This window comes from Streptosporangium sp. NPDC000239 (assembly GCF_040300765.1).
Taxonomy (GTDB): domain Bacteria; phylum Actinomycetota; class Actinomycetes; order Streptosporangiales; family Streptosporangiaceae; genus Streptosporangium.
Genome location: NZ_JBEPEI010000018.1, coordinates 1 through 55,487 on the forward strand (window position 1 = coordinate 1; position 55,487 = coordinate 55,487).

Annotated in this window: 59 protein-coding genes; 29 read left to right on the top strand and 30 right to left on the bottom strand. The window is 69.2% G+C overall.

Annotated features, from left to right (window positions below; translation table 11 throughout):
* The 3 genes from ABT340_RS32775 to ABT340_RS32785 form a co-directional block, all read left to right on the top strand.
* Positions 1–180, top strand: a 180-nt coding sequence (locus ABT340_RS32775) for a hypothetical protein (RefSeq protein ID WP_352014754.1), incomplete at its 5' end; no start/stop codon positions are given.
* A gap of 875 nt (positions 181–1,055) precedes the next feature.
* Positions 1,056–1,865: a UTRA domain-containing protein gene (locus tag ABT340_RS32780; protein ID WP_352014755.1), complete on the top strand. Its 810-nt coding sequence runs from the start codon at positions 1,056–1,058 to the stop codon at positions 1,863–1,865.
* 182 nt (positions 1,866–2,047) lie between these two features.
* Positions 2,048–3,082, top strand: coding sequence for an ABC transporter substrate-binding protein (locus tag ABT340_RS32785; RefSeq protein WP_352014756.1), 1,035 nt, complete (start codon positions 2,048–2,050; stop codon positions 3,080–3,082).
* Between the two features lie 14 nt (positions 3,083–3,096).
* On the opposite strand, the gene ABT340_RS32790 is transcribed toward ABT340_RS32785, so the two are convergent.
* On the bottom strand, positions 3,097–3,717 hold the full coding sequence (locus tag ABT340_RS32790; RefSeq protein WP_352014757.1) for a DUF6461 domain-containing protein: 621 nt from the start codon (positions 3,715–3,717) through the stop codon (positions 3,097–3,099).
* Positions 3,718–3,761: 44 nt separating this feature from the next.
* Between ABT340_RS32790 and ABT340_RS32795 the strand changes: the two genes are divergently transcribed.
* Positions 3,762–3,878 carry a DUF397 domain-containing protein gene (locus ABT340_RS32795; RefSeq protein ID WP_352014758.1) on the top strand — a complete coding sequence of 39 codons (117 nt, stop codon included), beginning with the start codon at positions 3,762–3,764 and terminating at the stop codon, positions 3,876–3,878.
* Positions 3,879–4,393: 515 nt separating this feature from the next.
* Here the strand turns inward: ABT340_RS32795 and ABT340_RS32800 are convergent.
* Positions 4,394–5,068, bottom strand: coding sequence for a hypothetical protein (locus tag ABT340_RS32800; RefSeq protein WP_352014759.1), 675 nt, complete (start codon positions 5,066–5,068; stop codon positions 4,394–4,396).
* Between the two features lie 109 nt (positions 5,069–5,177).
* Here ABT340_RS32800 and ABT340_RS32805 point away from each other — a divergent pair, with 109 nt between their 5' ends.
* The gene (locus tag ABT340_RS32805) at positions 5,178–5,945 is read left to right on the top strand and encodes a TetR/AcrR family transcriptional regulator (RefSeq protein ID WP_352014760.1); all 768 of its coding nucleotides are present in this window, start codon (positions 5,178–5,180) and stop codon (positions 5,943–5,945) included.
* Positions 5,946–6,042: 97 nt separating this feature from the next.
* Here ABT340_RS32805 and dnaE read toward each other — a convergent pair whose 3' ends face one another.
* Positions 6,043–9,636, bottom strand: coding sequence for a DNA polymerase III subunit alpha (gene dnaE / locus ABT340_RS32810; RefSeq protein ID WP_352014761.1), 3,594 nt, complete (start codon positions 9,634–9,636; stop codon positions 6,043–6,045).
* Between the two features lie 223 nt (positions 9,637–9,859).
* On the opposite strand from dnaE, the gene ABT340_RS32815 reads away from it, so the two are divergent.
* On the top strand, positions 9,860–10,063 hold the full coding sequence (locus tag ABT340_RS32815) for a DUF397 domain-containing protein (RefSeq protein ID WP_352014762.1): 204 nt from the start codon (positions 9,860–9,862) through the stop codon (positions 10,061–10,063).
* 206 nt (positions 10,064–10,269) lie between these two features.
* Here the strand turns inward: ABT340_RS32815 and ABT340_RS32820 are convergent, their stop codons facing one another.
* Entirely contained in the window at positions 10,270–11,475 is a 1,206-nt protein-coding gene (locus ABT340_RS32820; RefSeq protein WP_352014763.1) for an MFS transporter, read from the bottom strand.
* Between the two features lie 72 nt (positions 11,476–11,547).
* Between ABT340_RS32820 and ABT340_RS32825 the strand changes: the two genes are divergently transcribed.
* The 3 genes from ABT340_RS32825 (at position 11,548) to ABT340_RS32835 (ending at position 13,458) form a co-directional block, all read left to right on the top strand.
* On the top strand, positions 11,548–12,525 hold the full coding sequence (locus tag ABT340_RS32825) for a GlxA family transcriptional regulator (protein ID WP_352014764.1): 978 nt from the start codon (positions 11,548–11,550) through the stop codon (positions 12,523–12,525).
* 160 nt (positions 12,526–12,685) lie between these two features.
* On the top strand, positions 12,686–13,090 hold the full coding sequence (locus ABT340_RS32830; RefSeq protein WP_352014765.1) for a YbaB/EbfC family nucleoid-associated protein: 405 nt from the start codon (positions 12,686–12,688) through the stop codon (positions 13,088–13,090).
* Entirely contained in the window at positions 13,087–13,458 is a 372-nt protein-coding gene (locus tag ABT340_RS32835) for a hypothetical protein (protein WP_352014766.1), read from the top strand. The genes ABT340_RS32830 and ABT340_RS32835 overlap by 4 nt, the downstream gene beginning before the upstream one ends.
* On the opposite strand, the gene ABT340_RS32840 is transcribed toward ABT340_RS32835, so the two are convergent.
* The 3 genes from ABT340_RS32840 to ABT340_RS32850 form a co-directional block, all read right to left on the bottom strand.
* Positions 13,370–14,419, bottom strand: a complete 1,050-nt coding sequence (locus tag ABT340_RS32840) for a scabin-related ADP-ribosyltransferase (protein ID WP_352014767.1) — start codon at positions 14,417–14,419, stop codon at positions 13,370–13,372. The two genes, ABT340_RS32835 and ABT340_RS32840, sit on opposite strands and share 89 nt — an antisense overlap.
* A gap of 6 nt (positions 14,420–14,425) precedes the next feature.
* On the bottom strand, positions 14,426–14,602 hold the full coding sequence (locus ABT340_RS32845; protein WP_352014768.1) for a hypothetical protein: 177 nt from the start codon (positions 14,600–14,602) through the stop codon (positions 14,426–14,428).
* A 90-nt stretch (positions 14,603–14,692) separates the two neighbouring features.
* On the bottom strand, positions 14,693–15,838 hold the full coding sequence (locus ABT340_RS32850) for an epoxide hydrolase family protein (protein WP_352014769.1): 1,146 nt from the start codon (positions 15,836–15,838) through the stop codon (positions 14,693–14,695).
* 52 nt (positions 15,839–15,890) lie between these two features.
* On the opposite strand from ABT340_RS32850, the gene ABT340_RS32855 reads away from it, so the two are divergent.
* Both ABT340_RS32855 and ABT340_RS32860 read left to right on the top strand, forming a co-directional pair.
* Positions 15,891–16,892, top strand: coding sequence for a helix-turn-helix transcriptional regulator (locus tag ABT340_RS32855; protein WP_352014770.1), 1,002 nt, complete (start codon positions 15,891–15,893; stop codon positions 16,890–16,892).
* Positions 16,889–17,476, top strand: coding sequence for a DUF3995 domain-containing protein (locus ABT340_RS32860; protein WP_352014771.1), 588 nt, complete (start codon positions 16,889–16,891; stop codon positions 17,474–17,476). Before ABT340_RS32855 ends, ABT340_RS32860 begins: the two co-directional genes overlap by 4 nt.
* Before the next feature lie 94 nt (positions 17,477–17,570).
* Here the strand turns inward: ABT340_RS32860 and ABT340_RS32865 are convergent, their stop codons facing one another.
* Complete coding sequence (locus ABT340_RS32865) at positions 17,571–18,074, bottom strand: peroxiredoxin family protein (protein ID WP_352014772.1); 504 nt, start codon at positions 18,072–18,074, stop codon at positions 17,571–17,573.
* Complete coding sequence (locus tag ABT340_RS32870; protein WP_352014773.1) at positions 18,071–18,598, bottom strand: RNA polymerase sigma factor; 528 nt, start codon at positions 18,596–18,598, stop codon at positions 18,071–18,073. The genes ABT340_RS32865 and ABT340_RS32870 overlap by 4 nt, the downstream gene beginning before the upstream one ends.
* A gap of 76 nt (positions 18,599–18,674) precedes the next feature.
* Here ABT340_RS32870 and ABT340_RS32875 point away from each other — a divergent pair, with 76 nt between their 5' ends.
* Complete coding sequence (locus ABT340_RS32875; protein WP_352014774.1) at positions 18,675–19,445, top strand: aminoglycoside adenylyltransferase family protein; 771 nt, start codon at positions 18,675–18,677, stop codon at positions 19,443–19,445.
* Positions 19,446–19,569: 124 nt separating this feature from the next.
* Positions 19,570–19,953, top strand: a complete 384-nt coding sequence (locus ABT340_RS32880) for a peptidase inhibitor family I36 protein (RefSeq protein WP_352014775.1) — start codon at positions 19,570–19,572, stop codon at positions 19,951–19,953.
* A 7-nt stretch (positions 19,954–19,960) separates the two neighbouring features.
* Here the strand turns inward: ABT340_RS32880 and ABT340_RS32885 are convergent, their stop codons facing one another.
* Together ABT340_RS32885 and ABT340_RS32890 are read right to left on the bottom strand one after the other, a co-directional pair.
* Positions 19,961–21,073, bottom strand: a complete 1,113-nt coding sequence (locus tag ABT340_RS32885) for a winged helix DNA-binding domain-containing protein (RefSeq protein ID WP_352014776.1) — start codon at positions 21,071–21,073, stop codon at positions 19,961–19,963.
* Positions 21,074–21,118: 45 nt separating this feature from the next.
* Positions 21,119–21,727 (bottom strand): TIGR03086 family metal-binding protein, encoded by a 609-nt coding sequence (locus ABT340_RS32890; RefSeq protein WP_352014777.1) that lies wholly within the window; start codon positions 21,725–21,727, stop codon positions 21,119–21,121.
* A 95-nt stretch (positions 21,728–21,822) separates the two neighbouring features.
* Here ABT340_RS32890 and ABT340_RS32895 point away from each other — a divergent pair, with 95 nt between their 5' ends.
* Positions 21,823–22,800: a helix-turn-helix transcriptional regulator gene (locus ABT340_RS32895; protein ID WP_352014778.1), complete on the top strand. Its 978-nt coding sequence runs from the start codon at positions 21,823–21,825 to the stop codon at positions 22,798–22,800.
* A gap of 6 nt (positions 22,801–22,806) precedes the next feature.
* Positions 22,807–23,439, top strand: coding sequence for a class I SAM-dependent methyltransferase (locus ABT340_RS32900; RefSeq protein WP_386188922.1), 633 nt, complete (start codon positions 22,807–22,809; stop codon positions 23,437–23,439).
* A 144-nt stretch (positions 23,440–23,583) separates the two neighbouring features.
* Here ABT340_RS32900 and ABT340_RS32905 read toward each other — a convergent pair whose 3' ends face one another.
* The 7 genes from ABT340_RS32905 to dacB all read right to left on the bottom strand — a co-directional run bounded on the left by ABT340_RS32905 (position 23,584) and on the right by dacB (position 31,871).
* Positions 23,584–24,360, bottom strand: a complete 777-nt coding sequence (locus tag ABT340_RS32905) for an SDR family oxidoreductase (protein ID WP_352014779.1) — start codon at positions 24,358–24,360, stop codon at positions 23,584–23,586.
* A gap of 345 nt (positions 24,361–24,705) precedes the next feature.
* Positions 24,706–25,287: a GTP cyclohydrolase I FolE gene (folE, locus tag ABT340_RS32910; protein ID WP_352014780.1), complete on the bottom strand. Its 582-nt coding sequence runs from the start codon at positions 25,285–25,287 to the stop codon at positions 24,706–24,708.
* Positions 25,288–25,289: 2 nt separating this feature from the next.
* Positions 25,290–27,263, bottom strand: coding sequence for an ATP-dependent zinc metalloprotease FtsH (gene ftsH / locus ABT340_RS32915; RefSeq protein ID WP_352014781.1), 1,974 nt, complete (start codon positions 27,261–27,263; stop codon positions 25,290–25,292).
* A gap of 285 nt (positions 27,264–27,548) precedes the next feature.
* Positions 27,549–28,106 (bottom strand): hypoxanthine phosphoribosyltransferase, encoded by a 558-nt coding sequence (gene hpt / locus ABT340_RS32920; RefSeq protein WP_352014782.1) that lies wholly within the window; start codon positions 28,104–28,106, stop codon positions 27,549–27,551.
* 13 nt (positions 28,107–28,119) lie between these two features.
* A complete protein-coding gene (gene tilS / locus ABT340_RS32925) occupies positions 28,120–29,163 on the bottom strand; it encodes a tRNA lysidine(34) synthetase TilS (RefSeq protein WP_449343611.1) in 1,044 nt (347 codons plus the stop codon).
* 173 nt (positions 29,164–29,336) lie between these two features.
* Positions 29,337–30,455: an Rv3626c family coenzyme F420 biosynthesis-associated protein gene (locus ABT340_RS32930; protein ID WP_352014784.1), complete on the bottom strand. Its 1,119-nt coding sequence runs from the start codon at positions 30,453–30,455 to the stop codon at positions 29,337–29,339.
* 51 nt (positions 30,456–30,506) lie between these two features.
* The gene (gene dacB, locus ABT340_RS32935; protein ID WP_352014785.1) at positions 30,507–31,871 is read right to left on the bottom strand and encodes a D-alanyl-D-alanine carboxypeptidase/D-alanyl-D-alanine endopeptidase; all 1,365 of its coding nucleotides are present in this window, start codon (positions 31,869–31,871) and stop codon (positions 30,507–30,509) included.
* A gap of 107 nt (positions 31,872–31,978) precedes the next feature.
* Between dacB and ABT340_RS32940 the strand changes: the two genes are divergently transcribed.
* Positions 31,979–32,473 (top strand): inorganic diphosphatase, encoded by a 495-nt coding sequence (locus ABT340_RS32940; protein WP_352014786.1) that lies wholly within the window; start codon positions 31,979–31,981, stop codon positions 32,471–32,473.
* A gap of 34 nt (positions 32,474–32,507) precedes the next feature.
* On the opposite strand, the gene ABT340_RS32945 is transcribed toward ABT340_RS32940, so the two are convergent.
* The 5 genes from ABT340_RS32945 to ABT340_RS32965 all read right to left on the bottom strand — a co-directional run bounded on the left by ABT340_RS32945 (position 32,508) and on the right by ABT340_RS32965 (position 38,095).
* Positions 32,508–33,548, bottom strand: a complete 1,041-nt coding sequence (locus ABT340_RS32945) for a C40 family peptidase (protein ID WP_352014787.1) — start codon at positions 33,546–33,548, stop codon at positions 32,508–32,510.
* A 398-nt stretch (positions 33,549–33,946) separates the two neighbouring features.
* Positions 33,947–34,750 (bottom strand): hypothetical protein, encoded by an 804-nt coding sequence (locus tag ABT340_RS32950; RefSeq protein ID WP_352014788.1) that lies wholly within the window; start codon positions 34,748–34,750, stop codon positions 33,947–33,949.
* Positions 34,751–34,867: 117 nt separating this feature from the next.
* Positions 34,868–36,478 carry an ABC-F family ATP-binding cassette domain-containing protein gene (locus ABT340_RS32955; protein WP_352014789.1) on the bottom strand — a complete coding sequence of 537 codons (1,611 nt, stop codon included), beginning with the start codon at positions 36,476–36,478 and terminating at the stop codon, positions 34,868–34,870.
* A 166-nt stretch (positions 36,479–36,644) separates the two neighbouring features.
* Complete coding sequence (locus ABT340_RS32960; RefSeq protein WP_352014790.1) at positions 36,645–37,247, bottom strand: NAD(P)-dependent oxidoreductase; 603 nt, start codon at positions 37,245–37,247, stop codon at positions 36,645–36,647.
* Complete coding sequence (locus ABT340_RS32965; RefSeq protein WP_352014791.1) at positions 37,244–38,095, bottom strand: alpha/beta fold hydrolase; 852 nt, start codon at positions 38,093–38,095, stop codon at positions 37,244–37,246. Before ABT340_RS32965 ends, ABT340_RS32960 begins: the two co-directional genes overlap by 4 nt.
* A gap of 83 nt (positions 38,096–38,178) precedes the next feature.
* Between ABT340_RS32965 and ABT340_RS32970 the strand changes: the two genes are divergently transcribed.
* From ABT340_RS32970 to ABT340_RS32980, 3 genes are all read left to right on the top strand, one after another.
* Positions 38,179–38,748: a CGNR zinc finger domain-containing protein gene (locus ABT340_RS32970; protein ID WP_352014792.1), complete on the top strand. Its 570-nt coding sequence runs from the start codon at positions 38,179–38,181 to the stop codon at positions 38,746–38,748.
* Positions 38,749–38,758: 10 nt separating this feature from the next.
* The gene (locus tag ABT340_RS32975; RefSeq protein ID WP_352014793.1) at positions 38,759–39,271 is read left to right on the top strand and encodes an NUDIX hydrolase; all 513 of its coding nucleotides are present in this window, start codon (positions 38,759–38,761) and stop codon (positions 39,269–39,271) included.
* Between the two features lie 90 nt (positions 39,272–39,361).
* Positions 39,362–40,051 carry a rhomboid family intramembrane serine protease gene (locus ABT340_RS32980; RefSeq protein ID WP_352014794.1) on the top strand — a complete coding sequence of 230 codons (690 nt, stop codon included), beginning with the start codon at positions 39,362–39,364 and terminating at the stop codon, positions 40,049–40,051.
* A gap of 105 nt (positions 40,052–40,156) precedes the next feature.
* Here ABT340_RS32980 and ABT340_RS32985 read toward each other — a convergent pair whose 3' ends face one another.
* Positions 40,157–40,846, bottom strand: a complete 690-nt coding sequence (locus ABT340_RS32985) for a hypothetical protein (protein ID WP_352014795.1) — start codon at positions 40,844–40,846, stop codon at positions 40,157–40,159.
* Between the two features lie 432 nt (positions 40,847–41,278).
* Between ABT340_RS32985 and ABT340_RS32990 the strand changes: the two genes are divergently transcribed.
* From ABT340_RS32990 to ABT340_RS33005, 4 genes are all read left to right on the top strand, one after another.
* The gene (locus tag ABT340_RS32990) at positions 41,279–42,451 is read left to right on the top strand and encodes an MFS transporter (RefSeq protein ID WP_352014796.1); all 1,173 of its coding nucleotides are present in this window, start codon (positions 41,279–41,281) and stop codon (positions 42,449–42,451) included.
* Between the two features lie 483 nt (positions 42,452–42,934).
* On the top strand, positions 42,935–43,168 hold the full coding sequence (locus ABT340_RS32995) for a hypothetical protein (RefSeq protein ID WP_352014797.1): 234 nt from the start codon (positions 42,935–42,937) through the stop codon (positions 43,166–43,168).
* Between the two features lie 19 nt (positions 43,169–43,187).
* Positions 43,188–43,412: a BldC family transcriptional regulator gene (locus tag ABT340_RS33000; RefSeq protein WP_352014798.1), complete on the top strand. Its 225-nt coding sequence runs from the start codon at positions 43,188–43,190 to the stop codon at positions 43,410–43,412.
* An 86-nt stretch (positions 43,413–43,498) separates the two neighbouring features.
* Complete coding sequence (locus ABT340_RS33005; protein WP_352014799.1) at positions 43,499–44,413, top strand: hypothetical protein; 915 nt, start codon at positions 43,499–43,501, stop codon at positions 44,411–44,413.
* Positions 44,414–44,526: 113 nt separating this feature from the next.
* Here ABT340_RS33005 and ABT340_RS33010 read toward each other — a convergent pair whose 3' ends face one another.
* Positions 44,527–45,258: a GbsR/MarR family transcriptional regulator gene (locus ABT340_RS33010; RefSeq protein ID WP_352014923.1), complete on the bottom strand. Its 732-nt coding sequence runs from the start codon at positions 45,256–45,258 to the stop codon at positions 44,527–44,529.
* 221 nt (positions 45,259–45,479) lie between these two features.
* Here ABT340_RS33010 and ABT340_RS33015 point away from each other — a divergent pair, with 221 nt between their 5' ends.
* From ABT340_RS33015 to ABT340_RS33025, 3 genes are all read left to right on the top strand, one after another.
* Positions 45,480–46,151, top strand: a complete 672-nt coding sequence (locus ABT340_RS33015; RefSeq protein WP_352014800.1) for a DUF4097 family beta strand repeat-containing protein — start codon at positions 45,480–45,482, stop codon at positions 46,149–46,151.
* 63 nt (positions 46,152–46,214) lie between these two features.
* Positions 46,215–47,345 carry a serine hydrolase domain-containing protein gene (locus tag ABT340_RS33020; RefSeq protein ID WP_352014801.1) on the top strand — a complete coding sequence of 377 codons (1,131 nt, stop codon included), beginning with the start codon at positions 46,215–46,217 and terminating at the stop codon, positions 47,343–47,345.
* 42 nt (positions 47,346–47,387) lie between these two features.
* Positions 47,388–47,888 carry a GNAT family N-acetyltransferase gene (locus ABT340_RS33025; protein WP_352014802.1) on the top strand — a complete coding sequence of 167 codons (501 nt, stop codon included), beginning with the start codon at positions 47,388–47,390 and terminating at the stop codon, positions 47,886–47,888.
* A gap of 74 nt (positions 47,889–47,962) precedes the next feature.
* On the opposite strand, the gene ABT340_RS33030 is transcribed toward ABT340_RS33025, so the two are convergent.
* Entirely contained in the window at positions 47,963–48,598 is a 636-nt protein-coding gene (locus ABT340_RS33030) for a TetR/AcrR family transcriptional regulator (RefSeq protein WP_352014803.1), read from the bottom strand.
* A 95-nt stretch (positions 48,599–48,693) separates the two neighbouring features.
* Here ABT340_RS33030 and ABT340_RS33035 point away from each other — a divergent pair, with 95 nt between their 5' ends.
* Both ABT340_RS33035 and ABT340_RS33040 read left to right on the top strand, forming a co-directional pair.
* Positions 48,694–49,077 (top strand): DUF1761 domain-containing protein, encoded by a 384-nt coding sequence (locus tag ABT340_RS33035; protein ID WP_352014804.1) that lies wholly within the window; start codon positions 48,694–48,696, stop codon positions 49,075–49,077.
* Positions 49,074–49,484 carry a DUF1801 domain-containing protein gene (locus tag ABT340_RS33040; protein ID WP_352014805.1) on the top strand — a complete coding sequence of 137 codons (411 nt, stop codon included), beginning with the start codon at positions 49,074–49,076 and terminating at the stop codon, positions 49,482–49,484. Before ABT340_RS33035 ends, ABT340_RS33040 begins: the two co-directional genes overlap by 4 nt.
* Before the next feature lie 118 nt (positions 49,485–49,602).
* Here ABT340_RS33040 and ABT340_RS33045 read toward each other — a convergent pair whose 3' ends face one another.
* From ABT340_RS33045 to ABT340_RS33055, 3 genes are read right to left on the bottom strand one after another with little or no spacing between them, the layout of a single operon-like run.
* Entirely contained in the window at positions 49,603–50,544 is a 942-nt protein-coding gene (locus ABT340_RS33045) for an NAD(P)/FAD-dependent oxidoreductase (protein ID WP_352014806.1), read from the bottom strand.
* A gap of 48 nt (positions 50,545–50,592) precedes the next feature.
* Positions 50,593–51,555: an RDD family protein gene (locus tag ABT340_RS33050; protein ID WP_352014807.1), complete on the bottom strand. Its 963-nt coding sequence runs from the start codon at positions 51,553–51,555 to the stop codon at positions 50,593–50,595.
* On the bottom strand, positions 51,555–52,511 hold the full coding sequence (locus ABT340_RS33055) for an Lrp/AsnC family transcriptional regulator (RefSeq protein WP_352014808.1): 957 nt from the start codon (positions 52,509–52,511) through the stop codon (positions 51,555–51,557). Before ABT340_RS33055 ends, ABT340_RS33050 begins: the two co-directional genes overlap by 1 nt.
* A 91-nt stretch (positions 52,512–52,602) precedes the next feature.
* Here ABT340_RS33055 and ABT340_RS33060 point away from each other — a divergent pair, with 91 nt between their 5' ends.
* Entirely contained in the window at positions 52,603–53,979 is a 1,377-nt protein-coding gene (locus ABT340_RS33060) for an MFS transporter (protein WP_352014809.1), read from the top strand.
* A 438-nt stretch (positions 53,980–54,417) separates the two neighbouring features.
* Here the strand turns inward: ABT340_RS33060 and ABT340_RS33065 are convergent, their stop codons facing one another.
* Entirely contained in the window at positions 54,418–55,413 is a 996-nt protein-coding gene (locus ABT340_RS33065; RefSeq protein ID WP_352014810.1) for an AraC-like ligand-binding domain-containing protein, read from the bottom strand.
* Between the last annotated feature and the right edge of the window lie 74 nt (positions 55,414–55,487).

Consider the following 55,487-nt stretch of genomic DNA (forward strand, 5'->3'; position numbering starts at 1 on the left):
CTGCGGGACAAGAAAGAAGCCGCGCGCCGTACGGCACAGCCGAAGACCGAGGACCACGAGCACCAGGCCGACAGACCGCCTGAGCACGGGGAACGCGACATCGGTCTCCACGCCGGTATGGCCCGCCGCTCGCAGGCCGTACACCATGGCGGTTGGGCTGGCGCGCCCTCGTCCAGGTGATCCCGGATCGAGGAACCCGGGGGAACGGACGCCGAACCCACCTGGGCAACGGCGGCCGGACAGGCCGTACCGACGCGACAGGCGTGGGCTCCAGAGCCGGAACCGGGTCATCCGCAGGAGCCGGCTCCACGACACCATCCGGTACAGCGGCCGGGACCGGCGCGGGCGCTTCCACTCCAGGAGCAGACCGACCCTGACCAGGCACGACCGCCCCCACAGGACCATTCGGCACGGCGTTCGCGGCCGGAGCCATCGCAGGCGCCACCGGCTCAGGATCGGGACGACGCTGAGCAGGTACCAGCGGAATCACCTCGGCGGGCGCGACCTCCACCGGAGGCCGAGGCGAGGGAAGAACCTGCGGGCCGTACGCACGACGGGCCTGAAGACGGGCGTTCATCAGCAGCCCGGACGGCTGCACATACTCGTGCTCGTCCTGGTGCGGGCATCCGTGGGCGTAGGGGGAATGGCCGCAGCGGGCGCATCCCATCGGCAGGGGTACGGCACCGGCGAAGCAACCGCAGCCGTCCCGGATCGACGTGTCCGGGCCGAAGCTCGGAGCACTACTCTTGCTCACGCCTTCCTGATCAAGGCCCCGGCCGGTGTTGCCTCACCGCGATTCCGGGGCCGATCTCATGTCGAAGCTGTGACCGCGCGGCCGGTGACCGCCAAGCCCTCGGCCGCGCGACGTATCACTCGCGCGTGCGACAGACTGGACGACGTGACCGCCACCAATCCACTCGCATTTGTCCGTTATGGTCTTAATGCCCTCTTGTTTATGGGGGCTAAAGTCCCTGTGCTCGGACGATAGCCCGCCGTCGACAACGACGCAATAGGGGGCTAAATTTCGAGTGGACGCGATGTGAAGGACCGATACCTTGGATGCCAGGACGCTGCATGACATCGCAGCCATTTCCGACCCACTTGACCGTGCGCGCGCCGCATCCGCCGCTATGGCAACGCTGCAAGGCCAATCCGTAGAACTTTCCCGAATCCGCCGCGCCGCGATCATCGAGGCCCAGGAGTCCGGCATGAAACAGGACGACATCGCCCGCCACCTGGGAGTGACCCCAGGAAGGGTGAGCCAGATGAAGAAAGCCGGAGCCCCATCCCACCAGGCCCCGACAGGACCCATCGAGCCACGCCCACGCGTCATCGTGGAGCGGGCGATCCCCACACCACCGGCGGTACGCGGCTCGAAATCCCTCTACCTCACCGAAGCCGCCAGCCAGGGGCTCAAACCAGAGCGCAAGATGCTTTTCATCGGTCCCGAGCCGGCCAGCGAACACGTGGCCGTCGCCCTACGCGTCGAGCCCGGCGACACCGTGATCGCCCGCCGCAAGATGTTCTGGGCCAACGACGTGCCCGTACGGATCTCCACCAGCTACTTCCGCCTCGACGTCGCCCAGGGCACCAGGCTGGACAAGCAGGAATTCGTGCTGCCCACCCTCCAGGCCGCGATCGAAGACCTCGGTCACCGCTTCAGCCACGCCACCGAGACACTGACCTCCCGGCCACCTACACCGTACGAAGCCGACCTGCTGGAAGTACCCGGCGAATGGGTGGTACAGGTACTCCGGATCAGCATCAGCACCGACGACATCCCCATCCACGCATTGGAAACTGTCTGCGCGGCCAGCAGACACGTGTTCGTCATCGGACAAGTAGCCGGATTCGACCACTTCTGAGCATCCATCCATCGCCAGACCATTACGGCGGCCGAACAACACCATAAACAGGCACCAAAACCGCTCCTCCGTGTTCGCCGCAATGCGGAGGGGCCTCTCAACACCGCCAAACGGTCACACCTATGGGTCTCTGGAAGTCCAGCCGCAGACAGTCACGAGTTCCGATACGAGGTGAAAATGCGGTGACAGCCCTCACCCTTGGCGCTTTCCTGTCGCTGTCCGGCAAACACGCCCGCTTCGGACGCCGAGCCCGACTCGGCCTGGAGATCTGGCACACCGCCAACCCCGCCCTGAACCTCCTCATCCAGGATGACCGCAGCGATCCTGCGGTCCTACGGGCGGGGTTCCGCGACCTGGCCGACCGGTGCGACATCCTGCTCGGCCCCTACTCCACCCACCTGACCCGCACCGCCGCCCACCTGGCCGCCGACCACGACCGCCTGCTGTGGAACCACGGCGGATCCGGCGACGACGTCGAAGCCTCCCACCCCGGCCACCTCGTCTCGATCCTCACCCCCACCAGCCAATACGCCACCCCCTTCCTGCACCACCTGGCCACCACCACACCCCTGCCCCTGTGGATCGCCACCGGCAAGGGCAGCTTCGGCCGACAGGTCAGCGACGGCGCCGAAACCACCGCCCACACCCTGGGCCTGCCCACCGTACGGCTCGCCCCCTCAGACGACCTGGCCAACGCGACCACGACCCAACCATGGGCGCTGCTGTGCGCCGGAGCCTTCGAAGAAGACGTCGAAACCATCGAACGCGCCAGGGCACTGCCCGTACCACCCCAGGTGGTGTGCGCGGTCGCGGCGGGCGTCCACGAGTTCGGCCAGGCCCTCGACAACCCCCAAGGGACCTACGGCATCGGGCAGTGGTTCCCCGGCACCACACCCACACCCCGCCTCGGCATGGACGAACCCGCCTTCCTGACCGCCTACCACGACCGCGCCGGAGTGCTCCCCGACTACCCGGCCGTCCAGGCCGTGGCCGCCGCGACCATCGCCACCCACTGCGCGACAACCGCCGGGAGCACCTCACGTACCGCTCTGTGGCAGGCCGCCACCGACCTGGAGACCACCACCCTGTTCGGCGCCTTCAAAATCGACCCCCACACCGGCACCCAACGCGGCCACCAACCAGCCCTCATCAAATGGGGTCAAACCGGCTCAATGCCCCTCCAACCAGCCCACCAAAGCCAATTCACGGGACCGTGAAAGGCGGGTTCTACTCACCTCGATCTGGCGATGTCTCCCCACAGATAGGTGGACTCCTCCAGCAGTTGCGGCGTCATCGTGATTCCGGTGAGGTGCTCGGCCAGGAGGAACGCCGGTCCTGCGTGGGGGTCGGCGATCGGATAGACGGGGGAGTCGATCCGTTCCATGACCTCTGCGAGTTCGTCCGGCATCTCCTCCGAGTAGCCTTCCTGGGGCGGGAACTCAGGCTGGACCTTCCCGTCTTTGATCCAGTGGGAGTAGCCCTCCTGGTGCAGGAACTCGAACCGGATCTTTCCGTCGTCGATCCAGTGGAAGTAGTCCATGCCCTCGATTTCGAGGTAGAAGTGGGAGACAAGGCGGGTGCCCGCCGACAGCGGCACGATGACCTCTTCGGTGACGCCAAGCCCACTGTTGGCCTCGACGAGGAGCACCCAGTCTCCAACGGAGGCGGCTCCGAAGCTTCGCCACCGGATCAGTTCATCGAGCGTTGTGTGAGAGCAGTTCTCAACCCGGGCGCCGAGCCGGGCCATCAGTTCCTCGGGCGTCAGGCCGTGGACGTAGGTGAAGCAGTAGGCGTCCGCCAGGTCGGGGAAGCGCTGGGAGAACCAGGAGTGGTCGTCAGGAGTCGCGATCACCCCGCCAGACTCGCAGCACCCACCGACACAACAGGGTCCATGCCATGCTGCCGGCGTTCGCCGCTGTGATCACGGTGGCCACCGACTTTCCCGACCTGGTCGCCGTTTCCGACAGCAAAGACCCCTCCGGTCCCGCCCTGACCTTCAGCGCCTCCAGATGAAACGCCTTCATAGACGACGTAAAACTCGGAACATTCGACGTCTAACCAACGAGCCCGTCATCATGGACAGAGCCCCATAGCCTGAGCCCGTACCCAAAGATGATCAACGCTCTGACCTGCACCGCTGCGCTACCGCCGGCCTGCTGCAAAATCAGCCCACCCGGATCTCGTGCCGCCTTACCTGACCTGGGGCTTTACCTTCGGACTCCTCATCACCCTGAAGGGTTCGCAACCACTTCCAACACGTTCTGGCGTGGTACCTCAGCTTCCACAGTCCTCATCACCCTGAAGGGTTCGCAACGGGATCACATCCCCATATGCGTGCCACCAGCCCCGGTTCCTCATCACCCTGGAGTGGTTCACACCTGATGTGGACCCGCTCACCGAAGGGGGCGAGCGCCTCCGGCCCGTGCCGTTCCGTGGGCGGGTCGTCATGGAGCCGGACCGTGGTCGATCGTTCCTGAGATGGCAGAACGAGTGGCGAGGCCCCCGTGGGCTCGCCACTCGTGTGGTGCCTAGGCGTGGGCGGCCGGTCTCCGCGGAGTCCTCCTCCTCAGCGTCGCGACGCCCACGGCCGCCAGCCAGGTGGCGGCGATGCCGTTGAACATCGCGACCGCGCCCCAGCCGTTGGAGGCGTAGAACTCGTCGGAGTTGAAGCCGAAGAACATCGACGGCACCCCGGCCAGGTGCAGGGCGGCGATGGCGAACGACGACCAGCCGACCCAGCCGGGAAGGGCGCGGGAACGCAGCACCGCGTATCCGAAGGCGACGCCGAAGACGACCAGCATCAGATGGGTGATGGAGCCGTAGAGCAGGTAGGTGGGCACGGTGCGGGTCGGGTCGATCTCCTCGGCGGCTTTGATGGCGCTGCTGCCCTCGATCCCCTTGGCGACCATGTCGACGATCGTCCACGTCACGCCCGCCGTACCGGCGACCGCGCCGAACCATTCGAACCGGGCGTCGGCCTGCGCGATCAGGGGCCGGACGCCGGCCATGAACACCAGGAACAGCGTGAGGGCGAGGAAGTTGAAGAGCGTACGGGTGAGGATCAGCCAGTCCGGCATGAGGCTGCCGGTCTCGACACCGCAGGCCGGGGGGTCACAGGTGGGGACCACGAAGTACAGGGGGAGTTCGGCCATCGCGAAAACGGCGCCGAGGACCGCGGCCAGGCCGATCCAGCGGCGCGCCACAGACGGGAACTGAATCTGTGCATGCCATGAAGTGTTCATGGCATGCACAGTAGCAACAACTGTGTAAGCCGTCTACTATTTCTCTTGGATCTTCGAGAGGACGCAGGCCATGACCCCACGCAAGAGTCACGACCCCGTACCCGCCGACCTTGAGGCGCTGCCGCCGGGCCTGGCCGCGGCCTGGGGCGTGGTCGACACCGGGGGACGGCGCGGCCCCAAACCGGCGCACAGCGTCGAGAAGATCATCGCGGTGGCGACGGAGCTGGCCGACGAGGAGGGCATCGCCGCCGCCTCGCTGCCGAAGGTGGCCGCCCGGATCGGCGTGACCACCAACGCCCTGTACCGCTACGTCAGCTCTAAGGAGGAGCTCATCGTGCTCCTGGCCGACCGCGCCTGGGGCGACCCGCCCGCGCTGCCGGACGGCGACTGGCGGGAGGCGGCGGCGCTGTGGTCACGCCGGCTGTTCGAACGCTTCATCTCCCGCCCATGGCTGCTGGACGTGCCGACGACCGTCTCCCTGACCCCGCACAACGCGGCCTGGCTGAACGCGCTGATCACCGTGCTCGGATCGACCGGCATGGCGGCGCAGCAGACGCTGAACTGCGCGTATCTCCTCGACAGCCACGCCCGGTACGGTGCCAACCTGCGGCGCAACACCCCGACACCGGCCGCGTTGCGCCGGGCGAATCCCGACCAGCAACGGGCGGTGCGCGCGGTCCGCGTCTTCCTGGACGGCCAGCTCCGCTCCCGCGACCTGAACGCCGTCGCGGACGCGATGGAGGACCCGATGTTCCTCTCCGACGAACCCCCGCTCGACGGCTTCGAGTTCGGTCTCGCGAGGATTCTCGACGGCATAGAGGCATATGTGCGGCGGTGAGAATGCCGTCACGGCCGGCCTGCCGGATGGGACGCCGTCGAAGCACGCAGGCCGTACGGCCTCCTCAGCGAACCGAGGAGGCCAGGCCGGTCAAGGGTCAGTAGTCGGCCAGGGCGTTGGGGCCCAGGAGGACCTTGAGGTCTCCGGCGAAGGCGCCGTTGGCGAGGTTGACCTTGTACTCCGGGGCGAGGCCGACGAGGACCTTGCGCCGGTTGAGCCGTTCGACCATGAACTGGACCGGGGTGTCGCCCTTGTGGGTCCGGAACATCTGCTTCAGCTCGTCGACGAGCTTCCGGTCGATCTTGCTCTCCTGGAGGGAGATGACGATCGGGTCCTTGTCGCCGGGCTGGGGGACCTTGGAGATGTCGAGGAACTCGAAGGCGACGGCGTTGAAGCTGACGCTGGCGTCCTCGCCGTTCTCCCGGATGCGGATCTTGCCGGTGCACGCGACGACGAGGTCGGGGGCGAGGTTGTCGCCGTAGAGCTGGTAGGTGGTCGGGAAACAGGGGACCTCAAGGCTGCCGTCGTGATCCTCGATCTTGAGGATGGCCCAGACGTTGCCCTGCTTGGTGACCTTCTTCTCGACGCCGGAGATGATGCCGGAGATCTTGATCTCACCGCGTTCCCGGTCGGCGTCGCCGTTGAGGACCTGCGCGATCGAGTGGGTGCGGTTCTTCTCCAGAACGCGTTCCGCGCCGTTGAGAGGGTGGTCGGAGACGTAGAGGCCGAGCATTTCGCGCTCGAAGGCGAGCTTGGTCTTCTTGTCCCACTCGTTCGGCGGGACGACGACGGCGAAGGCCGCGTCACCGTCACCGGAGTCCTCGAAGGCGCCGAACAGGGAGTCCTGTCCCATCGCCTCCTTCTTCTTGACGTCGATGACGGAGTCGATGGCTTGTTCGTGCACCATGACGAGCCCGAATCGCGGGTGGTCGAGGTCGTCGAAGGCTCCGGCCTTGATCAGTGATTCGATCGTGCGCTTGTTGCAGACCTGGACGGGGACCTTGGTCAGGAAGTCATTGAAGTCGGTGTACTTCCCGTGTTCCTTGCGGGCCGAGATGATCCCCTGGATGGGACCGTCGCCGACGTTCTGAATGGCGCCGAGGCCGAACCGGACGTCCTCGCCGACGGCGGAGAACCGGAGGTTGGACTCGTTGACCGACGGCGGCAGGACCCGGACCTTCATCCGGCGGCATTCGGCCAGGTAGATGGCCATGCGGTCCTTGTTCGTGCCGACCGAGGTCAGGAGCGCCGCCATGTACTCGGCGGGGTAGTTGGCCTTCAGATAGGCGGTCCAGTAGGAGACGAGTCCGTACCCGGCGGTGTGGGACTTGTTGAAGCCGTAGGAGCTGAAGGGTTCGAGGACGTCCCAGACGGCCTTGGCGTGTTCCTCGGTGAAACCCTTACTGATCATGCCGGAGGAGAACGTGGCCCACTGTTTGTCCATCTCCTCCTTCTTCTTCTTGCCCATCGCGCGCCGGAGGATGTCGGCGCCGCCGAGGGTGTAGCCGGCGAGCTGCTGGGCGATGGCCATGACCTGCTCCTGGTAGACCACCAGGTGGTAGGTGTTGCCGAGGATCGGCTCCAGGGCGTCCTTGAGGTCGGGGTGGATCGGCTCGACCTTCTGCGTCCCCGCCTTGCGCAGCGCGTAGTTGACGTGCGCGTTCGCGCCCATGGGTCCGGGACGTCCCAGCGCGAGGATCGACGAGACGTCCTCGAACTCCGTGGGGGCGATCAGCTTGGTGAGGTCGCGCATCATGGACGAGTCGAGCTGGAACACGCCCAGCGTCCACCCGGCGGCCAGCAGCTCGTAGGCCTTCTTGTCGTCCAGCGGCACCTTGAGCATGTCGAGTTCGATACCGCGGTTGGCCTTGATGTTCTCGACCGCGTCCCCGAGCACGGTGAGGTTGCGCAGGCCCAGGAAGTCCATCTTGAGCGCGCCCATGCTCTCGCTGGACGGCCCGTCGAAGCCGGTGATGCGGGCGCCGTCGTCCTGCCGCATGAAGATCGGCATGACGTCGACCAGCGGCTGGGACGACAGGATGACGCCGGCGGCGTGGACACCGGTGCCCCGGGTCAGCCCCTCAAGGCCGAGCGCGGTCTCGATGACCTTCTTGACGTCGGCGTCCTCCTCGTACAGCTTGCGGAGTTCGCTGGCCTCGGCGTATCGAGGGTGGTCCTTGTCGAAGATGCCGCTGAGCGGGATCTCCTTGCCCATGACGGCGGGCGGGAACGCCTTGGTGATCTTCTCGCCGACGGCGAAGGGGTAGCCCAGGACGCGCCCCGCGTCCTTCACGGCCGCCTTCGACTTGATCGTCATGTAGGTGATGATCAGCGAGACGTTGTCCTCGCCGTACCGCTCCGTGACATAGCGGATCATGTCACCGCGCCGACGCTCGTCGAAGTCCAGGTCGACGTCGGGCATCGAGATTCGTTCGGGGTTGAGGAACCGCTCGAACAGCAGCTGGTGCTCGATGGGGTCGAGTTCGGTGATGCCGGTGACGTAGGCGACCATCGACCCGGTGGCCGAACCTCGTCCGGGGCCGACCCAGATGCCGTTGTCGCGGGCGTACTGGCAGATGTCGGCGACGACGAGGAAGTAGCCGGGGAAGCCCATCGTCTCGATCACGCCGAGCTCGTACTCGATGCGTTCGAGGACCTCGGCGGGGACCGGGTCCCCGAACCGGCGCACGGCGCCGCGGGCGCACTCCTTGCGCAGCCAGCTCATCTCCGTCTCCCCTTCGGGGACGGGGAACTTGGCGGCGAGGTCCCGGTGGGCGAACACCTCTTCGTAGGACTCGACCCGTTCGGCGATCAGCAGGGTGTTGTCGCAGCCCTGCCTCCACAGCTCGTCGTGGTCGAGGCCGCGCATCTCCTCGGCGGAGCGGATGTAGTAACCGGCTCCGGAGAAGCGGAAACGGTCGGGCGCGTCGATCTGGGAGTTGGTGCCGACGCACAGCAGCGCGTCGTGGGCGGTCGCCTGGTCCTCGGTGACGTAGTGGGAGTCGTTGGTGACCAGCGGCGGGATGTTGAGTATCCTGCCGATCTCCAGAAGCTGGTCGCGGACGCAGGTCTCGATGAGGATCTTCCCGTGGTCCATCAGCTCCAGGAAGTAGTTCTCCTTGCCGAAGATCTCCTGGTACTTCGCCGCGTGCTCCAGCGCCTTGTCGAACTGGCCCAGCCGCAGCCGTGTCTGGACCGCGCCGGACGGGCAGCCGGTCGTCGCGATGATCCCCTCGTGGTACTGGTCGAACAGCTCGTCGTCCATGCGGGGGTACTTCTTCATGTGGCCTTCGAGCGAGGCCAGCGAAGAGATCTTGAAGAGGTTCTTCAGGCCTTGGGCGTTGTAGGCCCACATCGTCTTGTGCAGGTAGGTGCCTGACGCCGACACGTCACCGCCGACCCCGCGCTGTTCGTCGAACTTGCGCTGGTGCGGCTCTCCCCAGAAGACGGGCTTCTTGTGGAAGCGGGACTCGGGGCTCACGTAGCCCTCGATCCCGATGATCGGCTTGATCCCGGCGCCGGTGACCTTCTTGTTGAACTCGTAGCTGCCGAACAGGTTGCCGTGGTCGCTCATCGCGATGGCGGGCATGCCGAGCTGACTGACCCGATCGGCCATCTTCCCGATCTTCGCCGCGCCGTCCAGCATGGAGTACTCAGTGTGAACATGCAGGTGCACGAACGAATCAGCCACGGTTGATCTTGGCCTTTCGGGGTCGAGCGGTCGGTGCCCCAACCTTATCGACGCGGCTCAGTGGGTGACCCTTGTTACTCCCGGAAGCGCATGATCGACTTGTATGTCCGGCCCCGCCCTTCCATGAGCCCCGGTATGCCCATACGACATGGAGGTCTTGCGCGTGTTGGGACCACCTCGCAGAGTGAGGACCAGACCGCCCGCCCTAAGGCAAGGAGCCCCCATGATTCCCGATCTGACCGGCGCCGAGTTCCACAAGAGCAGTCTCAGCGGCACCCACGACGACTGTGTCGAGGTCGCCGTGAACCTCCCCGGCCTGGTGGCCGTCCGCGACAGCAAAGATCCCTCCGGCCCGGCCCTGGCCTTCGGTGTCTCCGGATGGGACGCCTTCATAGGCCACGTGAAAATTGGAACGTTCGATTTCTGATCGGCGACAACGTCTTCGCCGGGTTCCGGCCGAACAGCGGGCCGTACCCCGGGCCACCGTGGACCGCTGTGAACCACAGTGGGCCACCGCGGACCGCTGTGAACCACAGTGGACCACCGTGGACCACTGCGGACCACTGCGGACCACTGCGGGCCACCGTGGGCGCCCCCGCGTACCACGATGGCCCGGCCCTCCCGGGGCACCGGCTACGTCAGCGACTCGGCCGGGGCCACGATCGACGGGCCGCCGGTCTCCTCGGGGGCCCGGCCGAGCTGCCTGATCGGCCTGATCAGCAGGAGCGCCGCCGCCACGCCCAGCGTCACCAGGGCGGACCCCATGATGAAGGTGCGCGGTTCGATCAGCGTGGTGACCGGACCGGCGATCGCCTGCCCGACCGCCATGCCCGAGACCGACCCGGCCACCTGGTAGGCGTTGACCCGGTTCATCACGTCCGGTGCGACCTTCGTCTGAACGCTGGTCGACCACATCACCGACCAGAACGCCATCGCGACCCCGCCGATCAGGTGCCCGGCCATCAGCATCGGCAGCGGCAGTCCGAGCGCGACCGACAGGGGCGCGGCCATGTAGCCGCTCAGTGCCGTCGCCCCGGCGGCCAGCGGCTTGGCCGGTCTGAGCCTGATCGCCACCAGCCCGCCCAGTACGGTGCCGAGGCCGAGCGCCGCCATCACCCAGCCGTAGTCGGCCCCGATGACCTGCGACGACAGCGGCACGTACGGCCCGATCACCAGAACGCCCCAGAAGACCCAGACCAGGATGGTCGACCACATCCAGTTCATGGCCCTGAACTCCTCCCAGCCCCTGCGCAGGTCGCCCAGCACGTTGGAGGGGCCCGGCTTGGGGACGGCGACCCGGATCAGCAGCAGGGCCACCCCGCTGACGAGGAAGGTCGCGGCGTCGACCGTGTAGACGAAGACCGGGCCGGTGGCGACGATGAGGACTCCGGCCAGCGCGGGACCCGCCAGCTGGGTGATCGCCTCGGCGATCTTCAGTGTCGCGTTGGCCCGTTGCGGGTCCTTCGCGACCAGGGGGACCATGCCGTTGATGCACGGTTCGAACGTCCCGGCGCCGATGCCCGAGAAGAACGCCATCGTCAGCAGCAGGGCGAGCGGCGGGGCGCCGTCCAGGAAGGCGACGGCCACGCATCCCTGGGTGACGACCCTGAGCGCGTCCGCGCCGATCATCAGGCGCCGGGCGCCGATCCGGTCGGCGAAGACCCCGCCGAACAGCATGACCAGCACGGCTGACGTGGTCCAGATCGCGAGCGTGTAGCCGACACCCGCGATCCCGTAGACTTCTCCGACCGCCAGCGCCGAGGCGACGGGCATCATCGCGTCGCCGAGCAGTGAGATCGTACGGGCTCCGAAGTAGAGGCTGAAGTTCCTCGTCCACATAAATCCTCATTCTGAGTTTCTCCAACCCAGGGCGCCGGTGTCCCGAATGACATCATTGGGTACATTTGAGCCATGTCCCTGGACTGCCCGGAACCACCCCCGGCCTCTCTCAGCCCGCATCGTGTGGTCGCCCTGGTCGCTCCGAAGCAGGAGCTCTACCCGGTCACCTCCGCCTCGGCCGTCTTCGGCTACCACGGCTCGGCGATCCCCCAGCACTACAGCTTCAGCCTGTGCGCCGAGCACCCCGGCTCCCTGCCCACCACCCTCGGCGTCCCCATCCAGGTCGACAGCGGGCTGGAGGCCGTCGACGACGCCAAGACCGTGATCATCGCGGGCTGGAGCTGGGCTCTCACCCCCTCGCCCGCCGTACTCGGCGCGGTGTCCCAGGCCCACGCACGAGGCGCCCGCATCGTCGCCGTCGGCTCCGGGATCTTCGTCCCCGCCACCCTGGGGCTCCTGGACGGCCGCCGGGCCTCCGTCCACTGGGAACTCTCCCGCGAACTCGCCGCCCGCCACCCCCGCATCATCCTCGACGACACCATCATCTACGTCGACCACGGCGACGTCGCCACCGCCGGAGCCTCGGCCGCCACCCTCGACCTCTGTCTCCACCAGGTCCTCCAGGAGTACGGCGCCGCCCACGCCATGCGCATCGGCCGTCAGCTCGCCGCCGGTCCGCACCGCGAGGGCTGCCAGCGGCAGTACCCTCCCCTGCCGACCACCGGCCCCATGCCGGCTCCCCTGGCGCCCCTGCTCGAATGGCTGCTCTCGCGCCTGCACGACCCGATCACCGTCGAGGACATGGCCGCCTACTCGGGCGTCTCCCCCCGGACCCTCACCCGGCAGTTCGCCGACCAGCTCGGCGTCCCCCCGGCCCGCTGGCTGCTGGAACGCCGCCTGGCCGCAACCCGCGCCCTGCTTGAGGAGACCGACCTGCCCGTCGAGACCATCGCCACCCGCGTCGGCCTCTCCTCGGCGGTCAACCTCCGCCGTCGTTTCCACACCGCCCTGCGAACCACCCCGGCCGCCTACCGCCGTTCCTTCCGCTGACGCCGTACGGCGCGGACCAGGACGCGCGGTGGCCGGTGCGCCAACGGGAGAGCGTCGCCCAAGAAGCCCTCGGGCGGCAGCGGGCCGGTAAGCGGCATGTTGGAGGTCGTTCATCCGGGCGACGGCCTGTCGTAGGGCGCCGTCCTTATGGTGATGGTTCATGACAGCGGGTTTTGAGGACTTCGACCGGTTCCTGGAGGAGGCCCGCCGGGCGCTCGACGCGGCCGACCGGCCGCCGTCCGAGGACGAGCCCCCGGGTGGGAGGGGAACGGCCGCGGACGGGCGGATCGTCGCCGAGGTCTCGCCGGACGGCCTGCTCAGCTCGCTGAGGGCCGACCCCCGGGTCATGCGGATGGGCCTGCAGGAGCTGTGCGACCAGGTCGTGCACGCCGTCAACGCCGCGCTCAACGACCTGCGCTCGAACCTCGACGCCCGTCACGGGGCGGTGGACGTGACGGGGCTGACGGAGGCGCTGGGCACCGTCCAGGAGGAGTCGATGCGGAGGATGAACCTCTTCGTGGAGGAGATCGGCGAGCTGGCCCGCCGGATCGAAGGACGCGGATGAAGCCCCTTGAGGTCCGCTCACCCAGCCTCCGTACGGCGTCCGGCGGACTCGGCGGCGTGGGCGGAGATCTGGCCGTCCAGGGGCGCGACCTCGGGTCCTCGACGGCCGCGTTCGGTTCCGGGCCCGTCGGCGGGCTGCTGGGCGACCTCCTGGGCCGGACGCTCGGCGCGATCACCGAGTCGCTGGAGTCGGTCGTGGCCGACCTGGGCGACGCCGGGCAGGCGCTCGGCCGGATGGACGCCGGCTACCGGCGGGCGGAGAGCCTCAGCGAGGAGGCCGTCAGCCAGGCTTCGCGTGGGGGTTCTCCAGCCAGTCCCCCACCGTCACATCGCCCTTACGGGACACCTGGTACGGCCTGGCCCGCATGACGTACTCCGGGGAGACCCCACCGGGGAAGACGACCTCGTCGTAGCTGGAGTTCGGCAGGCGGAGACCGGTGCCGCCGGGGGTTCGGATGTCGTACACCCAGCCCTGGCGACCGTACTCGTGCCACTGGAGATGGATCCTGTCGGAGTAGCTGGTGCTGACGTAGGCGGTCTGGCGTGAACTCGGGTCCAGGTGCTCGACGTATCCGTTCAGGTCGGTGTTGTGCGGGTTCTTCGGCCGGAAGCCCTCGGAGAAGATCTCGTCGGGATGCCGGGTGTCCGACCGGTAGACGGGTTCGCTGTCCCGCCGCCACACCGGCCGGGTGCTGTTACGGAAGGGCGAGCCTCGGAAGCCGGGACGCGGCCGGATCGCCGAGATGTTCACCTCGCGGTTGGCCGCCGCCCTGAGCGGGTCCCAGTCCGCGGGCCGGCCACGCAGCCGGCCCGCGCCGGTGCGCAGCAGCGCCATGGCGCGCCTCATCGGTTCGACCACGCCGCGCGAGAGGAAGCGGACGATGTCGTCCAGCAGCGTGCGCAGGGCTCGGCGGGTCCTGGCGACGGCCGCGGGCAGCGTCGCCGGCGAGGCCATGGCTCGGGCCGCGACGACCACCAGCGCGACGAGCTGGGCGATCACCCCCAGCTTCCACAGCAGCGTGGCCACGGCCGCCGTCAGGAGGGCCAGGCCCACCAGCTCGGCGGCGTCGGCCAGCCGGTTCGCCCGGTCGGCGGGCGCGTTCTCCGCCATCCACGAGCGGTAGGCGTCCACCCCGTCGCCGGTGTTGTCCCGCCACACCTGGCTCGCGTACGCGTCGGTGTCGCGGACCGAGCCCCGCAGCCGGGCGGCCATCGCCGTGTACCGCGTGCCCTCCGCGTGCAGGAGGTCCTCGTCGAACCCCTCCGGCCACGCCGCCACACCGGTCCAGGCGAGCGGGGCCGCCAGCGCCTGCGGTAACTGGAGGGACATCGACGCTCAGCGGTCGTTCGGGTTGCGGACGCCCGCCGGGCCCTCCGCGCTGTTCCGCCGGGAGCCGACCACGCCGTCCTGGTCGAAGGACGCGTCGATCGCGACGACCAACTTTTTGGCCTCCGAACGCGCCTCGGCACGCACACGGTCAACGATCAGGGATGATTCGGGCCTCTCGGACATCGCGTGGAGCCTACTGGATCGGCCGTCCATGATCCACACCACCGGAGACCTTGGAAGGCTCCCTCCCTGCCTGAGAAGGGAAGGGCCGGGTCAGCGCAGGGGGCGGAAGAAGGTCCTGATGTCCTCCGTCAGAAGGTCGGGGGCCTCCATGGCGGCGAAGTGGCCGCCTCTGGAGAACTCCGACCAGTGCACGACGTTGTGCTCGCGTTCCGCGATCCGCCTGACCCCCGCGTCGCCTGGGAAGACCGCCACCCCGTGGGGCAGCGCCGAGTGCTCGGCCGCCGCGCCCCAGCTCTTCTGCTCCTCCTTGTAGAGGCGGGCGGCCGAGGCTGCGGTCCCGGTGAACCAGTAGACGCTCACGTCGGTGAGCAACTGGTCGATGTCCACCGCGTCCTCGGGGAGTTCGTGGGCCGGGTCGGTCCACTCCTTGAACTTCTCCACGATCCACGTCAGCTGCGCCGCGGGTGAGTCGTGCAGCCCGAAGGCGAGGGTCTGCGGCCGGGTCGCCTGGATGATCGCGTAACCGGCCTGGTCCTGGTTCTGGTACTGGCCGAGACGGGCGAGTTCCTCAGGGGTGAGGCCCACGAACTCGGCCGGGTCGCCGGTCGGGAAGCCGAGCGCGCCGTTGACGTGCACGCCGACGACGTTCTCCGGTGCGGTACGGCCCAGCATCGGCGAGATGACCGCGCCGCTGTCGCCGCCCTGCGCGCCGTAGCGCCGGTAGCCGAGCCGGTCCATCAGCTCCGCCCAGGCCCGCGCGACGCGCCGCAGGTCCCAGCCGGCCTCGGTGGTCGGGCCGGAGAAGCCGAAGCCGGGGATGGACGGGGCCACGACGTGGAAGGCGTCGGACCGGGCTCCGCCGTACGACACCGGGTCGGTCAGCGGGCCGATGATCTTCATGAACTCGGCGACCGAGCCCGGCCAGCCGTGCGTGATGATCAGCGGAAGAGCGTCGGGTTCGGGTGAGCGGGCGTGCAGGAAGTGGATGTTCTGCCCGTCGATTTCCGTCGTGAACTGCGGGAACGCGTTCAGCCGCGCCTCGGCGGCACGCCAGTCGAAACCGGTGCGCCAGTAGTCGGCCAGCTTGCGCGCATAGTCGACGGGAACCCCGTACGACCAGCCCACACCGGGCAGTTCGTCCGGCCAGCGGGTCGCCGCGAGCCGACCGCGCAGGTCGTCCAGCCGGGTCTGCGGGATGTCGATCCGGAACGGGTGGATCCGCAGGTCGTTGTTCATGTCCCTCACCGTAGGCAGCGGCTAGGACAGCTTCGGTCCTAGGCTGGACGCCATGTTGGAGACATCGGCACGGCTGTTGCGGTTGCTTTCGTTGTTGCAGACCCCCAGGGACTGGTCGGGCACCGAACTGGCCGTACGGCTCGGCGTCTCATCCCGCACGGTCCGCCGCGATGTCGAACGCCTCCGCGACCTCGGATACGTCGTGCACGCCACCGCGGGCGCCCCCGGCTACCGGCTCGGGGCGGGGGCCGGGCTTCCGCCGCTGCTGCTCGACGACGAGGAGGCGGTCGCGGTCGCCATCGGGCTCGGCACCGCCGCCGTCTCCGGGGTGACGGGCATCGAGGAGACCTCCGTCCGCGCCCTGGCCAAACTGGAACAGGTTCTTCCCGCCCGGCTGAGGAACCGCGTCGGCGACCTGCGGTCGGTCACGGTCCCGCTGACGGACCGGGCCTCCGCCGTGGACCCGGCCACGCTCACCGCGATCGCCGCCGCCGTCCGTGCCCGGGAGAGCCTGCGATTCGACTACCGCTCCCACGACGGCACCGAGGACCGTCGTGCGGCCGAGCCGTACCGCCTGGTCAACTCGGGGCGCCGGTGGTATCTGGTGGCGTGGGACACCGGCCGGGGCGACTGGCGCACGTTCCGCATCGACCGGCTGCGGCTGCGCACCCCGAACGGGCCGCGTTTCACGCCCCGCGAGCCGCCCGGCACCGACCTCGTCCAGTACGTCGCGGAACGGATCTCCGTCAATCCGTACCGCTACCGCGGCCGGTTCACGGTGCACGCCCCGGCCGACGTCATCGCCGCCCGGATGCCGCCGACGATCGCGGTGGTCGAGCCGACCGGTGACGACACGTGTGTCCTCAGCACCGGGTCGAACTCCCTGGACGAGCTGGCCATGTGGGTCGCGGGGCTCGGTGTCCCCTTCGAGGTGCACGACCCTCCCGAACTCGTCCGGCACATCCACGCCCTCGCCGCCCGCCTCAGTGAGGCGACCCGGTACGGCCCCCGGCCGCCGGCGGCGTCAAAGGATCAAGCAGAATCGCCGTCATGAGTCTGAGCCTTGACGCAACAGGCCATCCGGCACGATGGCCGGGATATGCCACCGCCTTCTGGGGGTTCGCCTTCGCCGTCCCGAGTTTCTGCTGGGCGCTCGGTATCGGCCTGGCGGGGGCCTCGACCACGCTCTCACCCCAGCTGGTCGAATTGGCCGCGAGGCAGGACTCCGGCTTCATCACGGCGTTGTGGGTGACGGGTGTGCTCAAGGTCGTCGGCGCGGTGCTGGGCCTGGCGCTCATCCGCCGTCGTCCCTGGGGGCACGGCATGAACCTTCTCCTGCAACTGACGGCGTGGGGCGCGGGGGTCCTGCTCATCTGCCATGGCGCGGGATTCGTCGTGAACGGAATTCTCGTCGAGACGAACGTCGTCGGCATCGATCCCGAGCTGCGGTCGGTCAGCCGCTGGTACACCTACCTGTGGGGACCGTGGTTCGTGGCCGGAGGGGTCGCCTTCCTCCTCGCCGCACGAGCCCACCTGCGCGGAGTCGCCGAACGCCGGAACGCCGTGATCGCGGGGATCATCGGCGGTCTCGGCGCGCTGGCGATCTCCGTCATGCTCCTGATATGGGGCCTGGGATAGTCCCGTTCCCTTGACGAACATGCCCGGCCCGGCAATGGCGATGACCGTCACCGGGCAACGATTCAACGACCGCGCCCTCGCGGGCGACCGACCCTCACACCCCGAGGGACCGTACGGCCCGCATGACACCCTTTCTGTCGTAGCCGCCGGTGGGGAGGGTGGCGCTGTGGACGTGCCGGATGACGCCGTGGACGTCGACGAGCAGGCTGCCCGACCGCTGCATCGCGCCGAAGACCCTCCTGTCGAGGCCGACCATCTCGTGGGGGGTGCCGCCGCGGGCGGTGAGCACGGGGAACGGAACACGCTGCCTGGCCTTCCAGGTGGCCGCCCGCTGCCTGCTCTCGGGGACCGCGATGAGGACGCGGACGTTCTCGGCCTCCAGGTCGTCGCCGCTCCTGACGAGGTCCTGGACGTTCCTGTTGCAGACAGGGCACGAGGTGGAGCGCACGAAGTAGAGCAGCACGGCGTGCTCGCCCCGGTAGTCGGACAGGCGGACGGTGTCGCCCACGGTGTCTTCGAGCACCATCTCCGGGGCGGGCGATCCGGTTTCGAGCATGGTGGAACTTCCCTTCGAACGTTCGGGGTCTTCAGGAGTCACGGCCTCAGGCTGGTCCGGAGGGCGGTACGGGCTCGGTGCAGGTGGGACTTCATCGCCGGGGTGCTCAGGCCGAGCGAGGTGGCGACCGTACGCCCCGGGTAGCCCAGCACGTCCCGCATGATCAGGACACGGCGCTGGACGTCGGGCAGCTCCTGGATCGCCTGCGCGAGCAGGCCGGCCTCCAGCCGCCGGAGGACCTCCTCCTCGGCGGACGCGGCCAGCCCCGCCCCGACCTCCTCGCCGTGGTGGTCGAGCAGCCGCCGGGCGCGGCGGACGCACTCGTTCCTGACGATCCTGAACATCCAGGACGCCAGCGCCGCCGAGGCCCGCAACGAGCCGATCTTGCGGAACAGGACGATCAACGCCTCCTGCGCCGCGTCCTCGGCGTCCTGCGGGGACGCGCACAGGTGCTCGGCGAACCGCCGTACATGCGGGTGGGCGCCGTAGACCACCGCGGCGATCGACTCCACGTCACCGCCCTGGGCGGCCTCGATGAGCTGCTCGCTCGCCCAACCACCGTCCACCTGGAACCCCCTCCCGGAAAAGGCCGTCCCCCATAAGAGGCTCCGACGTCCGAAAAGGATTCGCGAAACTGATGAGATGAACCAACTTCGGGAGATCGTGGGTCTGGTCGGCGACGTGCTGGGCTCCGGGGTCGTCGGCGGCTACCTCCACGGCTCCGCGGTGCTCGGCGGCCTCAGACCGGCCAGTGACCTCGACGTTCTCGTCGTCTCCCGGCGGAGCATGGACGACCGGGAGCGTGGCGCGCTCCTGCGGGGGCTGCTCGGCCTCTCGGGTTTCACCGCCGGGCTCCGGCCGGTCGAACTCACCGTCGTCGTCCAGTCAGAGGTCCGCCCGTGGCGTTTCCCGCCGACCGGCGACTTCCTGTACGGCGAGTGGCTGCGTGCGGAGTTCACGGCCGGTACGGTTCCCCGGCCGGAGCCGATGCCGGACCTGGCCCTGTTGGTCACCATGGTCCTGGCCGGGGACCGCCCGCTGACCGGCCCGCCACCGGCGCGGGTCCTCGACCCCGTCCCCCACGCGGACCTGGTCAGGGCGAGCCTGGCGGGCCTGCCCGGTCTGCTGGCGGAGCTGGAAACCGACACCCGCAACGTCGTGCTGACCCTCGCCCGGGTCTGGAGCACGCTCGCCACCGGTGAGATCAGGCCGAAGGACACCGCCGCCGACTGGGCTCTGCCCCGCCTCCCGCCGTCTCACCGTCGCGTCCTGGAGCACGCCAGGAACCTCTATCTCGGCCACCGCTACTCCGAGGAGACCTGGCCGGAGGGCCTGAGAACCCAGGCGGGGCCGTACGCGGAAGAAGTGCTCGCCGAGATCGACCGGCTTTCTCCCCGCCCGAACTCACCGTGAGGGCCGAGCCGTGCAGAAATCGTCAACAACGACTACCGGAGGCGTCAACGACATCCCGTTCGCATATCGGCAAAATGATTCTCCGTACGGCATGCGACATGGGTGAAAAAAGGGAGTGACACGGGTGAGAAAGCGAAGGGTTCTGGCCGCCACGGTGATGGCGGTGTCCACGATGACCACCGTGGTCACCGCGACACCGGCGCAGGCCAAGGCGATGGACTGGGACAACTGCCCGGAGGGTTATGTATGCCTTTACGGCGACACCTACGGCAGAGGCCGTTACAGCAACACGCCGGGAACCGACAAAGCCAATGTCGGCGCATTCATCAACGACCTGACGAGTTCCATCTGGAACCGCACCAATGACGCTGTGTGTTTCTACGAGCACACGAACTGGGGCGGTAGGACCCTGATAGGCGTCGGGCCCGGAGAATGGGTGGACAACGTCGGGGCCGCCGCCAACGACAAGATCTCCTCATATCGCGGAAATGTGTGGTGCAGCTGGTGACGACGACTCACGGCCAACGCACTTCGGGGGTGCGTTCCACGAACCGCGCGTACCGCTCGAACGCCCGCTCGATCTCCGCCCGGTCGCTTCGGTGGAGTGGGGTGAGCGGCAGGACGGCGACCCGCACCTGGTTCTTCACGAGGGTGCGTTTCCAGGTGGCCACGACCCGGCCTGCGCGGACCACGGTGGCCTGGAAGACCCCGTTGTTACCGGGGATGATGGCCGCCTTGTGCTCGTCGGCGACCATGAGCGAACGGTCCTTGTAGCCCAGGAGGTATTCGTCGAAGCCCGGCAGCACGAGCACCTCGTCGTCACCGGCCGGGGTGGGGGCCGTGTCGAGGAGCGTGGCGTCGGCATATGTCTCCACCCCGTCGACGGTCACCCTGGCCAGCGCGTCACCGGCCACGGCGATGCCGCGTTTGGCGTCGGCCGCGGTCAGGCCGGTCCAGCCCGCGAAGTCCTGCCTAGTGGTCGGCCCCCGGCCACGGAAGTAACGCAGGGCGACGGTGCCCAGCGCCTCGTCGCGCTCGGGCCGGTGCGGGTCGGGAACCCACTCGTCGAGCAGCACGAAGCTCTGCTCGTTGCCGATGTTGGGGGCGATGCACAGCACGCCCCGCTGGCTGGCGTACCACAGCAGGTGGTAGCCACGCTGGCCACCGGTGTCGATGCCCTTGTCCTCCAGCACGGCCAGGCACTCCGACCGGCTCAACCGCCCGCCCCCGGCCAGGGCCGAACCCAGCACCTCCATGGCCTGGACGGCGGTCTCCTCCGAGAGGCCGAGTTGCTCGCGCCGCCTCGCCGCGCCGTTCAGCACCCGGACGCCCATCAGCTCGACCATCCAGCGGGCGTCGCGGGGCGGGACGAAGTGGATGGTGCCGCGCATCGGCCACGTGCGCAGCGCCTCACGCCGCTCCAGCGCGGCGGTGACGTCGGTGACGGTGTGCTCGGGCAGCCGCGCGCCGAACGACCACAGCCCGCTGGCCAGGTCTTGAGCCTGCATCGCTCCGAGCCAGGTCACCACCTCGGCCACGGTCGTCGCCCGCGCCGCGCCGCCGGACGACGCGCGGAGCAACAGGCTGGACAGCCGCAGGCCGAGCGCCTGCCGAGGGGTGAGTTCCACCCGATCACCGTAGCCTTCGCCACCGACAATCCCGCCACCACACCGTCAGCGCGGGACACGGCCGAGGTAGCGGAGCAGGTCGTCGACGACCGGGGTGGCGGAGGGTCCGCCTACGGCCTCGACCACGGGGCCGTAGGCCCCCCACTGGCGCAGCGGTTCGACGATCTCCCGCGCGGCGGCGAGAAGGTGGCCCGCGAGCTCGTCGTCGAGCGGGGACGGCCTGCCCGTGGCGATCGCGATGTCCCACGCGTGCACGGCGGCGTCGAGCGCGCACATCACCGCGGCGACCGGGGTGGGCAGCTCACCGTGCGGCAGCGGCGTCGGGACGCTCTCGCTGTCGTCGGGCACCGCCGCCCACGCCGCGCCGGTCCTCTCGACGGCGTCCCCCACCAGCTCCGCCGCGGTGCCGTCGACGGCTCCTGAGGGCGTGAAGGGGTCGTAGGCCGGACCGTCTCCGACGCCGAGCATCTTCGCGTAGGCGAGCTGGTCGCCCGCGGCGTGCTGGATCACCTGGGTGACCGTCCACTCCGCGCACGGAGTCGCGTTGTCCCATTCGCCGTCCCGCACACCCGCGACGCTGTTCTCCAGCGCCCGGTACGAGGCGGCCAGCATCTCACGCCAGACGGGCCGCAGGGAGGTGACGGTGACGTTCATGATCTTGCCCTTCGGTCTCTTCCTTGCCTGTGACATCAGCCTATGGGCCCATTAGGCTAGTTTTATGCCTAATTACTGCCGGGGGTGAGGGATCAATGGCTTCGACGACGGCCCGGGTGCTGCGCCTGCTGTCCCTGCTGCAGGACCGGTCCCACACGGGCCGTGAACTCGCCGAGCGCCTCGGTGTCGCCGAACGCACGCTGCGGCAGGACGTCCAGCGCCTTCGCGAACTCGGCTACCCGGTGCACGCCACACGCGGGGCGGTCGGCGGATACCGGCTCGGGCAGGGCGCGAAGATGCCTCCGTTGCTGCTCGACGACGACGAGGCGGTGGCCGTCGCGCTGGCCGTCGGCCTGGCCGAGGACGGATCGACCGGGATCGAGGACATCGACGCCAGCCTCACCCGGGCGCTCGCCAAGCTCCAGCAGATCCTGCCGAGACACCTGCAGCGCAAGGTGACCGCCCTGCGTTCCGCCACCGCGGTCGGGCCCGCCACGGTCGGCTCCCGCGAGCCGGACGCCCCGGTGCCCGCCGCCATCCTCACCGTCGTCGCGGCCGCGATCCGTGACGGCGTGACCCTGCTGGTGACCCGCGACGGCACCGAGACCGAGGTGGAGCCCTACCGCCTGATCAGCTGGCGCCGCCGCTGGTTCCTGGTCGCCTACGACCTCGGCGCGCACGCCTGGCGGGCGTTGCCCGTCGCCGGCCTGGCCCGTGTCCGGTCCGCGTCCCGCCACTTCGCCGCCCGTTCCCTGCCCGACGACGACCTCGTCGCCTTCGTCCTGCGCGAGGTCGCGCGGACCGGCTGGAAGGTCCACGCCCGTGTCACCGTCCTGGCCCCCGCCGAGACCGTGATCGCCCGCATCAACCCGGCCGTCGGCATCGTCGAGGCCGTCGACGCCCACACCAGCGTCCTCGTCACCGGTGCCGACGCCCTGGAGACCATCGCCGTCTACCTCAGCATGCTGATGATGGACTTCCGCGTCGACGGGCCACCCGAACTCGTCACCCACATCCGCACCCTCGCCCGCCGCTACGCCGAAGCCCTACCAGGCGACGGCGAAGCCTCATAGGCTCTGGTGCCCGTGGCCGAATCCTCCTCATACCTCGACACGACGGCGAACGCCTACGACGCCGTCGCCGTCCTCTACACCGAACTCACCAGGAACTACCTCGACCCCCTTCCGCTCGACCGCGCGGTGCTCGCCGTGTTCGCCGAGCTCGTACGGGACGCCGGCCCCGTCGCCGAGCTGGGATGCGGTCCGGGGCGGACGTCCGCGCACCTCAGAGACCTGGGGGTGGACGTCTTCGGCGTCGACCTGTCACCGGTGATGATCGACATCGCCCGTGAGGCGTATCCGGACATGCGGTTCGAGGTCGGTTCCATGGACGCCCTGGCCCTGGCCGACGACGAGCTGCGGGGCGTCCTGTCGTGGTACTCGATCATCCACGTCCCGCCCAGGGAGGTGCCCGCGTACTTCGCCGAGTTCCGGCGGGTGCTCGCGCCCGGCGGGCACCTGCTGCTCGGCTTCTTCGAGTCGGAGGGCGATCCGGTCACACCGTTCGACCACAAGGTGACGACGGCCTACCGATGGCCGATCGACGACCTCGCGAAACTGGCCACCGACGCCGGATTCCTCGAAATAGGCCGAATGCTCCGCGAACCCCTCGAAGGCGAACGATTCCGCCGGGGCCACCTGTTGATGCACTAGTCACCTTAGAAAAAGACTTAAGGCCATATTTCGGGATTCGAGGCATGGGGCTGCCGGCTCAGCCCAGGTCGTTCACACCGCCACGGCCGAGATACGCCCGGCGCGGACACGGTTCCTACCGGGTCAGAACCGTATCCGCGAACTCTAGGGGCGCAGCACGGCCTCGGCGCCGCCGTCGGCGTAGAGGATCTGCCCGGTCATGAACGCGTTGCCGGGACTCACCGTCCAGGCGAGCAGCGAGGCGACGGCCTCGACGGGGCCGGGGAAGCCCAGTGGCTGCGGCATCAGGGCCTCTATCAGCTCCCTGGCGGCCGGGTCGTCGATGACGAACCTCCTGGCGGTCTCGGTGTCCACGACGCCCGGGGCGACGGCGTTGAGCGGGATACCGGCGCCCGCCCAGTCGGGACCGACCGCGGCGCGGCGCAACCACCGGTTGAGCGCCAGCTTGCTCGACGTGTAGACGGTCTGGCCGTTCCCGGCCTCGACGATCTTGGCCGCCTCCTCGGCCGCGGCCTCCTCGTCCAGCGACAGGCAGGCCTCGACCAGGCCCTCGTCCGCCGCGACGATGGCGCCCAGCGAGGAGACGACGACGGCGCGGGGCCGTTCCGAGCGGGCCAGGAACGGCCGGACCGCGTCGAGTGTGGCGAGGGTGCCGAAGAAGTTCACCCGTACGGGGGCCGGGCTCAGGTCGCCGACCCCGGCCACGGCCACCAGGCCGTGCACGGTGCCACCGGAGGCGGCGGCGACGCCTTCGGCCAGCCGCTCCCGGCCTTCCCGCGTGCTCAGGTCGGCGAGCACGTCGGCGTCGTTCAGGTCACAGCGGATCACCCGATCGCCTCCCGCGGCGAGGAGGTCGGCTGTGACGGCGCCGATGCCGGAGGCGGCGCCTGTGACTACGTAGGTACGCGGTTCGTTCTTCACGTGATCACGGTAAACACATATTCACGTTGTCGGAGCAACTAGAACGGCCGAGGCTCCGTTGCCGCCTTCGTGAAACCGGAAACCCCGCCCGGTCACGGCCATCGCGAAAAGGACTCACGCCGCTTATTCAAAAACCACACCCGGGGGTCAGGCGCCTCGGCCAAAGGAACGACATGGGCGATCACCCGGGAAGCCGGGACCCCGGGCCAGGCCTTTCGAGACACCGGCCGGCCCGCGCCCCGGCAACGACCCCTGACATCGGCGTCCTCCGCCCCCGAGAAACGCCGAAGCCTCCGAGAAACGCCGAAGCCCCCGCCAGGAGGCGGGGGCTTCGGTGCGGAAAGATCAGCGGAGGATGAGGGCCATCGCTTCCGCGCGGGTCTTGTCGCTGCTGCGGAAGTCGCCGCGGACCGCCGAGGTGATCGTCTTCGCCCCGGGCTTGCGGACACCGCGCATGGTCATGCACAGGTGTTCGCACTCGATGACGACGATGACGCCCCTGGGCTCCAGCACGTTCATGAGCGCGTCGGCGATCTGGGAGGTCATCCGCTCCTGCACCTGGGGGCGCCGGGCGTAGACGTCGACGAGGCGGGCGAGCTTGGACAGGCCGGTGACCTGCCCCTTCTCGTTGGGGATGTAGCCGATGTGGGCGACACCGTGGAACGGGACCAGGTGGTGCTCGCAGGTCGAGTAGACCTCGATGTCCCTGACGAGCACCATCTCGTCGTGGTCGACGTCGAAGACCGTGGTCAGGACGTCCTCGGGGGTCTGCCCGAGCCCGGCGAACTGCTCCGCGTAGGCTCGCGCGACCCGTGCCGGGGTGTCCCGGAGGCCGTCACGGTCGGGGTCCTCTCCGATGGCGTAGAGGATCTCGCGGACGGCCTTCTCCAGCCTTTCGGAGTCGACCTTGAGGGGATTGACGCTCACACTCAGTTCCCGTCCCTGGGGACCACAGAGTCGGTGTGCCCGGCGCCCGCGGGGAGCGCTCCGTTACCCGACTGCTCCTTCGGGGTCAGGATAGGCGGCCGGTTGGAGGGCAGCCGCTTGCCGTACCCCGAATAGGAGGGGCGCTTCTCCTTGACCACGACGGGCGCGAAGATCTGCAGCACCTGCTCGCGGGAGAGGGTCTCCTTCTCCATGAGTTCGAGCACCAGGTTGTCGAGCACGTCACGGTACTCGACGAGGATCTCCCACGCCTGGTCGTGCGCGGACTCGATGAGGCGGCGGACCTCCTCGTCGATCGCGGAGGCGATCTTCTCGGAGTAGTCGCGCTCGTGACCCATCTCACGTCCGAGGAAGACCTCGGCGTTGCCCGCGCCGAACTTACGGGCGCCGAGCTGCTCGCTCATGCCGTACTCGGTGACCATGCGGCGGGCGATGGAGGTGGCCTTCTCGATGTCGTTGGAGGCGCCGGTGGTGGGCTCGTGGAAGACGAGCTCCTCAGCCGTGCGGCCACCGAGCAGCATCGCGAGCTGGTCCATCATCTCGGAGCGGGTCGCCAGGAACTTGTCCTCCATGGGCAGCGTCATCGTGTAACCGAGGGCGCGTCCACGGGACAGGATCGTGATCTTGTGAACCGGGTCGGAGTTGGGCAGCGCGTGCGCGACCAGGGCGTGTCCACCCTCGTGGTACGCGATGATCTTCTTCTCCTGGTCCGACATGACGCGCGACTTGCGCTCGGGACCGGCCATCACGCGGTCGATGGACTCCTCAAGGGTCTCCATCGTGATGAGCTTCTGGTCGGCGCGGGCGGTGAGCAGCGCGGCCTCGTTGATCACGTTGGCCAGGTCGGCACCGGTGAAGCCGGGCGTCCGGCGGGCGATGACGTCGAGGTCGACGCCCTCGGCGAACGGCTTGCCCCTGCCGTGCACCTTGAGGATGCCCTTGCGGCCCTCAAGGTCGGGGCGGTCGACGGTGACCTGGCGGTCGAAACGCCCCGGGCGCAGCAGCGCCGGGTCGAGGATGTCGGGCCGGTTGGTCGCGGCGATCAGGATGACGCCGCCCTTGACGTCGAAGCCGTCCATCTCGACGAGGAGCTGGTTCAGCGTCTGCTCGCGCTCGTCGTGACCGCCGCCGAGACCGGCGCCACGGTGACGACCGACCGCGTCGATCTCGTCGATGAAGATGATGGCCGGAGCGTTCGCCTTGGCCTGCTCGAACAGGTCGCGCACCCGGGAGGCGCCGACACCGACGAACATCTCGACGAAGTCGGAACCGGAGATCGAGTAGAACGGGACCCCGGCCTCACCGGCGACCGCCCTGGCGAGCAGGGTCTTACCGGTTCCGGGCGGGCCGTAAAGCAGGACGCCCTTGGGGATCTTGGCGCCGATGGCCTGGAACTTGGCGGGGGCCTGGAGGAACTCCTTGATCTCCTGGAGCTCCTCGATGGCCTCGTCCGCGCCCGCGACGTCGGCGAAGGTGGTCTTGGGGGTGTCCTTGGTGATGAGCTTGGCCTTCGACTTGCCGAAGTTCATCACCCGGGAGCCGCCGCCCTGCATCTGGTTCATGATGAACAGGAAGAACAGCACGACGAAGACGATCGGCAGGAAGCTCATCAGCAGGCCGAGAAGGAAGTTGTCCCTCGGCACGTCGACGGTGTAGCCCTTTGCGAGCTTCCCGGCGTCCTTGGCGGCCTGGAGCTGGCCGGTGAGCTGGACACCCTGGCCGGTCACCCACGAGGAGTAGTAGCGCTTACCGTCGGTCAGAGTGACCTCGATGCGCTGGTCCTTGTCGATGACCTTCGCATTGGAGATCTTGCCCTCGTTGATCCAGCTGACGATCTGTGAGGTGTCGGCCTTGTCGATGCTGCCGTCGCTGTTCCACATCGTGGTGACGAGCAGGAGCAGCACGACGATGCCCAGGATCCACAGCAGTGGCCCACGTGTAAATCGCTTGAGATCCATCCGATGCGGAACCCCGGCGGGCCCGTCCCTTCCTGACCATGGCCTGGCAACCCCGGACGGAGCCCGGGGCTCGCGGTCTCCCTAACCGCTCCAACTGACGACCAAGAGTTGGCGGGCGAAGCCGCCCTCTTGATCGTCCGAAGGTACACCGGTGTGCCGCACGGAGTAACCGCCCGGACAGCACCGGCTTTGCCCTACCAACGTACGTCAGGTGGGCGTGTGTTCCCCTCCCCTATGGCGAATGTCGTACGCAGGAGGGGCAGACTTCGCCCAGGGCGTACTTTTTCAGCTGGCCCCATACACATGGGGCGCGAGGGTCCCAATGAAGGGAAGATTGCGGTATCGCTCTGCGTAGTCGAGGCCGTAACCGATCACGAACTCGTTCGGAATGTCGAATCCGATGTATTTCACGTCGAGCGGCACCTTGACCGCGTCCGGCTTGCGCAGAGCCGCGCAGATCTCCACCGAGGCGGGGTTTCGGGACTTCAGGTTGTGCACCAGCCACGAAAGGGTCAGGCCGGAGTCGATGATGTCCTCGACGACCAGCACGTGCCGCCCGGCGATGTCGGTGTCCAGGTCCTTGAGAACCCGGACCACGCCCGAGGTCTTGGTGCCCGCGCCGTAGGAGGAGACCGCCATCCAGTCCATCTGGACCGGCAGGTGGAGTGCTCTCGCCAGGTCGGCCATGACCATGACCGCGCCCTTGAGCACGCCCACGATCAGCAGGTCCCCTCCCGCGTAGTCCTCGTCGATGCGGCCCGCCAGCTCCTTGATCTTTGCCTGGAGCTCTTCTTCGGTGATGAGGACCCTTTCGAGGTCCTTGCCCATGTCGGCTGCGTCCACCTGGGATTTTTCCTTACGAGATGGGGCTTGCTGGGTGTCTGGCGAACACCAGGGTGCCATACCGGCGCACCACCCCAATCCCTCCGGGGACCTCTACGCGGCGCTGCCCCCGCCACGCGGTGACCAGGCGGTCCACCTGGAGGACGTGGGCGGCGGCGAGCGTCCCCGGCGGCGATCCGGCCTCGATCGCCGCCCTGCGCAGCACCCGGCGCCGCACCGCGGAGGGTAGATCCACCACCTCCCGTACGGCCAGCACCACCGCCCCGGGTTCGTCCGCGATATCGCTAAGAGCTGAATCGCCCGCGCCCCGGGCGACCGCCTCCGCGTACGCCCGTCCGGCCCAGCCGTCAAGGGCGTCGGCGTCGTCCCGGCACAGGTCGGCGGTCCTGGCGAGCGCCTCGGCGACGCCGGGCCCCAGTTCGTCCTCAAGGGCGGGCAGCAGCCGGGTCCTGACCCTGACCCGGGTGTAGCGGGGATCGCGGTTGTGCGGGTCCTCCCAGGGGCTCAGCCCCATCCCCGCGCAGGCGGCCGCGGTCGTCCGCCTGCCCAGCCCGAGCAGCGGCCTCAGGTACAGCCCCGCCCGCGCCGGCATCCCGGCCAGTGAGCGGGTGCCGCTCCCCCTGGCCAGGCCGAGCAGGACGGTCTCCGCCTGGTCGTCCCTGGTGTGTCCGAGGAGCACGGCCGCCGCCCCGAGGCGCTCTGCGGCCTCGGACAGCGCGGCGTATCTCGCCTGCCTGGCCGCCGCCTCCGGCCCCCCTTCCGTCCCGACGCGGACGCGCACCGCCTCCGCCGGGTCGAGGCACAGCGAGGGGGCGAGCCGTACGAGGTCACGGGCGCGGTCGTCGGAGCCGGGCTGCAGGTCGTGGTCGACGGTGAGCAGTCCGGCGCGCAGCCCCGCGCGGGGGGCGACGAAACCGGTCGCCGCGGCCAGCGCCAGGGAGTCGGCGCCGCCGCTGCACGCGACCAGCACGAGAGAGCCCGGCGCCGTGCCGTCCAGCGCGAGCCGTACGGCCCGGCGGACGTCGGCGACGGCGGGAGGCGGACCCATGCCCGCCATTGTCCGCCCTGTGACGCCTCTCCCACTCCAGGCCGGGCCCGGGAGCACTCCAGGCCGGGCCCGGGAGCACTCCAGGCCGGGCCCGGGAGCACTCCAGGCGAGGCCCGGGAGCACTCCAGGCGAGGCCCGGGAGCACTCCAGGCGGGGCCCGGGGAGGACTCAGGAAGGGCCCGTCAGGCCGCCGGGCCCTCCTCCGGGGCGACGGCGGTGCCGTTGGCGCCGGGCAGGGCCCGGGTGCCGACGACCCTGGCGATCCAGCGGCCGGGGTCGCCGATCTCGTCCTGGGTCGGAAGCGTCTGCGGGGAGGTCCAGATCTTGTTGAAATCGTCCATCCCGACCCGCTCGACGACCGTGCGGACGAAGGTCGAGCCCTCGGCGTACTGCTTCATCTTGAGGTCGACGCCGAGCAGCTTGCGGACCGTGCGGTCGAGCCGGGAGCCACCCTCGCGGCGGTGCTGGAACTTGGCGCGGATGTCGGCGACGGTCGGCACGACGGCGGGGCCGACCGCGTCCATCACGTAGTCGCCGTGCCCCTCGACCAGGGTCATCACCGCGGTGAGCCGGTCGAGGATCTCCTTCTGCTCGGGGGTCTGGATCGCGTCGATCAGGTTGCCCTCGCCGCCCCTGACGGCGTCGGCGACCGCGTCGGCCGCCGAGCGGAGCCGGTCGAGGAGCGTGCTCAGGTCCATGTCGGAGGCGAGCAGGAAGTCCGTCATCTGGGAGCGGACGTACTCCCTGAGCCAGGGCACACCGGTGAACTGCACCCGGTGGGTCTCCTCGTGCAGGCAGACCCACAGCCGGAAGTCACGCGGGTTGACGTCGAGCTCCTGCTCGGCGTGGACGATGTTGGGCGCCACCAGCGTCAGACGGCCCGCGGGCTGCCTGCCCGAGGGGTCGGGGGGCAGGAACAGCTCGTACTGCCCCAGGACGCGGGAGGCCAGGAAGGCCAGCACCGCGCCGACCTCGACCCCGGTGATGCGGGAGCCGACCGCGGTCACGATCGCGGGCGTCTGCTCCTTGCGGGCGGCCATCCGCTGGGTCAGCGGTTCGAGCACCACCCGGAAGCCCTCGACGTTGGCCTTGATCCAGCCCGGCCGGTCGACGACGGTCGCGGCCACGGGCGCGGTCTCGGTGTCGATCCGGGTGAACTCGCGGACGTGTCCCTCGGCGATTCTGGAGAGTTGCCGCAGCTCGGCGACCGCCCTGCGGGCCTCCTCTCGGCTCACTTGCGGCCCGGGGCGCACCAGGCGCGTTCCGGTCGCGACGGCAAGGTCCCAGTCGATCACCTGCATACCGTCCACCGTACGTGGTATCCGTACCGCCCGCGCGGTCAGTGTCGTCAATCAGCCTGCGGCGACGATGGCGGCGAGCCTGTCGAGGGCCGCCTCCGCCTTGCCCCAGCCGGGCGGGACCTTGTCGGCCATGAAGGCGAAGGTCACCAGGCGTCCGCCGCGTGTCACGGTCGTCCCGGCCAGCGCGTTGACCCCGTCCAGGGTGCCGGTCTTGGCGCGGATGAGGCCGTGGACCGCGTCGTCCTTGACGAAGCGGTGCCCCAGCGTGCCGGTGAACCCGGCGACGGGCATGCCGCTGATCACCGAGTGCAGGTGGGGGTTGGCCGGGGAGGTGGCCGCGGCGACGAGCCTGGCCAGGGCGGCCGGGGCGATGCGGTTCCTCGGGGACAGGCCGCAGCCGTCGAAGACCCGCACCCCCTGGGCCAGCTTCAGCCTGCCGAGCACCCCGAGCACGGCCTGCGCCGCCCCCTCGAAGGAGGCGGGCCTGCCCTCCTTGAGGGCCACCTGCCTGGCGAGGGCCTCGGTGAGGTCGTTGTCGCTGAGCGTCAGAGCCCGTTCGACCAGGGCGTAGACCGGAGCCGAGTCGACCCTGGCGATCTCCTGGGCCTCCTTGGGCGCCCTGACCCTGGCCTTGGTGACCTTGGCGGCCTTCACGCCGTACTTCGTCAGCAACGAGACGAACGTGGCGTATGCCGTACGGGAGGGGTCGGAGACCCGTTGGTGGCTGCCCGGCGCGACCTTGCCCTCGTCGATCGCGAGCGCCGTCACGGGGGCGACGCTGCCCTCGGGCACGTAGCCGGGCTTCCAGGTCGGGGCGGTTCTCGGGCCGGTGTAGAGGCTGTCGTCGTAGGTGACGTTCACCGCGGTGATCCCGGTCGCCTTGAGCGCCCTGGCCGTACGCATGGCCAGGGCGGCCAGCGAGGCGGGCTGGGGGTAGACGCCGGGAGCCTTCCTGGCGCTCAGCGTGGGATCGCCCCCGCCGACCAGGGTGATCGACTTCGACGTCGGGCCGCGCACGACGCGGGTGCTGATCGTGGCGTCGGGGCCCAGGGAGGCCAGCGCCGCGACGGAGGTCGCGACCTTGGTCGTCGAGGCCGGGGTCACGCCCGTCTCGGCTCCGCTGCCGAAGAGCAGGGCGCCGGTCTCGACGTCGACGACCGCGGCGCCGACGCTGTCGCCCAGTGCGGGGTCCCCCAACGCCTCGGTGAGCTTCGCCGCCAAAGTACCCTTGGCAGGGAGAGGTCCGTTCCCCCGCGCGGCCAGCACCGGACCCGCGGTGATGACCGGGACGGGTGGAGGCGGCTCTGCCGAAGCGACCGGTTCGGGCGCCTTCTCAGTCAGCTCGTCGCTGGTGAGCAGGTGAGCGCCGGCCGCGACGACGAACAGTTGCAGCAAGACGAGAGTGACCAAGGCCACCCCCCGCTCGCGCCGCATTATGTCGCCGACCTCTCATCATTCGATACTTCTACGAGACATTAACGCCCATCCGGGGGTGCCCGGGGGCTTGAGCGGAGGAACACGCGGTGGAGTTCGACGTTCTCGTTGAGATTCCCAAGGGGCAACGGAACAAGTACGAGGTGGACCACGAGTCCGGCCGCATCAGGCTCGACCGGATGCTGTTCACCTCCACGCAGTACCCCGCCGACTACGGCTTCATCGAGGACACCCTCGGCGAGGACGGAGACCCCCTCGACGCTCTGGTGCTGCTTCAGGAGCCGACCTTCCCGGGGTGCCTGATCAAGTGCCGCGCGGTCGGGATGTTCCGCATGACGGACGAGAAGGGCGGTGACGACAAGGTGCTGTGCGTCCCGGCGACCGACCCGAGGATGGAGCACATCCGCGACATCCACCACGTCCCCGAGTTCGACCGCCTGGAGATCCAGCACTTCTTCGAGGTCTACAAGGACCTGGAGCCCGGCAAGTCGGTCGAGGGCGCCAACTGGGTCGGCCGCGTCGAGGCCGAGGAGGAGATCGCGCGGTCGATCAAGCGCGCCGAGGAGGCCGGCCACCAGCACTGATCCGCCGCCTGTCTGACACTGCGGGTCCGCGCCCTCAGGCGGGGCGGGTCGCGCCGATGAGGTCCTTGCGCCACATCGGCGCGACCCGGACCACGTCCCCGGTCTGCGGGGCGTGCACCATCATGCCGTTTCCGATGTAGATGCCCACGTGCCGGATGTCGGCGGGTCTACGGGTACCGCGGCCGAAGAAGAGCAGGTCCCCACGCTGCAGCCGGTCGTACGGCACGTGCCTGCCCGCGGTCCACTGGGTGCCCGTCCAGTGGTCCATCTTGACCCCGACCCTGGCCCAGGCCTGCATGGTGAGCCCTGAGCAGTCGTAGCCGGACGGTCCAGCACTCGCCCACACGTAGGGCTTGTCGATCTGGGTCAGCGCCCAGTCCGCGACGACGTTCCCGCGTGTCTGCTCCGTGAGCGCGGCGACCTGGGTCGTCTGGACCGGCTGAACGGCCTGGGTCGTCTGAACCTGCTGGGCCTTCTGCGCCTTCTGGGCCGCCGCGCGCGCCCTGGAGCGCCCCTTGGCCGCCCTTCGCCTCTTCCTGGCCGCCTCCCGCTCGGCGACCAGTCGCTGCGCGGTGGTCAGCGCCGTCTCGGCCTCTGTCCTGAGCCGGGCGCGTTCCAGGCTGAACCTGCGCACCTCGGCCGCCTGCCCGACCACGTCAGGGCCGAATCCGGAGACGGTCGTCCCGCTCTCGCCGTCCGGGCCGACGTTCCGCGCCTGGGCCAGGATCTCGTCCTCGTCCACCTCGGGGTCCGGCCCCACGGCCGTTGCGGCGGAGGCGCCAGGGGCGTCGGGGAGGGCCGAGGGCGCAGGGGCCGGCCCTCCCGCGCGTTCCAGGGCGACCAGTTCCTCCAGACGCCGTCTGGCCTCGTCCAGCCTGGCCGTGGCGTCGTCCAACTGTTTACTTCGCTCGACGGCCGCGGAGCGCGCCTCGGCGACCTCCTCGGCCGTGGGGCCGGTTCGGGTCTGGGACCAGGCCGTGGCTCCTGAACCGGCTTCCACGCCCGCGACCAGGCAGCATGCCAGTCCGGAGACCACCGCGACGACGTGACAACGCCTTCCGCGTACGGAGTGCATATTTCACCTCTCCCATGACGCCAACGAATCAGCGCATATCGCTATGTGTCACTGCATGACAGCTCGCTTGACTCCAGATTCCCCATAGTCACTCTTCGCACACATGTAACACACATAACGCGATCGGCGTCGTTCAGTGGGATTTCCTCTCAGGCGCATCAGGCATGGAAAATGCCGGGAACAACGCCCGAAGAAGGACCTTTCCCACACAGACTCCCTGGTTCTCCCCCAGCCTTCATTACTCCCACATTCCCCGAAATTTCCCCCGCCTTTTAAAAATGCCGGAAAAGCAGGAAAAATCACATCGAAAAGCGTGCACAAAAAAGGGCTCCGGGTCTCGGAAGACCCGGAGCCCCACCAAAAAGGTGAAACACACTAAATGCCCGAAAGGCCCAATGTCACGGTCTGGCGTCCCCCGCGGCCATTCCCTGCCTGCCCCGGTCCCTGGCGAAGGCGGCCGTCGTCGGCTTGACCGTGTGTACCGGCACGCTGCCGCCCAGCGCGAGCTGCTCGTAGGGACGGCTGCTCGACCCCCAGGTGTGCGCCTCGACCTCGGCCTTCGCGATCTGCTTGGTGTTCGGGACGCTCTCGATGTGCATGACGAAACGCCGCGTACTGTCCGAGCGGACGTCGTCGACGAACGCGCTCCCGCCGCCGAGCAGCTTGCCGTCCTTGTCCCGCAGCAGCGCGGTGACCTCCAGGCTGCCCGCGGGCAGCCGGTACGGCGTGCCGACGTAGCCGACGACCACGTAGCCGTTCTCCCTGCGCACGGTCATCACGTCGGTGACCGGGAACGGCTGGAAGGCCGAGACGATCCGCCCGGCGAGCCGCCACTCGGCGGGCCGGTAGTCGATGTCGACCCGGGTCGGCTGCTCGGTGGCGACCACCTCACCGCTGAACGGCAACAGCCCGGCGGGCGGCACGGCGTCCAGGGGCTGCTGCAACCGGATGATCTCCTTGCCCGCGGCGTCCTTGGCGATCACCGTGGCCACCACGTTCTCCCCGAAATGCCAGGGATTGCTGTTGGCGAGCACGCCGGCCCAGTTCACCACGTACCCCCCGTCCTTCTTGACGACGGACGAGACCTGCTCCTTGACCGTGAGCGGCTTGAGCGGAGCCGCCTCCCGCTGTTCGGGACCGGTGGAGCATCCGGCCAGGAGCAGCAGGGCGATGGCGCCGACGATTCGGGTACTGTGCGTCACATAGCCGTGATAACCCGTGGTTATTCGGGCTCACACCGGACACGCACGCCTCGGGGGAATTCTTTAACTGAGATTCCCTATGCCGGATTATTTGTACAGAATCCCCAAAGGCATGTTTCAGCGCTTCCTGACCACCCGGGTCTCGTCCCAGACGGGCTCCGACGACTCGTAGACCCTGCCGTCGGAGCCGAAGACCAGATAGCGGTCGAAGTCCTCGGCGAACCAACGGTCGTGGGTGACGGAGAGCACCGTCCCGTCGAAGGCGTTGAGCCCCTCCTGGAGGGCCTCGGCGCTGGCCAGGTCGAGGTTGTCGGTCGGCTCGTCGAGCAGCAGCAGGGTGGTCCCGGACAGTTCGAGCAGCAGGATCTGCAGCCTGGCCTGCTGTCCGCCGGACAGCGTCTCGAACCGCTGGTCGCCCACGTCACCGGCCAGCTCGTAGCGCGAGAGCGCCTTCATGGCCTCGTTGCGCAGCTTCGCGTGCTCGGTCATGACGATCTCGCAGGGCGTCTTGCCGAGCAGTTCGGGACGGGCGTGGGTCTGCGCGAAGTGACCGGGCACGACCCGGGCACCGAGCCTGGACAGCCCGGTGTGCCGGATCTCCTCCCCGGCCAGCAGGCGCAGGAAGTGCGACTTGCCCGAGCCGTTCGAACCGAGCACCGCGACCCGCTCGCCGTACCAGACCTCCAGGTCGAACGGCTTCATCAGGCCGGTCAGTTCGAGGCTCTCGCAGATCACCGCGCGTTTGGCGGTACGGCCGCCGCGCAGGCGCATGCTGATGTTCTGGTCCCTCGGCGCGACCTCGGGCGGCCCGGCCTCCTCGAACCTGCGCAGCCGCGTCTGGGCGGAGTGGTAGGCGGCGGCCATGGTGTCCATGTACTTCGCCTTCTGGCCGAGCATGACGACCAGGCGCTTGAGCTTGGCGTGCTCCTCGTCCCAGCGGCGCCGCAGCTCGCCGAGGCGCTCGTTGCGGTCCTTCCTGGCCTGGGCGTAGGTGGCGAAACCGCCACCGTGGATCCAGATGTTTCCGGACTCGACGGTGACGATGCGGTCGGCGGCGTTGGCCAGGAGCTGCCGGTCGTGGCTGACCAGCAGGACCGTCTTGGGCGTCTCGCGCAGCGCCTGCTCCAGCCAGATCTTGCCCGGCACGTCGAGGTAGTTGTCCGGCTCGTCCAGCAGCAGCGTCTGGTCGGGCCCGCGCAGCAGCGCCTCAAGGACCAGCCGCTTCTGCTCACCGCCAGAGAGCGTGTTGACCTCGCGATACTTGCACCGGTCGTACGGCACGCCGAGCGCGGCCATGGTGCAGGTGTCCCAGAGCACCTCGATGTCGTAGCCGCCGGCGTCCCCGTAGTCGGAGATGGCCTGCGCGTAGCGCATCTGGGCCTTCTCGTCCTCGCGTTCCATCATCACCAGTTCGGCGGCCTCAAGCTTCTCCGCGGCCTGTCGTACGCCCAGGGGGGAGACGCCGAGGAGCAGGTCGTGCACGGTGCGCCCGTCGCGGATGCTGCCGATGAACTGGCGCATCACCCCCAGGCCGCCCGAGCTGGCGACGCTGCCCTCGACGGGCTGGAGGTCGCCGGAGATCAGGCGCATCAGCGTCGTCTTGCCCGCCCCGTTGGGGCCGACGAGCGCGGCCTTGACCCCCTCGCCGACGCGGAACGACACGTCGTCGAGCAACGGCCGTCCGTCCGGGAGAACATAGGTCAGATGGCCAACCTCAACGTGCCCCACGCAAACCCCTCCTCAGGTCCTCGCGCAGGGTATCCGCCGATGTGAGAGGTTCGCACATCATTAATCCGCCGGGTACGGCGCCCGTACCCGGCGGCGGTCGGAGATCCTCGTCCCTGATGACCTCGGGGACCGTCTCCCGGCGCCCCCGCAGGCCGGAGAACAGGCCCTAGTAACCGGTGCTGAAGCGCTCCCTGACGAAGGAGCCGTTCTCCAGGACGTCGATCAGGGCCGCGGCGTAGTCGGGAACGGTGATGCGGGTGGCGATGCCGTCGATCGGGGTGTCGCCGCCCCTCACCTGGTAGACGCCGGTCCGCTCGCCGTCGACCAGGTAGGCCGGGGGCGGGCTGCCGTAGGACCAGTCGAGCGCGTCGCCCTCGGCCCGCAGCAGGTCGAGCGCCTTCGCCTGGGACGTGGCCTCCTCCAGATACTCCTTGGGGAAGTCGGGGCCGTCGACGAAGCGCTGTCCCGGGGCGGCCTCAAGGCTGCCGCCGCCGCCCACGACCAGCACCCGCGTCACACCGGCTCCGGGCAGCACGTCGATCAGGTTCCGTACGGCCCCCGGCACGTCCCCCTTCACGGCGAGGATCACCGCGTCGTAGCCGGACAGTTTCTCGGCGACCGAGGCGGGGTCGAGCACGTCGATCGCGACGCCGTTCTCCAGCCCGGAGACGTTCCTGGCCAGACCCACGGCCTCGTGGCCACGGTCACCGGCCTCCTTCAGTACGGCCGAGCCGATGTGGCCGGTCGCTCCGACGACTGCGATCTTCATCCGTTGTCCTTTCCGACACGCTCAAGGAAGTCGGCGATAAGAGGGGTTATTTCCGGAAGTTTCTCTTCGAGAGCGAAATGGCCGGTATCGAAAAGGTGCAGCTCGGCCTCGGGCACGTCCCGCAGGTACGCCCTGGCCCCCTCCACGACGAAGAAGGGGTCGTTGCTCCCCCAGACGACCAGCGTCGGCGGCCGGTTGGCGCGCAGCCACTCCTGCCACTCGGGGTAGCGCGCCACGTTGCTCCGGTAGTCGAAGGCCAGCGCGACCTGCGCCTCCTTGCGACCGGGCAGATCGAGGAAGTGCTGGTCGAGGGTCCAGCCGTCAGGAGAGATCGTCTCCGGGTCCGACGTCCCGCCCTCGTACTGCCCCCTGGTCGCCTCCAGGGTCAGCAGCCCCCGGACCTGGTCCTCCTGACCCGGGCCGAGCGCGATGAACCCGCGCGCCTGCTCGCTCAGCCCCTCCTCGTAGGCGTTGCCGTTCTGCACCACCAGGCCCGCGACCAGTTCGGGCCGCCGTACGGCCAGCCGGAAGCCGACCGGCGCGCCGAAGTCGAACATGTAGACCGCGAACCGCCCGAGCCTGAGCCAGTCGACGAAGCCCTCGACCACGTCGGCGAGCCGGTCGAAGGAGTAGACGAACCCGTCGGGGGCCTGGGTGTGCCCGAAGCCGGGGTAGTCGGGAGCCACGAGGTGGAACCGGTCTCCCAGAGCGTCGATCAGTCTTCTGAACTGGTGTGACGCCGACGGAAAACCGTGCAGCAGGAGCAGCGTCTGAGCGTCGGCGGGACCGGCCTCACGGTAGAAGACCCGCACCCCGTCCACGTCGACGAACCGGTGGGCGATGTTCATCACATGCTTCTTTCGCTCGAAGACGCATTAGTTATAGCGCTCGATCATCTAATGCGTCAACGCGACGAAGTACCATTAGAGCCATGGACCTCCCGCTGACCGGCGAGCCCCTCGCCCTCGACCTGATCAACACCAAGGGCGGCTCCCCCGAAGGGCCCGTCGACCACCTCGCGACCCTCGACGGCCTGCGCCGGTGGCTGGCCTCGCAGGAGCACCGCCTGCCCCAGCCCACCGCCGCCCTGACCGAGGCCGACCGCGCGGCCGTCGTCGAACTGCGCGAGGCCGTCGCGACCGTGGTGGATCTGGCGCGCCGGGGCCTCGAACCGCCGGAGCGGGCGCTGCGGGCGCTGAGCGACGCCGACCGGCTGGCCTCGCCGTACCGGACGTTGGACTGGCGCGAGGGGCGGGTGGTCGTGGGGGCCGAGCGGGAGGGCGACTACCGCTCGACGCTGCTTTCGCTGCTGGCGGGCGCCACGATCGACCTGCTCGCCGGGCCGATCGGGACCGTGCGTGACTGCGACGGGCCGGGCTGCTGCATGCTGTTCCTGCCCGCGCACCCCCGGCGCCGCTGGTGTTCGCCCGAGCTGTGCGGCAACCGGGTGCGGGTCGCGCGCTACTATCGCCGCCACGCGGGCCGGGAGCCCCAGGCGTAGGATCACCGGCATGCCCGAGGTGATCGTCCGGCCGTCCGCACGGATCCTGCTGGTCGACGACCGCGACCGCGTCCTGCTCTTCCACGGACCCGGCATGGGGAAGGACTCCAGCCACGCCTGGTTCACCCCCGGCGGAGGCCTCGCGGACGGTGAGACCGCGCCACAGGCCGCGGCCCGCGAGCTGTTCGAGGAGACCGGGCGGCGGGCCTCGCCCGAGGACCTCGGCCCCGTCGTGGCCACCAGCTCAGGGCACTGGGTCCACAAGGACGGCAGGCTGTTCCTCTCCCAGGACTCCTTCTTCTTCCTGCGGACCGGCGGGGGCGAGATCGACGACTCCGGCATGGAGGACCTCGAACGCTCGATGATCGACCGGTCCCGCTGGTGGTCGCTGCCCGACCTGCGCGCGACCCGGGAATCGGTCATCCCCCTCGGTCTGGCGGCCCTGCTCGGGGACCTGCTCTCCGGCGCCGTGCCCGCCGAGCCCGTCGTCTTCCCCTGGCACCACCCGGAGCCGCCGCTCTGATCCTCGCCCCGGATCATCCAGGCGAAAACTGACGTACCTGGCTATTACAGTGTTGATCCTTGTCGGGTGATCGCCTCGGGGAGACGTCAGATGCAAGCCAAGGGGCAGTCAGCCGAAATCATGGTCGCCGAGGCCCGCAAGGCCTTCTGGACGATGGTCGGCTTCCTGGCCCTCATCTGGGCGGTCCAGGTCGTCAACTGGATCTCCGGTTACGCCCTGAGTTACCAGTACGGCGTGCGCGGCTGGACCCCCTCCACCCTGCCCGGCATCGCGACGTCGCCGTTCCTGCACTGGAGCTGGGAGCACATCGAGGCCAACTCGGGACCGCTGTTCGTCTTCGGCTTCCTGTCCGCCTACCGGGGAGTCGTCAGGTTCCTCGGCGTGACCGGCCTCATCATCCTGGTCAGCGGTCTGGGCGAATGGCTCACCGCCGGCTCGACGAGCGTCGCCGTGGGCGCGAGCGGCGTCGTCTTCGGCTACTTCGGTTACGTGCTGGTGCGCGGCGCCTTCGACCGGCACCTGATCGACATCGTGGTCGGCGTCGTCATGGCGCTGTGCTTCGCCTACCAGATCACCGGGGGACTGCTGCCCCAGGAGGGCGTCGCCTGGCAGGGCCACGTGTTCGGCTTCCTGGGCGGTCTGCTCGGCGGCTGGCTGTTCCGGAACCGTGCCCACGCCGCCGCCTCCGCCCCCGCCTCCAGGGCGGGCGCCGCCAAGCCCTCCTCCCCTGAGGACTCCCGAGCCGCCCTGCTGAAGGAACTGGACGACCTCGGCCTCTGAGACACCCCGCCGGGCGTCGTCGTGCGCATGGTGGTCAAGGGGTTCCCCATCGTCACGAAGACCAGGGGTCGCCTGGCCTGCGTCACCCGCCCGGACCGTCGCCGGTCATTCGGTCACCTCGATTTCCCCCGTCTTCCAGAAGCGCCGCAGCGGGCCGCAGCAGTACCACACCAGGAAACCGGCCGCCGCGCACATGAGACCGGCCGTCGGCACGTCGCCGCTGAAAAGCGTGACGATCCCACCGATGGCCAGGCCCAGCGTCATCGGCACCAGGAGAAGGAGAGCGATCACGACCCAGAACCGCCGCATACCGCGCACGGTGTCGCTGGTCGTGGATTTCACCGCCGCCCAGACCTCCCCGTGATCCGTTCGCTCGGACAGACCGTCCGGGGAGGCGGAAAGCGGTGAAGGGTTCCCGGGCGGCGACGGGGCGTTCGTCGGCGCCCGAAGCGCGGAGTCAGGGAGAGTGGGCGGGGCCGGCTGGGCGGTGACCTGCGCCTGCGGAGAGCCGGTCTTTCCCAGAAGGGCCTGGAAGCCCTTCCAGGTGAAGGACACGGCACCGAACCACAACACGAGCTTTCCGAACAGGTCCAGCCACCAGAGCCAGCCCGCCAGGGCACATATTCCGGCCAGCCCGAAAAGTGAAAGGCCGATGTAAACCCGTTCCTTCTTCACGCCGCACCCCTCAAGAGAGTCGGGACCTTCCTGTTGAGACGAACGGCGGCCGCTCATTGTTCTGAGAGAGCGGGCAATGACCGAAAGCGTTTTTGAGGGCCGGTCGTGAAGCCGCCCCACAGCGGGCAGAAAACGGAAACGACACGACGCCCTTTTCCATCCCCCTGATCTCACGGATGAGCGGTGGGCGCTGATCGAGTCACCGCTCCCGGCGCGCGCCGGACGGCCGCGGGCGCCGGGACACCGCGGATGCGATCTCGTCTGCGGTGCGGACCGGTCGCGCCCGGTGACGGCGCGCCCGGCCGACGCCCTGGGCCAAGCCGGGGCCGGGGTTCGCGACCCGGGCCACGGTCGCTCGAACGGGTCCGACGAGACCGGCGATCGACGCCCGAACACCCCCGGCCCGGCGGGACGAGCCGGGGTGCAAACCACCGCCAACCCCATCGAACTGGTCGAGTTGTCCCGGCCTCACTAAGGCCGTCAACAAAGCGGTCTCTCCAAAGACACGGAAAAGAACGCGCCAGTACTTGGTCAGGTTCTAACTTGCACCCCATGCCTCCACGCGAAGAAACCGCCCTGCTCCTTGATGGGCGGCCGCCATTACTGTCCAGAGCGCTTTTGTTGCGCTTTGTAACCGTGGTCGGCGCTCTGGGAAGTCTGTTCCTCCTGATGTCGGTCGTGCCGCTGCGCGCGACGGCCTCCGGCGGACAGGACGCCGCCGGGCTGACCACGGGAGCGCTGATGCTGGCCACGGTGGTCGGCGAACTGGCCGCCCCGCGCGTCGTCACCCGGTACGGCCACCGCCTCCCCCTGGCCGCGGGACTCGTCCTGCTCGGCGTGCCCGCCCTGCTGCTGACCGTCTCCGACGACCTCACGTGGACCGTGGTGATCTGCCTGCTGCGCGGCCTGGGGTTCGCGCTCACGATCGTCGCGGGCGGCACGCTGACCGCCGCGCTGATCCCGCCGGAGCGCCGCGCCGAAGGGCTGGGGCTCGTCGGCGTCGTGTCCGGCGTGCCGTCCCTGGTGGGGCTGCCGCTCGGGATCTGGCTGGCCAACCGCGTGAACTACGAGACCGTGTTCGTCCTGGCGGCCCTCGTCGCGCTGGTCGCGCTCCTGGCGGTGCCCGGCCTTCCCGAGGGCCGGGACCTGCCGGGGCCGACGATCGGGGTGGCCGCGGGCTTCCGCACCGGCGCCCTGGTCAGGCCCGCGACCGTCCTGGCCACCACCGCCCTCGGCTCGGGGATCGCCGTCACGTTCCTGCCGCTTGCCGTACCGGACGAGCTTGACGGTCTGGTGGCCACGGCCCTGTTCGTACACCCTGCCGCCGCCACCGTCGCCCGCTGGCTCGCCGGCCGTCACGGCGACCGGTACGGCTCCGCCGGGCTCGTGGTGCCCGCCCTGCTGGCCTCGGCCGCCGGGATGCTCCTGACCGCGCTGACCAACGACGCCGTCGCCGTCGTCACCGGGGTCGTGCTGTTCAGCGCGGGCTTCGGGATCGCCCAGAACGCCACCCTGACGTTGATGTACGCCCGGGTCACGGCCTCCGGGTACGGCACGGTCACCGCCCTGTGGAACTTCGCCTACGACGCGGGCATGGGGATCGGCGCCGTCGCCTTCGGCATGGTCGCCCAGCGGACCGGCTATCCCCTCGCCTTCGCCCTGACCGCCGTCCTCACCATGACCGCCCTTCTACCCGCCCTCACCGATCGCGCAGCCAACGGCTGAGCCGGAGACCCCCCCGCGCCGGACGAGCCCGTCAAGCCTGCCGCGCGGGGCTGAGGAGACCCTCCCACCGTTCGACGGGCACGGCACGGCCTGGCCTGCCGCCGCGCCGTCGATCTCTCTCATCGGCCCCGGACGCCCGTGCGCTCACCCGTAGACGGCGGAGAGCGCCCCACCCCGGGAACGCACGCCGTACCTCGTGAGAACCACACTCCGCCACGGCGATTTCTGTGCGCCGAAACTGGGGTTTTCGGTGCGTCCAGGGAAGGAAACCGCCCCATCGTTTCTTTAGTGGCTGTTCGGGAGGGTTCAGCGGATTCTCACACTTTTGCCTGGTGTCTGCCGTGTTCGCATGACTTGGCCATCGGATAAATCCATATGTGTCCCATTACACACGCCATATCCGGCAACCCTCACCCGGGTGTCAACCGTCCGTCTTCTGGCCCCTGCCCGCCCCTGCCCCATGCCCCGCGAACGGAGACGACCATGACCGACCATGAGCGGCGGCTGATCGACCTGCTCGGCAGCATTCATCGCGGCTGGCGCTACGAGGCACGCGACCTGCCCGGCCTGCCCCGGTGGTGGGCGCACCGCTACCAGCCGGTCACCCCCACCCAGCACGCCGCGGGGGCGCGTGACTCCGTCGCTCGCACCACCATCCACCGTCTCGCCCGGGCCCTCGGCCACCAGGACGAGATCATCCACCTCATCCGCAACTGACCCCGTACAGGAACCCTTCATGACCAGCATCGTCAGCCCCGACGGAACCTTCACCACCGAAACCGGCGCCACAGAACGGCTTCTCACCCCCGCTGAGGTCGCCCGCGTCTTCGGCGTCGACCCCAAGACCGTCAACCGATGGGCCCTGACAGGAAAGATCCCCTCCGTCCGCACCCCCAGCGGCCAACGCCGCTACCGCGAAGGCGACATCCGCGCCCTGCTCCACCCCGACCGTCAGGGATGACCGCAGGAACGGCCGCAGAACCGAATCGCGGCTGACACAAAAATCGATATTCATGAGCGTCGAAAGAATGCGCTGACGCCGGAGAATTGAGCGGGGCCCGCTCGGGTGACCAAGGGGGGAGCCCACGAGTCGCGCCCCGCGCAATCATCGTCCGGCAGACATCCTCACGAATCCAGAATATGAGTTGCCGAAGCCGCCGGGAGAACCGCAGGATTTTCCCTGTCCCCCTCTCCTCGAAAGGCGTCGAGATGGCACTGTCGTGTTCTTTTCTGGTCGCGACGACGTCGCTGACCCTGCTCGCCCCACACCAGACGGCCCTCGCGTCACCGGATCCGGTGACGGTCATGGAAAAGCTCATGACCCCGGGAAACGGGGTGACCACCTCGGCGAAATGGAAGTTCTGGCTGCGTGACAGACCGGCCACATCGACGGTCGTCCTCCACACCACGGGGGTCCTGGCCTTCGGAAAGGGCCGGGTGGTGGCAGCGGACGCCACCCGCCTCTTCAAAGGCGGCAGGAAGGTCAGGTTCCGCGTCGTCGGAGGGAGGACCTACGCCTCGGGGGGAGCCTGGTCGGACATGCTGCCCCAGGGAAAGACGTGGGCCCGCAGCTCGATTCTCGATTACCAGCCGTACGAGTTCACCGAACAGGACATCAACATCTTCGAACCCACGACCCTGCGTGAACTTCTGAAATCCGCCCGGTCCGACAGGGGAACCACCACGACACGCTATTCCGGTTCCATCACCGTGAAAGCGCTGTGCGCGGTCTCACCTTCATGCAGGTCGGAGTACGGCAAGAAGGTCAACGCCGATATCTCCTGGCAGCTCTGGACCAACGAAAAGGGCCAGGTGGTGCGGCTGTTCGCGAAATGGGTTCTTGCGAAGACCGCCAAGAACCCGATCAGCAGCAATACCGAGGCCGACACCTCCTACAGCGGCTGGGGAAGCCGGGTCTCCGTCAGCGTTCCTCCCGCGAACCAGGTGGCCAAGGTCGACTGACCGCACGCGTCCCGTCCTCCCGTCGGGAACCCGCGACCGGAGGACTCGACGGTGGACGTCCGAACCACGAACGCGCGGGTCGCGAAGGCCGTCCGCCACGACCCGCGTTCGGTTCAGGGAGCGCCGTCCGAGGTCGCCTCGGGCTTCGTGTGGAGGATCTCGCGGGCCTGGTCCGCGGCGCGGACGATGCTCTCGGAGACAAAGGTGACGAAGCGAGCGATGTTCTCCAGGCGGGCGGCGGCCGGGGTGCCGGGGCCGAGAACGCGGACGCCCTGCCGCGCCACCTCGCCGAGATGGGCGGTGGCGCGGGCGCTGGCCATCATCGACTGGTACAGGACGTCGTCGTCGACCACATAGCGTTCACGGCGGCGTTCGTCGCGTTCACGACGGACAAGACCCTGGTCCTCAAGGAACGCGATCGCCTTGGAGACGGACGCGGGGCTGGCCTGGAGGCGCCCGGCGAGTTCGGAGGCGGTGAGGCTGCCCGCGTCGGTGGCGTAGAGGCTGGCCAGCGCCTTGGCCGTCATCTTGGGCAGGCCCGACCGCATGAAGACGGTGGCGAACTCCTCTTCGTACTCACGCACCGCCTCGGCATCGCGTCCGTGGGCCTGCGGGGCCGTGTCGAGGCTCCGGGGCGCGGCCCTCCTGCGGCGGACACGGCGTTCGGTGGCGCGGTGGGCCAGGTCGGCGCGGTAGGCGGTGGGACCGCCGTTGCGCATCACCTCGCGCGTGATCGTCGAGGTGGGACGGTCAAGGCTCCTGGCGATCTCCGCGTAGGCCAGGCCGTCGGCCAGTCCCAGTGCGATCTGCTGGCGGTCCTGCTGGGTGAGCCTGCCTCCTGGCATCAGGGTCTCCTTCGTGGTCTGCGACCTGTCCAGCATAGCGTTCAATTTCGATCCATTGCAACGCACCAGCCGGTGCCCGTTGCGTTGAAAATGGACCCATCGCAACGATTTACATGCTTCTACCTGCTAGTTTATCTTCTACACGCAACAGTGATGTTGCTCAATCCCAAAAGGCAACGTAGCGTTTCCATTGTTCGAAACGACAGCCCGCAGGAGAGCACATGAAGACCTTCAACACCCCCGCCCCGATCTCCGCCGTCCTGGACGTCCCCGCGGGACGCGTCCAGCTCATCGCCGCCGACCGGGCCGACACCACGGTCGAGATCCTGCCCACGGACCCCTCGAAGGGCCGCGACATGACGGCGGCGGAGCAGACCAGGGTCGAATACGGCGACGGCGTCCTGCGGGTCACGGCCCCGGCGGGGAGGAACCAGTTCCTCGGCCCCTCGGGATCCGTCGAGGTGACCGTACGGCTGCCCGCAGGCTCCCACGTCGAGGCGAAGGTGGCCGACGCCGAGTTCCGGGGCGTCGGACAGTTCGGCGACGTCGCCTTCGAGGGCGCGCACGGCCCGGTCGTGATCGACGAGGCCGCGAGTGCCCGCATCACCACCGCCGCAGGCGACATCTCGGTCGGTCGGCTCAACGGTCCCGCGGAGATCAACGTCAGCAAGGGCGACATCCGCGTCACCGAGGCCGTACGCGGCACGGTCGTGCTGCGCACCGAGGCCGGAGGGGTGTCGATCGGCGCCGCCCCCGGAGTCTCGGCCTCCCTGGACGCCGGCACCTCCTACGGCCGGGTCCACAACTCGCTCAACAACACCGAGGGCGCCGCCGCCCAGCTCGTCATCCACGCGACCACCGCCCACGGCGACATCGTCGCCCGCGGTCTCTGACCCGCGACCTTCGTCCGTCCGCTCGACGTTCACCACGGTTCACAGCAGAAGGAGCGCACCACCATGTCCGTCACCCACACCAGCCAGGATCGTCCGGAGCTGCGGAAGGCCGTCCAGGAGATCGTCGATTCGGGTTTCACCGGGGTGCACCTGCGCGTGCACGACGACCGGGGCGAGTGGACCGGTAGCGCCGGGGTGAGCGAGCTGGGCGGGCCCGACGAGCCACCGGCCAACGGACACGTCCGGATCGGCAGCAACACCAAGACCTTCGTCGCGGCTTTGGTCCTGCTGCTCGTGGCCGAGGGCAGGATCGAGCTGGACACCCCGGCGGACGACCACCTGACCGGGTTCGGGCTTGACCGGCGGATCACCGTACGGATGCTGTTGCAGCACACCAGCGGGGTGTTCAACTTCACCGGCGAGTACTACGACGACGCGACGTTCGCGCCGGGAATCCCCTGCCAGGGCAAGGAGTGGGTGGACGGCCGGTTCAGGACCTACCGGCCGGAGGAGTTGGTACGGCTGGCGCTGTCCAAGCCCGCGCGATTCGAGCCGGGGACGGACTGGAGCTACTCCAACACCAACTACGTGCTGGCCAGGCTGCTGGTCGAGAAGGTCACCGGCCGCTCACTCGCCGAGGAGATGCGGCGGCTGATCCTGGAACCGCTCGGGCTGTCGGACACCGTGGTGCCCGACGGCCCGGAGATCCCCGGGCCACACGCCCACGCCTACTACCGCTACCAGGACGGCGACCTGCAGAGGACGATCGACGTCACCCGCCACGACCCCTCCTGGATCTCCAGCGGCGGTGACATGATCTCGACCGCCCGGGATCTGCACACGTTCGTCTCCGCGCTCGTGGGCGGCAGGCTCCTGCCGGCTCCGCTGCTGGCCGAGATGTGCACGCCGCACCCCAAGGCCGGCTACGGCCTGGGCGTGTTCGTGCAGGACACGGAGTGCGGCGGCACCGTCATCACCCACAACGGCGGCATCACGGGCCATGCGGCGCTGATGTACAGCACGCCCGACGGCGGCACGACCCTGACCGCCTCGCTGAACTACGTGGACGACTCCGCGATGTCCCTGGCCGGGGCGTTCCAGAAGGTGATCCGGATGCTCGTCTCGGAGGTCTTCTGCGGCGGGCGGTCCGGATCGCCTGACGAGACGGCCGACCCGGCACAGCCCGCGAACTGAGCGTCGCCGTACTCCGGAGGCGTCGTGGTGAAGGATGCGGGAATGAGTGCTTTCGAGATTCGGCCCGCACGGGGCGGGGACGGCGACGGGGTCGCGGGGGCTTGGCGGGACTCGGCCGAGTACTACCGGGAGATGGCGCCGAAGGAGTTCCAGGTTCCGTCCGAGGACGGCCTCTCCGAATGGCTGGAGAACAAACTGGTCGACCACGACGAGAGCACGCTCGCCCTCGTCGCCGACCACGCCGGACAGGCCGTGGGGTTCGTCCACGCCACCTTCCTGCCGCCGCACGCGGAGGCCGATCGGCAGATGACCCGGGACGTCGGCCTGCCCAGGGTGTTCGTCAACGCCCTGGCCGTACGGCGTGCGCACTGGCGGGGCGGGGCGGGCACCGGGCTGATGCGGGCGGTCGAACGGTGGGGGCGGGAGCGCGGGGCCCGGCTGCTCACCCTGGAGGCGTTCGCGGGCAGCCCCGTCTCCGTGCCGTTCTACGAGAACGGAATGGGCTACGACCGCTACGCCATCGTCTTCGCCAAACCGCTCTGAGACATGACGATCGCGGTCGGTGACCGTTTCTGAGCGGTGAACGCGGCCAACCGGCGGGGAGCCGCTCCCCCGCGCTACTGGGGGGCGAAGGCGGCGAGGAAGACGCGGACGCCCTCGTCGGCCAGGGCGGTCAGCTCCTCAGGAGAGCCGACGGCCTCGTCGCCCAGGAAGGCGGCCCGGTTGGTGGGGATCGAGACGACCAGCCAGGTGAACATGTAGGCGGCACGCTCGGGGTCGGGGACGTTCAGCAGGCCGCGCTCGGCGAGCTTCGCGAAGGTCTCCGCCAGGAGCTTCAGGGTGCGGCCCCAGCTCCGCTCGAAGTACTCACGTCCAACGGCCGGGAAGCGCTCCGCCTCGGCGATGACGAGGCGTCGCATCTGCAGGATCTCCCGGTCCACCAACCCGGTGAGCGTCATCCGGGCGTGGTCCCGCAAGGCGGTCTCAAGGTCGTCGGTCTCCGCGAGCGTGCGGATCGCGGGCTTGAAGTACTCGTAACCACGATCGACGGTGTCCAGCACGACGCCGGTGAACAGTTCCTCCTTGTCGGCGAAGTACTGGTACACCGTGCGCTTCGAGGCGCCCGCCGCGGCGGCCACCGCGTCCATGCTCGTGCCGACGTAGCCGTGGGCGGTGAACACCGCCCGCGCGGCCGTGAGGATCTCCTGGCGCTTGCGCGCCGAGCGGGCCTCGGCCCGTGTCGAAGCGGTCAACGAACTACCTCCTTGACAGAGAACACTACCCGGTTTAGTTTACAGCCAGCATAAACGGTACCGTTTAGTTTACTTAGAGGTGGACCGTGGGTAGCGTGATCTCCGTCATCGCCGCGTCGATCGTGGCGTTCGTACTCAGTTCGACCTACTACGCCTTGCTCACCCCGACCGAGAAACGTCTGCTGGGTGAGCGCGCCCCGGATCGGGGCGACCGGCCGCCGCCGCTGAAGATCCTTCTGGAGCTGGCGCGCGGCCTCGTGGTCGCCGCGGTGATCGCGGGTCTGGCCCGGTACGCCGGACTCACCGACGTGTGGTCGACGGTGGTACTCGGCCTGGTGCTCTGGGCCGGGTTCCCGGCGGTGCTGCTCACCGGCTCCATGATGTGGGAGAGGACACCCGCCGTCACCGCGGCGCTGCACGCCGGTGACTGGCTGGTCAAAATCCTCGTCATCTCGGCGATCGTGGGGGCCTGGTTGTGAACGACGTACGGCCCTACGAGACAGACCCGCGCGTGGACGACTACATCGAGGCCCTGCCCCGGTGGCAGCAGGACATCTGCCGGCAGGTCCGAGACCTGATCCACGCCGCCGACCCCGAGGTCACCGAGACCGTCAAGCGGACGGTCCGGCCCTATTTCGTGCTCAAGGGCAACGTATGCGCGCTGCTCGCCGCCAAGGACCATGTCAACGTGTTCCTGTACGACGGCGGCATCGTCCCCGACCCCGAAGGCATCATCACGGCCGGCCACCACAACAAGACCGCCCGTACGGTGGCCTTCCGCGAAGGGGAGGCGATCAACGCCCCCGCCCTCACCGCCATGTTCCGGCAGATCATCGCCGACAACCGCGCCGGCGGATGGCGCAGGTTGAAGGATCGGTCCAGGTAGGCGGCGGGGTCTCCGCGGGGGCGATGACTTCACCGGGACCCAGGACAGGCACGTCGCCCGTCCGGCCTGACCCTCCTGCCCGTCCCCGCCCGCGACCGGAACCCGTCGTGGACGGCCGTCAGCCGAGCAGGGCGGCCGCGCGTTCCAGGTCGGTGTGGATCAGGTCGGCGTTGACGGCGGCACCGGCGCGGTATCCGGCGCTGGCGGAGTTCACCACCTGCTCGGCCGGTCCGGTGGCGTTGCCCACGGCCCACACGCCCGGCACGCTGGTCAGTCCCACGGGGTCCACCTCGACGAACGGCCCCGCCGGGGTGTCCTTCGTCCGGGCGCCGAGCTTGGTGAGGAGTTCGTCACGGGGCACCATGCGCGTCGGCACGACCACGACCGAGCGCGGGAACACCTGTCCGCCCGCGAGCCGTACTCCGGTGAGGCGGTCGTCCTCGACCACGACCTCCTCGACCTCACCGTCGGCCACGCGCACCCCGGCCGCCCTGAGGAGCCGCAGGTCGGAGTCGGCGAGCTCGTGGGCGCCGGAGAACAGGACCACGTCATTCGAGAGCTGACCGAACAGCAGTGCCTGGTGGATGCCCGTGGCCCTGCCGTACAGCACGCCGATCGGTTCGTCGCGCACCTCCCAGCCGTGGCAGTAGGGGCAGTGGATCACGTCCCTGCCCCACCGTTCGGCGACGCCGGGGAGGTCGGGAAGCTCGTCGACGAGGCCGGTGGCGACGACCAGGCGGCGGGCGTGCACCCGGCCGCCGTCTCCGAGCGTCACCTCGAACTCGCCGTCCCCGTCGGGTTCGGCCGCCGTCACCCGGTCACGGACGAGCTCGACGCCGTAGGCGGCGACCTCCCGGCGCACCTCGGCCAGGAACTCCCCCGGTGGCGTGCCGTCGCGTGAGGGGTAGCCCTGCATGTGCGCGGCCGGGGTGTTGCGTTGCTCGCCCGCGTCGACCACCAGGACCGAGCGGCGCGACCGCCCGAGGATCATCGCCGCGGTCAGCCCCGCGATCCCGCCGCCGACCACCACGACCTCGTAGCCGTCCTGCTTGCTCTGCATGGGAGATCACCTCACGTGTACGAAGAGAACGTCACCTACGACGATGCATCATCCATCCAGTTTTGGCAAAGCTCTTTGCTGAAACAGCAAGGCAACCTCGGTGCCCGTCAGCCGGTCGTGCAGCATCCGGCCTTCGGGGTCGAGGAGTGCCCACGCCCCGTCCACGATGAGGACGAGCGGCCCGTGGACCGGCACGAAGACCAGGAGCGGGAAGAGCAGCGCGCGCAGCGCCGTCCTCGCCGTACCCGCGTGGACGAGGTGTATGCCCATCAGCCGTTTGCCCGGCGTCCTGCCCCACAGGGCGTGCTGTCCCCAGAAGTACAGGAAGACCGTGGGCAGGATGACCAGCTGTTCGAGATCCACGTCGTCCAGTGAGAGGGAAGCCCGGTTCAGCAACCCGTGGTCCAGATGGAAGTCCTCACCGGCGAACAGGGGGACGAGGGTCAGGACCACGAGGATGATCGCGTAGTCGGCCAGGAGCGCCACCGCCCGCCGCCAGGCCACCCCGGCCGGGGACGGGGCCGCAGGGCGTTCCATGGCGGCGCTCGCCCACAGGACGAGTACGGCGGCGCCCAGCAGGCAGATCTGGTCCTCCCCCAGAACACCCAGCACCGTGCCGAACCACTCGGCGCTGAACAGGGGGATCGGGCTGCACCCGTCATCGGACATGTAGGAGGGAACAAGCGGCTTGGCCACCGCGACCAGGATGAGGAGGACCGCCGTCCATCGTCCCACCCTCCGCGCGTCCCGGCCGCCGAGGCAGGCGAGAAGCCCCACCAGGACCAGTGCCGCGGGAACGGCCCACGCCATCACGTTCGCCATGACTTGGCCGAGATCGCCGCGCAGCGAGGTCAACGGGGAGGTGCCCCACGACATGCCGCCCAGGCAAACCTGGAGTTCGTACTCGGCGGGCTGGGCCAGGAAACGCCACTCCCGCCAGGTCGGGAAGGCCGCGACGGCCACGGCCGCCGCCCAGGTCAGCAGTGCCGTTCTCGGTAATCGGTGGTTCATCATCGTGGCCTTCGGGTCAGGTGGGTGTGTTTGAGATAGGGGCTGGTGATGCCGGTCTCGATGTGGGTCACGCCGTCGATGCCGGCCAGGGTCGTGCTGACGTACTCGTAGAGGTCGCGAACGGTCGCGGTCACCACGGCCGCGAACAGGTTGACCGGCCCGGTGACCGCGGCCACGAAGGTCGTCGGCGCGTGCCGGGCGAGGGCGGCGCCCGCGGTGCGCAGGTGCCGGGGATCGACGTCGATGTGGAGGGTCGCGCTGACCGGACAGCCGAGGGGAGCCGGGTCGAGGTCCCGGTCGATGTGGATCGCCCCGGAACGCAGCAGGACGTCGAGCCTGCGCCGTACGGTCGACTCGGGCTGGTGGGTCTCGGCGGCGAGGGCGGCGGCCGGGCGCCGGGCGTCGTGCCGCAGCGCGTCCAGCAGGACCCGGTCCTGGGCGGTCAGGCCGGGGACGTTCTCCGGCACCGGGACGGGCCCGACCAGCTCACGCTGCCGCTCGGTGAGCGGGTCGGGAAAGCCCTCCCAGTCGGCGTGACCGGGTGTCCGGTAGTGGTGCAGCAGTTCGTACGCGGTGACCCGGGTGACCCGTCCCGTCCTGGGCAACTGGTCGAGAATCAGGTGGTCGCGTTGTTCCGCGGAGGCCGCGCGGACGCCGCACATGATCTCCGAGCCGACCCCCGCGGTCCTGACCCAGGAGACGTCGTCGCGGCGGACGAGCGCGTCGGCCAGCCGGGCCGCCGACCCCGGGTGGACGTGGAGCCTGAGCATCTGCCCCATGTCCTCCTCGCGCGGCGTGGGCACCGCCACCACACGGACGACACCGCGCTCGACCAGCGCCCGGTATCTCCGCGCGACCGTGTGCTCGGTCGCCCCGAGCGCCACGGCGAGCCGGCGGAACGACACCCTCCCGTTGATTCCGAGGGCATGCAGGATCTGGTGGTCGAGTCTGTCCACGACCACTCTTATAGCGCGGTCTCGTGCTGGTTTCGCTCACTTCCGGCCCGTCTCATGTCTGGAACCGTACGGCGCCTCTCATGCTGTGCGGGTGAGTCCCTCCCCCACCCCGACGCGGCGCTGGATCGCCCTGACCGGGCTCCTGGTCGCCGAGGCCATGAACCTGCTCGACTCGACGATCACCACCGTCGCCGCCCCCGTGATCAGGGCCGGCCTGTACGGCACCGCCTCCGACACCCAGTGGATCGCCGCCGCCTACACGCTCCCGTTCGCCGTCGCACTGGTCCCCGGCGGTCGCCTCGGCGACATCCACGGCAGACGGCGTCTGTTCGTCATCGGCGTGTGCGGCTTCCTGCTCGCCTCCACGGCCTGTACGGCGGCGCCGACCATGACGGCGCTGCTCGTCGCGCGGGTCGTCCAGGGCTGTTTCGCCGGTCTGGTCGTCCCGCAGACCATCGGGCTGATCAGGGCGGCCTTCGACGGCCCCGCGCTCGGCAGGGCGCTGAGCCTCATCGGGCCGGTCATGGGACTGACCGCGGTCGCGGGTCCCGTCCTGGGCGGGCTCATCACCCACGCCGACCTCGCCGGACTCTCCTGGCGGGCGGTGTTCCTGGTCAACGTCCCGCTGGGACTGCTCACGCTGGTCTGCGCCCGGTTCCTCGACGAGGACCGTCCCGCGCGCCGCCCCGGGCTCGACGTGCCGGGGTTCCTGCTCAGCGGCGCCGTCGCCGCGGCCTTCGTCATCCCGACGATCAACGGCGGGACGTCCTGGGTCCTGCTCGCCGCCGGTTTCCTCGGCGCCGCCGTACTGGCCGCCCACGTACGGCGACGCGGTGCGAGCGGCCGGGACCCGGTCTTCGAGCCGAGCCTGTTCCACGACCGTGGGTTCCCCGCCGCGCTGGCCTCAAGCGTCCTGTACTTCGCCGTGTCGACCGGCGTCGTCTTCACCGTGGTCCTCCACGTCGAGGACGGCCTGCACCGCTCGGTTCTCGCCTCCAGCCTCACCGTCCTGCCGTTCTCTGCCGGTCTGGCGGTCTCGTCGCTGCTGGCCGGGCAACTGTTGCTGCCCAGGACGGGTCCGGGGCTGATGTTCGCCGGGATCGTCCTGCTCGCGGCCGGACTGGTCTGGGGTGTCGCCGTTCCCTCATGGCTGCCCGCCGCGCTGGGGGTCTCCGGTCTCGGTGGCGGGCTGGTCACCGTCCCCTTCTTCACCGTCGCGCTGTCCCGGGTACGGCCCCACGAGACGGGTTCGGCGGCCGGTCTCCTGAACGCGGTCCAGCAACTCGGCGGCACTTTCGGCGTGGCCGTACTCGGGGGTGCCTATCTCGGCACCCGGTCCCTCACGGCGCCCTTCGTCGTCTCCCTGGCCCTGGGCGCCGCCCTGACCCTGAGCGTCGCCCTCATGCTCGGGGCCCGAGCCGGCGGGACGGCGCACAGCCACGCCCCATGTGACTGTGCGCCCGGGTGATGCGGAGCCTCCCCGCTCCTACCCCTCCTGCTCCAACGAACCGGGCGGCTTCGGACCGCCGATCCCGTCGCAGGACCTCCATGAACCCCCGGCGGCCAGGCCCGGATCCGCCTGCGCCGTGCCGGACCGCGTGACTGTCATCTCTCCTCCCGAGAGCCATGTGAACGACCGGCCCGGCGAATCACGAGAAGCGCCGGACCACGCCGCCCAAAACGTCAGGCGTTTTTCGTACGGCCTCCGCCCATCGGGTTCCCACCCCCATTGCCCGCGCGTCGTCCCACACGTTCCTCCGCGTTTCGTTTCGCGTTTCGTTCCGTGGTGGAGGCCGTACAGCCCCTGTTTCCGCCTGAGACGATCAGGTGCACCTGTGCATATGCTCGCAGCGAAGGAGCAGGGGCGTCATTGACTGTGAGCGCTCAATCGTTTGCCAGGAGCGCACTACTCCACGGCGTACGTGTCCGGCTCTTCGAGCGCCCGGCGCCGGAACTCCCCCGGCGGAACACCCTGCGCGGCTCGGAAGACCCGGCTGAACTGCACGCCGTCGGTGAACCCCCAACGGGTGGCGACGGCGTGGACCGGCACGGTGCGCAGGGCCGGGTCGGACAGGTCGCGGCGACAGCGGTCCAGCCGGCAACGCCGGATCCAGGCGGCCACGCTGATTCCCTGGGCCTGGAACAGCCGGTGCAGGTAGCGGGTGGAGATCTGGTGGGCGTTCGCGATGGTCTCGACGTTGAGGGCCGGATCGCTCAGGTGCCGTTGGATGAAGGCGTGGATGCGCGCCCGCAACGCCTGGCCGGACGACCCGGCCTGCGGGGAGGATCCCGCTTCGAGGACATGGGCGCAGGTCGCGGCGACCAGGTCCAGAGTGATCGTGGACAGTCGGGCGGCGTCGGCGACGCTGTAGCCGGGGGTGTGCCGGGCCAGCTCGATGATGTGGTGGCGCAGCAGGGCACCGACCCCGGATGAGCAGGGAAGACTCCGGCCGGTGAGCCGTACCAGAGAGTCGGCGGGCAGCGGCATCAGCGCCTTGGGGATGTGCAGGATCATGCTCTCGTTGCTGCCGGTCGCGTCGGCCAGCAGCCGGGTGTGGAAGGGCCGGGCCGCGTCGTAGAGGAGCAGGTCCCTCGGGCCCGCGGTCACCTGACGGTCGCCCTGGTCCAGCACCTTGCCGCCGCGCAGGGGCAGCGAGAGACAGTACGTCTCGGCGTCGGAACGGCGGATCAGCACGTCGGTGCGCCAGGCCCGCAACGGCGGGGACGAAAGCCGCGACAGGTACAGCGCCCCGAGGCTGATCCGACGCAGGACGGCATGGAACGTCCCTTCGTGGTCACTGCGGATGGCCATCGGCATCAGGGGACCGTCGGTCGTCTCCTGGCGCCGGGAGAAGCGGTCGGCGGCGGGCAGATCATGGATGCGGAAAACGACCTCGCTCATCGCCCGTTCCCCAGAACTCGCGGTTCTTTTTCGCCCGCTAAAAATCCATTGCCACACATGAAAAAACCTCCCCC

What these genes read in the sequence shown, in the direction of transcription:
- ABT340_RS32795 (WP_352014758.1), top strand. Translation starts at nt 3,762, where the DNA reads ATGCTGCCGGCGTTCGCCGCTGTGATCACGGTGGCCACCGACTTTCCC.
- ABT340_RS32805 (WP_352014760.1), top strand. Translation starts at nt 5,178, where the DNA reads ATGACCCCACGCAAGAGTCACGACCCCGTACCCGCCGACCTTGAGGCG.
- ABT340_RS32815 (WP_352014762.1), top strand. Translation starts at nt 9,860, where the DNA reads ATGATTCCCGATCTGACCGGCGCCGAGTTCCACAAGAGCAGTCTCAGC.
- ABT340_RS32820 (WP_352014763.1), bottom strand. Translation starts at nt 11,475, where the DNA reads ATGTGGACGAGGAACTTCAGCCTCTACTTCGGAGCCCGTACGATCTCA.
- ABT340_RS32825 (WP_352014764.1), top strand. Translation starts at nt 11,548, where the DNA reads ATGTCCCTGGACTGCCCGGAACCACCCCCGGCCTCTCTCAGCCCGCAT.
- ABT340_RS32830 (WP_352014765.1), top strand. Translation starts at nt 12,686, where the DNA reads ATGACAGCGGGTTTTGAGGACTTCGACCGGTTCCTGGAGGAGGCCCGC.
- ABT340_RS32835 (WP_352014766.1), top strand. Translation starts at nt 13,087, where the DNA reads ATGAAGCCCCTTGAGGTCCGCTCACCCAGCCTCCGTACGGCGTCCGGC.
- ABT340_RS32840 (WP_352014767.1), bottom strand. Translation starts at nt 14,419, where the DNA reads ATGTCCCTCCAGTTACCGCAGGCGCTGGCGGCCCCGCTCGCCTGGACC.
- ABT340_RS32845 (WP_352014768.1), bottom strand. Translation starts at nt 14,602, where the DNA reads ATGTCCGAGAGGCCCGAATCATCCCTGATCGTTGACCGTGTGCGTGCC.
- ABT340_RS32850 (WP_352014769.1), bottom strand. Translation starts at nt 15,838, where the DNA reads ATGAACAACGACCTGCGGATCCACCCGTTCCGGATCGACATCCCGCAG.
- ABT340_RS32855 (WP_352014770.1), top strand. Translation starts at nt 15,891, where the DNA reads ATGTTGGAGACATCGGCACGGCTGTTGCGGTTGCTTTCGTTGTTGCAG.
- ABT340_RS32860 (WP_352014771.1), top strand. Translation starts at nt 16,889, where the DNA reads ATGAGTCTGAGCCTTGACGCAACAGGCCATCCGGCACGATGGCCGGGA.
- ABT340_RS32875 (WP_352014774.1), top strand. Translation starts at nt 18,675, where the DNA reads ATGAACCAACTTCGGGAGATCGTGGGTCTGGTCGGCGACGTGCTGGGC.
- ABT340_RS32890 (WP_352014777.1), bottom strand. Translation starts at nt 21,727, where the DNA reads ATGAACGTCACCGTCACCTCCCTGCGGCCCGTCTGGCGTGAGATGCTG.
- ABT340_RS32895 (WP_352014778.1), top strand. Translation starts at nt 21,823, where the DNA reads ATGGCTTCGACGACGGCCCGGGTGCTGCGCCTGCTGTCCCTGCTGCAG.
- ftsH (WP_352014781.1), bottom strand. Translation starts at nt 27,263, where the DNA reads ATGGATCTCAAGCGATTTACACGTGGGCCACTGCTGTGGATCCTGGGC.
- tilS (WP_449343611.1), bottom strand. Translation starts at nt 29,163, where the DNA reads ATGGCGGGCATGGGTCCGCCTCCCGCCGTCGCCGACGTCCGCCGGGCC.
- ABT340_RS32930 (WP_352014784.1), bottom strand. Translation starts at nt 30,455, where the DNA reads ATGCAGGTGATCGACTGGGACCTTGCCGTCGCGACCGGAACGCGCCTG.
- ABT340_RS32945 (WP_352014787.1), bottom strand. Translation starts at nt 33,548, where the DNA reads ATGCACTCCGTACGCGGAAGGCGTTGTCACGTCGTCGCGGTGGTCTCC.
- ABT340_RS32960 (WP_352014790.1), bottom strand. Translation starts at nt 37,247, where the DNA reads ATGAAGATCGCAGTCGTCGGAGCGACCGGCCACATCGGCTCGGCCGTA.
- ABT340_RS32965 (WP_352014791.1), bottom strand. Translation starts at nt 38,095, where the DNA reads ATGAACATCGCCCACCGGTTCGTCGACGTGGACGGGGTGCGGGTCTTC.
- ABT340_RS32970 (WP_352014792.1), top strand. Translation starts at nt 38,179, where the DNA reads ATGGACCTCCCGCTGACCGGCGAGCCCCTCGCCCTCGACCTGATCAAC.
- ABT340_RS32975 (WP_352014793.1), top strand. Translation starts at nt 38,759, where the DNA reads ATGCCCGAGGTGATCGTCCGGCCGTCCGCACGGATCCTGCTGGTCGAC.
- ABT340_RS32980 (WP_352014794.1), top strand. Translation starts at nt 39,362, where the DNA reads ATGCAAGCCAAGGGGCAGTCAGCCGAAATCATGGTCGCCGAGGCCCGC.
- ABT340_RS32990 (WP_352014796.1), top strand. Translation starts at nt 41,279, where the DNA reads ATGCCTCCACGCGAAGAAACCGCCCTGCTCCTTGATGGGCGGCCGCCA.
- ABT340_RS32995 (WP_352014797.1), top strand. Translation starts at nt 42,935, where the DNA reads ATGACCGACCATGAGCGGCGGCTGATCGACCTGCTCGGCAGCATTCAT.
- ABT340_RS33000 (WP_352014798.1), top strand. Translation starts at nt 43,188, where the DNA reads ATGACCAGCATCGTCAGCCCCGACGGAACCTTCACCACCGAAACCGGC.
- ABT340_RS33010 (WP_352014923.1), bottom strand. Translation starts at nt 45,258, where the DNA reads ATGCCAGGAGGCAGGCTCACCCAGCAGGACCGCCAGCAGATCGCACTG.
- ABT340_RS33015 (WP_352014800.1), top strand. Translation starts at nt 45,480, where the DNA reads ATGAAGACCTTCAACACCCCCGCCCCGATCTCCGCCGTCCTGGACGTC.
- ABT340_RS33020 (WP_352014801.1), top strand. Translation starts at nt 46,215, where the DNA reads ATGTCCGTCACCCACACCAGCCAGGATCGTCCGGAGCTGCGGAAGGCC.
- ABT340_RS33025 (WP_352014802.1), top strand. Translation starts at nt 47,388, where the DNA reads ATGAGTGCTTTCGAGATTCGGCCCGCACGGGGCGGGGACGGCGACGGG.
- ABT340_RS33045 (WP_352014806.1), bottom strand. Translation starts at nt 50,544, where the DNA reads ATGCAGAGCAAGCAGGACGGCTACGAGGTCGTGGTGGTCGGCGGCGGG.
- ABT340_RS33050 (WP_352014807.1), bottom strand. Translation starts at nt 51,555, where the DNA reads ATGAACCACCGATTACCGAGAACGGCACTGCTGACCTGGGCGGCGGCC.
- ABT340_RS33065 (WP_352014810.1), bottom strand. Translation starts at nt 55,413, where the DNA reads ATGAGCGAGGTCGTTTTCCGCATCCATGATCTGCCCGCCGCCGACCGC.